General features: G+C 68.3%; 54 protein-coding genes (1 of these 54 running past the window's edge). 42 read left to right on the top strand and 12 right to left on the bottom strand.

Features of this window, described 5'->3' with window-relative positions:
- Window positions 1–173 precede the first annotated feature (173 nt).
- Window positions 174–749 (bottom strand): RNA polymerase sigma factor, encoded by a 576-nt coding sequence (locus QM591_RS09105; protein ID WP_415131753.1) that lies wholly within the window; start codon window positions 747–749, stop codon window positions 174–176.
- Between the two features lie 222 nt (window positions 750–971).
- Between QM591_RS09105 and QM591_RS09100 the strand changes: the two genes are divergently transcribed.
- From QM591_RS09100 to QM591_RS09070, 7 genes are all read left to right on the top strand, one after another.
- On the top strand, window positions 972–2,045 hold the full coding sequence (locus tag QM591_RS09100; protein ID WP_415131751.1) for a TerC family protein: 1,074 nt from the start codon (window positions 972–974) through the stop codon (window positions 2,043–2,045).
- 158 nt (window positions 2,046–2,203) lie between these two features.
- Window positions 2,204–3,649, top strand: a complete 1,446-nt coding sequence (leuC, locus tag QM591_RS09095; RefSeq protein WP_415131749.1) for a 3-isopropylmalate dehydratase large subunit — start codon at window positions 2,204–2,206, stop codon at window positions 3,647–3,649.
- Window position 3,650: 1 nt separating this feature from the next.
- The gene (gene leuD / locus QM591_RS09090) at window positions 3,651–4,247 is read left to right on the top strand and encodes a 3-isopropylmalate dehydratase small subunit (RefSeq protein WP_415131747.1); all 597 of its coding nucleotides are present in this window, start codon (window positions 3,651–3,653) and stop codon (window positions 4,245–4,247) included.
- A gap of 68 nt (window positions 4,248–4,315) precedes the next feature.
- Window positions 4,316–5,677, top strand: coding sequence for a UDP-N-acetylglucosamine 1-carboxyvinyltransferase (gene murA, locus QM591_RS09085; RefSeq protein WP_415131745.1), 1,362 nt, complete (start codon window positions 4,316–4,318; stop codon window positions 5,675–5,677).
- A gap of 6 nt (window positions 5,678–5,683) precedes the next feature.
- Complete coding sequence (locus QM591_RS09080; protein ID WP_415131743.1) at window positions 5,684–6,442, top strand: lysophospholipid acyltransferase family protein; 759 nt, start codon at window positions 5,684–5,686, stop codon at window positions 6,440–6,442.
- Entirely contained in the window at window positions 6,432–7,568 is a 1,137-nt protein-coding gene (locus QM591_RS09075; protein WP_415131741.1) for an NAD(P)H-dependent glycerol-3-phosphate dehydrogenase, read from the top strand. The genes QM591_RS09080 and QM591_RS09075 overlap by 11 nt, the downstream gene beginning before the upstream one ends.
- Window positions 7,468–8,553 carry a D-alanine--D-alanine ligase family protein gene (locus tag QM591_RS09070; protein ID WP_415131739.1) on the top strand — a complete coding sequence of 362 codons (1,086 nt, stop codon included), beginning with the start codon at window positions 7,468–7,470 and terminating at the stop codon, window positions 8,551–8,553. The genes QM591_RS09075 and QM591_RS09070 overlap by 101 nt, the downstream gene beginning before the upstream one ends.
- A 12-nt stretch (window positions 8,554–8,565) precedes the next feature.
- Here the strand turns inward: QM591_RS09070 and QM591_RS09065 are convergent, their stop codons facing one another.
- Window positions 8,566–9,042, bottom strand: a complete 477-nt coding sequence (locus tag QM591_RS09065; RefSeq protein ID WP_415131737.1) for a DUF3515 family protein — start codon at window positions 9,040–9,042, stop codon at window positions 8,566–8,568.
- A 22-nt stretch (window positions 9,043–9,064) separates the two neighbouring features.
- On the opposite strand from QM591_RS09065, the gene thiL reads away from it, so the two are divergent.
- Window positions 9,065–10,045 (top strand): thiamine-phosphate kinase, encoded by a 981-nt coding sequence (gene thiL / locus QM591_RS09060; RefSeq protein ID WP_415131735.1) that lies wholly within the window; start codon window positions 9,065–9,067, stop codon window positions 10,043–10,045.
- 33 nt (window positions 10,046–10,078) lie between these two features.
- Here the strand turns inward: thiL and rsmD are convergent, their stop codons facing one another.
- Together rsmD and QM591_RS09050 are read right to left on the bottom strand one after the other, a co-directional pair.
- The gene (gene rsmD, locus QM591_RS09055) at window positions 10,079–10,636 is read right to left on the bottom strand and encodes a 16S rRNA (guanine(966)-N(2))-methyltransferase RsmD (protein ID WP_415131733.1); all 558 of its coding nucleotides are present in this window, start codon (window positions 10,634–10,636) and stop codon (window positions 10,079–10,081) included.
- On the bottom strand, window positions 10,633–11,253 hold the full coding sequence (locus QM591_RS09050; protein ID WP_415131731.1) for a 1-acyl-sn-glycerol-3-phosphate acyltransferase: 621 nt from the start codon (window positions 11,251–11,253) through the stop codon (window positions 10,633–10,635). Before QM591_RS09050 ends, rsmD begins: the two co-directional genes overlap by 4 nt.
- Window positions 11,254–11,345: 92 nt before the next feature.
- On the opposite strand from QM591_RS09050, the gene QM591_RS09045 reads away from it, so the two are divergent.
- From QM591_RS09045 to mutM, 6 genes are all read left to right on the top strand, one after another.
- A complete protein-coding gene (locus tag QM591_RS09045) occupies window positions 11,346–13,505 on the top strand; it encodes an ATP-dependent DNA helicase RecG (RefSeq protein WP_415131729.1) in 2,160 nt (719 codons plus the stop codon).
- A 78-nt stretch (window positions 13,506–13,583) separates the two neighbouring features.
- A complete protein-coding gene (coaD, locus tag QM591_RS09040; protein WP_067160617.1) occupies window positions 13,584–14,081 on the top strand; it encodes a pantetheine-phosphate adenylyltransferase in 498 nt (165 codons plus the stop codon).
- Between the two features lie 25 nt (window positions 14,082–14,106).
- Entirely contained in the window at window positions 14,107–14,655 is a 549-nt protein-coding gene (locus tag QM591_RS09035; RefSeq protein ID WP_415131776.1) for a YceD family protein, read from the top strand.
- Between the two features lie 2 nt (window positions 14,656–14,657).
- Window positions 14,658–14,867: a 50S ribosomal protein L32 gene (rpmF, locus tag QM591_RS09030; protein WP_013586329.1), complete on the top strand. Its 210-nt coding sequence runs from the start codon at window positions 14,658–14,660 to the stop codon at window positions 14,865–14,867.
- Between the two features lie 14 nt (window positions 14,868–14,881).
- On the top strand, window positions 14,882–15,574 hold the full coding sequence (rnc, locus tag QM591_RS09025) for a ribonuclease III (RefSeq protein ID WP_415131725.1): 693 nt from the start codon (window positions 14,882–14,884) through the stop codon (window positions 15,572–15,574).
- Complete coding sequence (mutM, locus tag QM591_RS09020; protein WP_415131723.1) at window positions 15,567–16,466, top strand: bifunctional DNA-formamidopyrimidine glycosylase/DNA-(apurinic or apyrimidinic site) lyase; 900 nt, start codon at window positions 15,567–15,569, stop codon at window positions 16,464–16,466. The genes rnc and mutM overlap by 8 nt, the downstream gene beginning before the upstream one ends.
- A gap of 42 nt (window positions 16,467–16,508) precedes the next feature.
- Here mutM and QM591_RS09015 read toward each other — a convergent pair whose 3' ends face one another.
- Together QM591_RS09015 and QM591_RS09010 are read right to left on the bottom strand one after the other, a co-directional pair.
- Complete coding sequence (locus tag QM591_RS09015; protein ID WP_415131721.1) at window positions 16,509–17,597, bottom strand: GNAT family N-acetyltransferase; 1,089 nt, start codon at window positions 17,595–17,597, stop codon at window positions 16,509–16,511.
- An 83-nt stretch (window positions 17,598–17,680) separates the two neighbouring features.
- Window positions 17,681–17,950, bottom strand: a complete 270-nt coding sequence (locus tag QM591_RS09010) for a hypothetical protein (RefSeq protein WP_415131719.1) — start codon at window positions 17,948–17,950, stop codon at window positions 17,681–17,683.
- A gap of 413 nt (window positions 17,951–18,363) precedes the next feature.
- Here QM591_RS09010 and smc point away from each other — a divergent pair, with 413 nt between their 5' ends.
- From smc to QM591_RS08995, 3 genes are all read left to right on the top strand, one after another.
- Entirely contained in the window at window positions 18,364–21,861 is a 3,498-nt protein-coding gene (smc, locus tag QM591_RS09005) for a chromosome segregation protein SMC (RefSeq protein ID WP_415131717.1), read from the top strand.
- An 83-nt stretch (window positions 21,862–21,944) separates the two neighbouring features.
- The gene (ftsY, locus tag QM591_RS09000; protein WP_415131715.1) at window positions 21,945–22,817 is read left to right on the top strand and encodes a signal recognition particle-docking protein FtsY; all 873 of its coding nucleotides are present in this window, start codon (window positions 21,945–21,947) and stop codon (window positions 22,815–22,817) included.
- Between the two features lie 72 nt (window positions 22,818–22,889).
- The gene (locus QM591_RS08995; protein ID WP_415131713.1) at window positions 22,890–23,390 is read left to right on the top strand and encodes a DUF2004 domain-containing protein; all 501 of its coding nucleotides are present in this window, start codon (window positions 22,890–22,892) and stop codon (window positions 23,388–23,390) included.
- 33 nt (window positions 23,391–23,423) lie between these two features.
- On the opposite strand, the gene lipA is transcribed toward QM591_RS08995, so the two are convergent.
- Window positions 23,424–24,440, bottom strand: coding sequence for a lipoyl synthase (lipA, locus tag QM591_RS08990; protein WP_415131712.1), 1,017 nt, complete (start codon window positions 24,438–24,440; stop codon window positions 23,424–23,426).
- Window positions 24,437–25,078: a lipoyl(octanoyl) transferase LipB gene (gene lipB / locus QM591_RS08985; RefSeq protein WP_415131710.1), complete on the bottom strand. Its 642-nt coding sequence runs from the start codon at window positions 25,076–25,078 to the stop codon at window positions 24,437–24,439. The genes lipA and lipB overlap by 4 nt, the downstream gene beginning before the upstream one ends.
- Window positions 25,079–25,136: 58 nt before the next feature.
- Here lipB and QM591_RS08980 point away from each other — a divergent pair, with 58 nt between their 5' ends.
- The 4 genes from QM591_RS08980 to QM591_RS08965 all read left to right on the top strand — a co-directional run bounded on the left by QM591_RS08980 (window position 25,137) and on the right by QM591_RS08965 (window position 30,656).
- Entirely contained in the window at window positions 25,137–26,126 is a 990-nt protein-coding gene (locus QM591_RS08980; protein WP_415131708.1) for a TetR family transcriptional regulator, read from the top strand.
- Between the two features lie 12 nt (window positions 26,127–26,138).
- Window positions 26,139–27,692 carry a signal recognition particle protein gene (ffh, locus tag QM591_RS08975; RefSeq protein ID WP_415131706.1) on the top strand — a complete coding sequence of 518 codons (1,554 nt, stop codon included), beginning with the start codon at window positions 26,139–26,141 and terminating at the stop codon, window positions 27,690–27,692.
- A gap of 121 nt (window positions 27,693–27,813) precedes the next feature.
- Window positions 27,814–28,986, top strand: a complete 1,173-nt coding sequence (locus tag QM591_RS08970) for a hypothetical protein (RefSeq protein WP_415131704.1) — start codon at window positions 27,814–27,816, stop codon at window positions 28,984–28,986.
- Window positions 28,983–30,656 carry a glycosyltransferase gene (locus QM591_RS08965; protein WP_415131702.1) on the top strand — a complete coding sequence of 558 codons (1,674 nt, stop codon included), beginning with the start codon at window positions 28,983–28,985 and terminating at the stop codon, window positions 30,654–30,656. Before QM591_RS08970 ends, QM591_RS08965 begins: the two co-directional genes overlap by 4 nt.
- A gap of 18 nt (window positions 30,657–30,674) precedes the next feature.
- Here the strand turns inward: QM591_RS08965 and QM591_RS08960 are convergent, their stop codons facing one another.
- Entirely contained in the window at window positions 30,675–31,838 is a 1,164-nt protein-coding gene (locus QM591_RS08960) for a glutamate--cysteine ligase (protein ID WP_415131700.1), read from the bottom strand.
- Between the two features lie 184 nt (window positions 31,839–32,022).
- Here QM591_RS08960 and rpsP point away from each other — a divergent pair, with 184 nt between their 5' ends.
- Genes rpsP through trmD form a run of 4 tightly spaced genes read left to right on the top strand, consistent with a single transcriptional unit; the run spans window position 32,023 to window position 34,014 of the window.
- Entirely contained in the window at window positions 32,023–32,442 is a 420-nt protein-coding gene (gene rpsP / locus QM591_RS08955; protein WP_415131698.1) for a 30S ribosomal protein S16, read from the top strand.
- 4 nt (window positions 32,443–32,446) lie between these two features.
- Window positions 32,447–32,677, top strand: a complete 231-nt coding sequence (locus tag QM591_RS08950) for an RNA-binding protein (protein WP_067160575.1) — start codon at window positions 32,447–32,449, stop codon at window positions 32,675–32,677.
- Window position 32,678: 1 nt separating this feature from the next.
- Window positions 32,679–33,293 carry a ribosome maturation factor RimM gene (gene rimM / locus QM591_RS08945; protein ID WP_415131696.1) on the top strand — a complete coding sequence of 205 codons (615 nt, stop codon included), beginning with the start codon at window positions 32,679–32,681 and terminating at the stop codon, window positions 33,291–33,293.
- Between the two features lies 1 nt (window position 33,294).
- Window positions 33,295–34,014 (top strand): tRNA (guanosine(37)-N1)-methyltransferase TrmD, encoded by a 720-nt coding sequence (trmD, locus tag QM591_RS08940; RefSeq protein WP_415131694.1) that lies wholly within the window; start codon window positions 33,295–33,297, stop codon window positions 34,012–34,014.
- On the opposite strand, the gene QM591_RS08935 is transcribed toward trmD, so the two are convergent.
- Both QM591_RS08935 and map read right to left on the bottom strand, forming a co-directional pair.
- Entirely contained in the window at window positions 34,000–35,115 is a 1,116-nt protein-coding gene (locus tag QM591_RS08935; RefSeq protein WP_415131692.1) for an alpha/beta hydrolase, read from the bottom strand. The genes trmD and QM591_RS08935 overlap by 15 nt on opposite strands.
- Before the next feature lie 9 nt (window positions 35,116–35,124).
- Window positions 35,125–35,907, bottom strand: coding sequence for a type I methionyl aminopeptidase (gene map, locus QM591_RS08930; RefSeq protein ID WP_415131690.1), 783 nt, complete (start codon window positions 35,905–35,907; stop codon window positions 35,125–35,127).
- Between the two features lie 52 nt (window positions 35,908–35,959).
- On the opposite strand from map, the gene QM591_RS08925 reads away from it, so the two are divergent.
- The 9 genes from QM591_RS08925 (at window position 35,960) to QM591_RS08885 (ending at window position 43,066) form a co-directional block, all read left to right on the top strand.
- Window positions 35,960–36,451, top strand: a complete 492-nt coding sequence (locus QM591_RS08925; protein ID WP_415131688.1) for an MFS transporter permease — start codon at window positions 35,960–35,962, stop codon at window positions 36,449–36,451.
- A 184-nt stretch (window positions 36,452–36,635) separates the two neighbouring features.
- Window positions 36,636–36,983, top strand: a complete 348-nt coding sequence (rplS, locus tag QM591_RS08920; protein WP_067162723.1) for a 50S ribosomal protein L19 — start codon at window positions 36,636–36,638, stop codon at window positions 36,981–36,983.
- A gap of 200 nt (window positions 36,984–37,183) precedes the next feature.
- Window positions 37,184–37,939, top strand: a complete 756-nt coding sequence (gene lepB / locus QM591_RS08915; RefSeq protein ID WP_415131686.1) for a signal peptidase I — start codon at window positions 37,184–37,186, stop codon at window positions 37,937–37,939.
- Entirely contained in the window at window positions 37,936–38,595 is a 660-nt protein-coding gene (locus QM591_RS08910) for a ribonuclease HII (protein WP_415131684.1), read from the top strand. Before lepB ends, QM591_RS08910 begins: the two co-directional genes overlap by 4 nt.
- A gap of 40 nt (window positions 38,596–38,635) precedes the next feature.
- Window positions 38,636–38,959: a DUF2469 family protein gene (locus tag QM591_RS08905; protein WP_067160553.1), complete on the top strand. Its 324-nt coding sequence runs from the start codon at window positions 38,636–38,638 to the stop codon at window positions 38,957–38,959.
- 96 nt (window positions 38,960–39,055) lie between these two features.
- A complete protein-coding gene (locus tag QM591_RS08900; RefSeq protein WP_415131682.1) occupies window positions 39,056–39,418 on the top strand; it encodes a YraN family protein in 363 nt (120 codons plus the stop codon).
- Window positions 39,415–40,956, top strand: coding sequence for a YifB family Mg chelatase-like AAA ATPase (locus tag QM591_RS08895; protein ID WP_415131680.1), 1,542 nt, complete (start codon window positions 39,415–39,417; stop codon window positions 40,954–40,956). Before QM591_RS08900 ends, QM591_RS08895 begins: the two co-directional genes overlap by 4 nt.
- Window positions 40,953–42,134 (top strand): DNA-processing protein DprA, encoded by a 1,182-nt coding sequence (gene dprA / locus QM591_RS08890; protein WP_415131678.1) that lies wholly within the window; start codon window positions 40,953–40,955, stop codon window positions 42,132–42,134. The genes QM591_RS08895 and dprA overlap by 4 nt, the downstream gene beginning before the upstream one ends.
- A 47-nt stretch (window positions 42,135–42,181) precedes the next feature.
- The gene (locus QM591_RS08885) at window positions 42,182–43,066 is read left to right on the top strand and encodes a tyrosine-type recombinase/integrase (RefSeq protein ID WP_415131773.1); all 885 of its coding nucleotides are present in this window, start codon (window positions 42,182–42,184) and stop codon (window positions 43,064–43,066) included.
- 27 nt (window positions 43,067–43,093) lie between these two features.
- Here the strand turns inward: QM591_RS08885 and QM591_RS08880 are convergent, their stop codons facing one another.
- A complete protein-coding gene (locus QM591_RS08880) occupies window positions 43,094–43,594 on the bottom strand; it encodes a peptidoglycan DD-metalloendopeptidase family protein (protein ID WP_415131676.1) in 501 nt (166 codons plus the stop codon).
- 257 nt (window positions 43,595–43,851) lie between these two features.
- On the opposite strand from QM591_RS08880, the gene rpsB reads away from it, so the two are divergent.
- From rpsB to QM591_RS08840, 8 genes are all read left to right on the top strand, one after another.
- Complete coding sequence (gene rpsB / locus QM591_RS08875) at window positions 43,852–44,742, top strand: 30S ribosomal protein S2 (protein WP_415131674.1); 891 nt, start codon at window positions 43,852–43,854, stop codon at window positions 44,740–44,742.
- 72 nt (window positions 44,743–44,814) lie between these two features.
- Entirely contained in the window at window positions 44,815–45,642 is an 828-nt protein-coding gene (tsf, locus tag QM591_RS08870; RefSeq protein WP_415131672.1) for a translation elongation factor Ts, read from the top strand.
- An 86-nt stretch (window positions 45,643–45,728) separates the two neighbouring features.
- On the top strand, window positions 45,729–46,448 hold the full coding sequence (pyrH, locus tag QM591_RS08865) for a UMP kinase (RefSeq protein WP_415131670.1): 720 nt from the start codon (window positions 45,729–45,731) through the stop codon (window positions 46,446–46,448).
- Between the two features lie 56 nt (window positions 46,449–46,504).
- Window positions 46,505–47,059 (top strand): ribosome recycling factor, encoded by a 555-nt coding sequence (gene frr / locus QM591_RS08860; RefSeq protein ID WP_415131668.1) that lies wholly within the window; start codon window positions 46,505–46,507, stop codon window positions 47,057–47,059.
- Between the two features lie 6 nt (window positions 47,060–47,065).
- Window positions 47,066–48,097 (top strand): phosphatidate cytidylyltransferase, encoded by a 1,032-nt coding sequence (locus tag QM591_RS08855; protein WP_415131666.1) that lies wholly within the window; start codon window positions 47,066–47,068, stop codon window positions 48,095–48,097.
- On the top strand, window positions 48,094–48,654 hold the full coding sequence (locus tag QM591_RS08850; protein ID WP_415131664.1) for a DivIVA domain-containing protein: 561 nt from the start codon (window positions 48,094–48,096) through the stop codon (window positions 48,652–48,654). The genes QM591_RS08855 and QM591_RS08850 overlap by 4 nt, the downstream gene beginning before the upstream one ends.
- Before the next feature lie 188 nt (window positions 48,655–48,842).
- Window positions 48,843–49,457: a lytic transglycosylase domain-containing protein gene (locus tag QM591_RS08845; RefSeq protein WP_415131662.1), complete on the top strand. Its 615-nt coding sequence runs from the start codon at window positions 48,843–48,845 to the stop codon at window positions 49,455–49,457.
- A gap of 4 nt (window positions 49,458–49,461) precedes the next feature.
- A protein-coding gene (locus QM591_RS08840) for a hypothetical protein (protein WP_415131660.1) crosses the window boundary here: on the top strand, window positions 49,462–49,741 show its 5' portion. It continues 8 nt past the right edge of the window; the window shows 280 of its 288 coding nt (coding positions 1–280); the start codon lies at window positions 49,462–49,464; its stop codon lies off the right edge, out of view.

The raw sequence follows: 49,741 nt of genomic DNA, 5'->3' as shown, positions 1-49,741 counted from the left end.
GGCGGCAGCTGCGGCGCCCGTCACCCACGCACGTCGCCGCCGGGCGGTGCGCGCCACCGGCGGGGAGTCGCGCCGTCCGTCTTCGTGGATCGACGCGAGCAGGCTCTCCTCGATCTCGCGGACTCGCGCGTCGCTCAGCCGAGGAAGCTCCGTATCGTCGGCGTTCATGGCGTTCACCTTCCCTCCGGTTCGATGGCGCTCCGCAGACGCGTGCGGATGCGGGAGAGACGATTGCGGACGGCGCCGTGGCTGACACCGAGCTCTTCGGCCGCTGCCTGGTACGCATATCCTTCGGCGGCGCACAGGCGGAAGATCTCCTGGTCCAGCGCGCTGAGGGTCGCGACTTCGCGCAGGATGCGCTCCGTCAGCTGCGCCGTGATGACCTGGTGCTCCACGTCGACCGTCGACGGAATAGTCTCGTCGACGGCGGCGGCGGTGTTCGCACGGTCCCGTTGCTGCCGCCGGATCCGGTTCGCGCTCTGGAACCGACAGATCGTCACGAGCCACGGGAGGGCGGACTCGCCCTCCAACACCATCCCGGGGAGTTTTCGCCAGGCCGCGAGGAACGTCTCCTGCATGACTTCCTCCGCATCCGCCGTGTTGCCGACGAGACCGTGCGCGACCCAGTAGACCGGCCTCGCGTAGGCGCGATAGAGCGCGCGGAAGGCGAGGGCGTTGCCACTCGCCGCCGCGGCGACCAGTTCTGCGTCGCTCTGTCCTGAATCGCTCCGGGCGGTCGGATCCGTCATGGTCTCCATATCGTCTCTCACGAGGGAGGTGTCCGTTCCACCGAGACCGTCTCACAGTCCGCGTCCGGTCGTGTCTGGCGCGCGCTATCCTTGCCTGTGCGAGAGGGAGTATCCCGGACTCGCGTGTCCGTCATCACGGGCTCCGTCGTCGGGGCCCCGGGCGCGCGCCGCGGCGGCGGGGGAGAGACTTTCGACGATTCGTCACCCCTCTGAAAGGCCCGAATGGACCTCGACCTTCCCGTCTGGTTCGAGATCGGCGCGCTCGTCGTCCTCGTCCTCATCCTCGCGGCAGACCTCCTCATCATCTTGCGCCGACCGCATATCCCCTCCACGCGAGAGTCGACGCTCTGGGTCGTCTTCTACGTCACGCTGGCGCTCATCTTCGCCGGATTGATGTGGGTGTTCGCGGGCGGCGAGTACGCCGGCCAGTTCGTTGCGGGATGGCTGACCGAGTACAGCCTGTCGATCGACAACCTGTTCGTGTTCGTGCTGATCATGGGCCAGTTCTCGGTGCCGCGGCGCTACCAGCAGGAAGTGCTGATGGTCGGGATCATCGTCGCGCTCGTGCTGCGGGGGCTGTTCATCCTCGCGGGCGCCGCGATCATCGAGCAGTTCAGCTGGGTGTTCTACATCTTCGGCGCATTCCTCGTCTGGACCGCCTGGCGACAGGCCTTCCCCGGCGGAGATCACGACGACGAGGTGCAACGCGAGAGCTTCATCGTGCGGGTCCTGCGCCGCGCGATCGACATCTCCGACGAGTACGACGGCGCGAGAGTTCGCACGGTCGTGGCCGGGAAGAAGATGTGGACGCCGATGATCATCGTGTTCGCCGCGATCGGAGTGACCGATCTGCTGTTCGCGATCGACTCTATCCCGGCGATCTTCGGGATCACCCAGAGCCCGTTCATCGTCTTCACCGCGAATCTGTTCGCTCTCATGGGCTTGCGCCAGCTCTACTTCCTGCTGGGAGACCTGCTGGACCGGCTTCGCTATCTGCACTTCGGGATCGCGTTCATCCTCGCCTTCATCGGCGTCAAGCTCGTCTTCCACGCCATGCACGTCAACGAGGTCGCCTTCATCAACGGTGGGGAGCACATCGAGTGGGCGCCGGAGATCAGCACCTGGATGTCGCTCGGTGTGATCGTGGTGGCCATGACCGTCGCCACGGTCGCCAGCCTCGCCGCCTCGGCTCGCGAGCGTCGCGCCGGCGGGGCGGAGGCGGCAGCGGCAGCGGTCGCCGAGGAGAAGGGCACCCCGCCGACGGTCGACGGCTCCGGGAGCGATGGTTCTCGATGAACCGGGCAGCGCCGTCGCGGTGGTAATCTGAGCCGGTGCGGATCGCTCGCCTTCTCCTTATCGGCCGCGACGAGAACTCGTTCTGAGCCCTCTCTCGTCGCGGAGTCCGACGCGGGCCTGAATCCGTGGGCACTGCCCTTTCCAGGAGAACGAGACACATGAGCATCCCCATTCCCGACCGTCCCCGCACGCTCGCCGAGAAGGTCTGGGAGGACCATCTCGTCGTCAAGGGCGAAGACGGACAGCCCGACCTGATCTACATCGATCTGCACCTGCTCCACGAGGTCACCAGCCCGCAGGCGTTCGATGGCCTCCGCGCTGAGGGGCGTCCCGTTCGCCGGCTCGACCTGACGATCGCGACGGAGGACCACAACACGCCGACGCTCGACATCGACAAGCCGATCGCCGACCTGACCAGTCGCACTCAGATCGAGACGCTGCGCCGCAACGCCGAGGAGTTCGGTGTGCGGCTGCACTCGCTCGGCGACAAGGAACAGGGCATCGTCCACGTGGTCGGCCCTCAGCTGGGTCTCACGATGCCCGGGATCACGGTCGTCTGCGGCGACTCCCACACGAGCACTCACGGCGCGTTCGGCGCGATGGCGTTCGGGATCGGCACGAGCGAGGTCGAGCACGTTCTGGCGACGCAGACTCTGCCTCTCAAGCCCTTCAAGACGATGGCCATCACGGTCGAGGGCGAGGTGAAGCCGGGCGTCAGCGCCAAGGACATCGTCCTCGCCATCATCGCCAAGATCGGCGCCAACGGCGGTCAGGGGTATGTCCTGGAGTTCCGCGGCAGCGCCATCCGCGCACTGTCGATGGAGGGTCGGATGACCATCTGCAACATGTCGATCGAGGCGGGGGCCCGAGCCGGCATGGTCGCCCCCGACGAGACGACCTTCGCCTACGTCAAGGGCCGGCCTCATGCGCCCACCGGGCAGGACTGGGACGACGCGGTCGCATACTGGCGCACGCTCCCCTCCGACGAGGGCGCCGTCTACGACGCTGAGGTGTTCCTCGATGCGGGCGAGCTGGAGCCGTTCGTCACGTGGGGGACCAACCCGGGGCAGGGGGTGCCGCTCAACGATGTGGTGCCCGACCCGTCGACGATCGCAGACCCGAACGAACGTGCCGCGGCGGAGCGCGCCCTGGAGTACATGGACCTCCGTGCCGGAACGCCGTTGAAGGAGGTTCCCGTCGACGCGGTTTTCATGGGCTCCTGCACGAACAGCCGGATCGAGGACCTCCGTCAGTTCGCGTCGATCGTGAAGGGGCGGACGAAGGCAGAGGGCGTGCGCGTCATGGTCGTCCCCGGGTCGGCACGCGTCCGGCTGGAGGCGGAGGCGGAAGGCCTCGACAAGATCTTCACCGATTTCGGCGCCGAGTGGCGCTTCGCGGGATGTTCGATGTGCTTGGGGATGAACCCCGATCAGCTGGCGCCGGGCGAGCGCTGCGCATCCACCAGCAACCGCAACTTCGAGGGCCGTCAGGGCAAGGGCGGGCGGACTCATCTCGTCTCGCCCCTCGTCGCGGCCGCGACCGCCGTGTTGGGCAGACTCGCCAGCCCCAGCGACCTCGTCGCGCGAGAGACCGTGGAGGCCTGACATGGAGAAGTTCACGACGCACACCGGGATCGCCGCCCCGCTGCAGCGCTCCGCCGTCGACACCGACCAGATCATTCCCGCGGTCTTCCTCAAGCGCGTCACCAAGACCGGCTTCGAAGACGCGTTGTTCGCCAACTGGCGAAACGACCCCGACTTCGTCTTGAACCAGGAGCCCTACCGCGCCGCGAGCATTCTCGTCGCCGGCCCCGATTTCGGCACCGGCTCCAGCCGCGAGCACGCGGTGTGGGCGCTGCGCGACTACGGCTTCCGCGTCGTGTTGAGTCCGAAGTTCGCCGACATCTTCCGAGGCAACGCCGGCAAGCAGGGCCTCGTGACCGGAGTCGTCGCCGAAGCCGACATCGAGCGGGTGTGGCAGTTGCTGGAGGCTCAGCCGGGCGTAGAGATGACGGTCGACCTTCAGGAGCGCACCGCCGTCGTCGGTGACCTCCGGCTCACTTTCGAGATCGACGATTACACTAGATGGCGGCTCCTCGAAGGGCTCGATGACATCGGGCTCACCCTGCGAAACGAAGACAAGATCTCGCAGTTCGAGGCGCGCCGAGAGGCGTGGCGACCACGGACGCTCCCCGTTCCGTAGCCCGAGAACACGCCCCTCACGACGGGGTGTCGTAGGAGATTCCTCGAGATACAAGTGAGGTCGATCGGATGAACACACTCGTGAGCGAGTCGGCGTCGTCGAAGCCCGACGGACAGCAGGGCGAAACCCTGACGATCCGCGGGGGCCACCCGTTGCGCGGTCGCGTCGACGTGAAAGGCGCGAAGAACCTGGCGACCAAAGCGATGGTCGCCGCCCTTCTCGGCGAGTCGGAGAGTCTCTTGCGCGACGTTCCCGACATCAGCGACGTGAAGGTGGTCCGCTCGCTCCTCGAGGTTCACGGCGTTCGCGTCGAAGACGAGGGCGAAGGCGTGTTGCGCCTCGATCCCAGCGGTGCCGTGTCGGCTCATATGGAAGAGATCGACGCCCACGCGGGGGCGTCGCGCATTCCGATCCTCTTCTGCGGCCCACTGCTGCACCTCCTCGGTCAGGCGTTCATCCCGGACCTCGGCGGGTGCCGCATCGGCGACCGTCCGATCGACTTCCACCTCGACGCGCTGCGCGCCTTCGGAGCCACGGTCGACAAGCTCCCGAGCGGCATCCGTCTCTCGGCGCCCGGTGGACTGCACGGCGCGAACATCGAGCTGCCGTACCCGAGCGTCGGCGCGACGGAGCAGGTGCTCCTGACAGCCGTGCGCGCGAAAGGCACTACGGAGCTGCGCAATGCCGCGATCGAGCCGGAGATCATGGACCTGATCGCGGTGCTGCAGAAGATGGGCGCGATCATCTCCTATGAGCCGAACCGCGTGATCTTCATCGAGGGTGTCGAGAGCCTCCGCGGCTACGACCACCGGTGCATCTTCGATCGCAACGAGGCGGCGTCGTGGGCGTGCGCCGCGCTCGCGACCGACGGCGACATCTTCGTGGCGGGCGCGAAGCAGCAGGAGATGCTGACTTTCCTCAACGTCTTCCGCAAGGCCGGGGGCGACTTCGACATCGCCGAAGACGGCATCCGGTTCCGTCGGGGCGGCCCGCTCAAGCCGGTCATGGTCGAGACCGATGTGCACCCCGGGTTCATGACCGACTGGCAGCAGCCGCTCATCGTCGCGCTCACGCAGGCGGAGGGCGTCTCGACGGTGCACGAGACCGTGTACGAGAACCGGCTCGGCTTCACGCAGGCGCTCAACCAGATGGGGGCCGACATCGTCGTCCACCCGGAGGGTATCGCGAGCGACGATCGACGTGTGCCGCGGCGGGCTCTGGAGCAGGCCGCCGTCATCACCGGCCCCACCCCCCTCCACGGCGCCGACGTCGTCGTGCCCGATCTCCGCGGCGGCTACAGCTACGTGATCGCGGCGCTCGCGGCGGAGGGGGTCTCGACCATCCGGAACGTCGACATCATCCGTCGCGGTTACGAGAAGCTCTTCGACAAGCTCTCGGCGCTCGGTGCCGACTTCACGGTGGCGAGCTGACCGGCCGTGTCGCCTCGTCGTCGCGCGTCGGCTGAGAAGACCCGCCCGAGCGCCTTCTGGCCGGCTGCGGCCCTCGTGGTCCCGGCCGTCGGCTGGTTCGCGCGGATCGAGATCTCCGGCGGCGAGCACTTGCCGCAAGAGGGCGCGTACGTCCTGGCGCCCAACCACTACAGCGAGTTCGATCCCCTCATCATCGCCGTCGCGACCTGGCGTCTCGGGCGCGCTCCCCGCTTCATGGCGAAGGAGAGCCTTTTCCGGGTGCCGGTGCTCGGGTCGCTCCTCCGGGCGACCGGGATGATCCCCGTCGCCCGGGCATCGACCGCGTCGGCGGCGAAGCAGACCATCGAGCAAGCCCAGCAGCTCGCCCGCGACGGGCGCGGAGTCATCGTCTACCCCGAGGGATCACTCACCCGCGATCCCGAGATGTGGCCGATGCGGGGAAAGAGCGGGGCCGTGCGTCTCGCCCTCGCGGGCGGTCTTCCCGTGATCCCTGTCGCGACCTGGGGTGTTCAGCAGATCCTGCCGCGCTACGGAAAGCTGCGGGTGTTCCCACCGCGGCGACGGGTGAAGGTGCTCCTCGGTCCGCCGGTGGATCTCGACGCGTATCGCTCGGCCGTCGGCACGGCGCACCTGGCTGCGGCGACGGACGCCGTCATGGCCGATATCTCCGCCTTGTTGTCGACGCTCCGCGAGGAGCCTGCTCCCGCCCAGCGGTGGGATCCCTCCGCGCACGGCCAGAAGGAGACGGGTCGCCTTGAGCCGTAGACAGGAGACGGTGCGGCCGCGGGTGGCGGTGATCGGTTCGGGCAGCTGGGGGACGACGTTCGGCAAGGTCCTGGCCGACGGCGGTGCGCACGTGGTGATGTGGGCGCGGCGGGCCGAGCTCGCCCAGGAGATCCAGGAGGGGCATCGCAACAGCGAATACCTCCCGGGAGTGAATCTCCCGAGGTCGATGTCGGCCACGACGCATCTGTCCGAGGCGTTGGACGGGGCGAGCCAGGTGTACCTCGCCATCTCGAGTCAGGCGCTGCGGCAGAACCTCAAGGCGGTGCGCCCGCTCATCGCCGCCTCCGATGTGCCGATCGTCTCGCTCATGAAGGGCGTGGAGAAGCGATCCGGGCTACGGATGAGTCAGGTGATCGAGCAGGAGCTGCATTGCGATCCGGCCCGCATCGCCGTGGCCTCGGGGCCGAACCTCGCGCTCGAGATCGCCCGCGAACAGCCCACGGCCGCGGTCATCTCCTCCTCCGATCAGGAGACCGCCGAGGCGGTCGCCCGACGCGCGCGCAATGACTATTTCCGCACCTTCGTCAACACCGACGTGATCGGGACCGAGTTCGGCGGAGTGCTGAAGAACCTCATCGCGGTGGCGATCGGAATCGTCGACGGCGTCGGCTACGGCGAGAACACGAAGGCCTCCATCATCACGCGAGGCCTCGTCGAGATGACCGATTTCGCCGTCGCGCAGGGCGCCCAACCGGAGACGCTCCAGGGCCTCGCCGGACTCGGCGACCTCATCGCGACGTGCCAGTCGCCCCTCAGCCGCAACAACACGGCGGGGCGCCTGCTCGGACAGGGCTACAGCTTCCAGGACGTCGTCAAGCAGATGAACCAGACCGCGGAGGGGCTCGCATCCGTCGCGCCGGTGCTGCAGCTGGCCCGGGAGGCCGGCGTCCACATGCCGATCGTCGAACAGGTGAAGATGGTCTTGGACGGAACGATGAACCCCCGGGACATCGCTCCGCACCTCACGACGGACGACGACACCCCGAAGGGCGAGAGGACGCAGGATGGCAAAAGCGGCAGTGGCGGTGCTCTTCGGAGGTCGTTCGAGCGAGCACTCGATCAGTTCCGCAACGGCGGGAGGCGTTCTCCGGGCGATCGATCGTGACCGCTTCCGAGTGATCCCGGTCGGCATCACTCGCGACGGCGCGTTCGTCCTCGAGGACGACGACCCCGACAAGTTCGCCCTGTCGCCCGGCGCGCTGCCGGAGGTCGTCGACAACGGCACCCGGGTGCGGTGGCCCGACTCGACCCTCTCGCGGGAGCTCGTCGTGGAACATGCCGACGGGCGACGCGAGTCGTTGGGAGACGTCGATGTCGTCTTCCCGATCCTGCACGGCCGCTTCGGCGAGGACGGCACGGTGCAGGGGTTCCTCGAGCTCCTCGGACTGCCGTACGTCGGCGCAGGCCTGCTCATGTCGGCCATCGGGATGGACAAGCACACCACCAAGAGCGTCCTGAAGGCCGCCGGCGTGCCGGTCGTCCCGTGGGTCGCGTTCACCCGGGCCGAGCTGGACCGCGATCGTGATCTGTGGGAACGCCGCGTGCGAGCGCTCGACCTTCCCGCGTTCGTCAAGCCGGCTCGCGCAGGATCCAGCGTCGGCGTCTCGAAGGTCTCGGAGTGGAATGAGCTCGACGCTGCGCTGGATGCGGCGTTCGCGGAGGACGTCACGGTGCTCGTCGAGCAGGCCGTCGTCGGTCGCGAGGTGGAGTGCGGTGTGCTCGAGGGCCGCGATGGGGCGCAGCCGCGAGTGAGCGTGGCCGGCGAGATCGTCATCACGGGGCGCGACTTCTACGACTTCGAGGCGAAGTACCTGGACGCACCCGGCATCGAACTGGCGTGTCCGGCAGACCTTCACGACGGCGAGCTCGCCGAGATGCAGCGGATCGCCGCCCGCGCGTTCGACGCCGTCGGCGGGGAAGGCCTCGCCCGTGTCGACTTCTTCTTCACCGGGACGGAGTTCTTCGTCAACGAGGTGAACACGATGCCGGGCTTCACGCCGATCTCGATGTTCCCGAAGTGCTGGATCGCCTCCGGTATGAGCTACGCCGACCTGATCAGCGAGCTGATCGACCTCGCGCGCGTCCGCTGATCCGTCGTCGGATCAGGAGTCGGCCGGACGCTCGATGCACTCGTCGCCGGTCTGAGGGAGCATTCCCACCGCCGGTGAGAGCGATGACAGCACGGCGCGAGCGCTCACGACGTCGTAGTCGAGGTAGACCTCGACGGCGGGGGAGCGTCCGTACGTCGTGAAGCGGTAGCGCGGCGCTTCGCTGTTGTCGATGATCCAGTCCACGCCGTCGACGGTCTCGCACGGGAGCTCGGTGGGTCCGGGGGCGGGGATGCCGCACGTGAGGAGGACGGAGTCCCAGGCGCCGGTGGCCTGTGCATCGGTCCAGTGGCGCGGCTGCCCGCCGACCGAGTCCGGGAGCCGGACGATGACGGCGGCGCAGTCGGGGGAGTCGGCTTCGGGCGCCGGCTTCATCGAGACGGTGCTGGCGCATCCGCTGAGCGCGCTCGCCCCCACCACGAGGGCCGCAATGCCGAGGATCGGACGACGAGCGCGGCGTGAGGAGAGCACCCCTCCAGGCTACCGTGGAGGGATGACTCCCTCGCCCTCCCCGACGGTCGCCGACGTGTCGGAGCAGGAGCTCGTGGCGGCGATCCTGCGTGTGCTGGCGGGGTCCTCCCACGCCGTCGTCGGACCAGGCGACGACGCCGCGGTTCTGGCCGCTCCCGGTGAGCGCGTGGTCGTGACCACCGACACGTTGGTGCATGGACCGGACTTCCGGCTGGCATGGTCCTCGCCGTTGGATCTCGGCTTCAAGGCGGCGGCCGTGAACCTTGCCGACGTGGCGGCCATGGGCGCGCGACCGACCGCGTTGTTCGTCGCCCTGGCACTTCCCGAGACGACGACCGTCGCGTTCGTGGAGGAGCTTGCTGCGGGCCTTCGCGCAGCGTGTGATGACCTCGCCCCCGAGTGCGCGGTGGAAGGCGGCGATCTCACCGTCTCGGACACCCTCACGATCGCCGTGACTGCGGTCGGGGTTCTCCCGGGGCGACCGGTGCTCCGCTCCGGTGCCCGGCCGGGGGATGTCGTCGCGGTTGCCGGCGAGCTGGGCCCGGCCGCTCGTGGTCTCGCCGTGCTGTTCGATCGCTTTCGAGACGAATCCGGTCATCCGGTAACGGTGGACCCGGCGCTCCTGAGCGCGCGCGAGCGCGAAGAGCTTCGGGCGCAGTTGCGGCCTCGGCCGCCCATCGGCGCGGGGGTTCGTGCCGCGGAGGCGGGAGCGACGGCGATGATGGATGTCTCCGACGGCCTTCTCCTGGACGCCACGCGGCTGGCGGACGCCTCGGGAGTGACGGTCGACCTCGATGGTGTCGAGGACGACGCGGCGCTTCGCGGCGGCGAGGACCACGCCCTCTTGGCCACGTTCGGGCCCGGGCGGGATCTTCCGACGGGCTTCCGGCCGATCGGGACGGTGCGGCCCCGCGGAGACGTACCGGTCACGATCGCCGGCGAAGCGGCCTCCGGTGCCGGCGGCTGGGACCCTCAGCGGGATTGGGACTCCGCGCGAGGCTGAGCGATCGGGGCACGATCGAGCGGGTCCGGGCGTTCACTCCCGCGTGTACCACCACAGCGTCGTGTCGCCGTAGCGTTTGGTCCGGTCGGGAGACAGCTCCTCGGGCACGTGGGGCTCGGGGGAGCGCGAGCTGCGTTCGACGATCACGATCGCGCCGTCCGCGAGACGCGGGGTCAGGAGGCCGAGCGTGGTCGTCAATCCGGCATCGTCGAGGTCGTATGGCGGGTCGAGAAAGGCGAGATCGAACCTCCCCGTCGAGGTGCGGAGGAAGCTCTCGGCCGTCATGCGGTGCACGCGGACCGGGGCTGCGCCGACGGCATGCTGCACCGATCGTGCATTCTGCGCCGTGACGGCGGCGGAGCGCGGCGCGCTCTCGACGAGGTCGGCAGAGGCGGCGCCTCGGCTGATGCACTCCAGTCCGAGGGCTCCCGAGCCGGCGTAGAGATCGACGACGCGCGCCTGGCGGAGCACGTCGCGGCCCTCCAACGCTCCGAACAGCGACTCCCTCACTCGGTCGCTCGTCGGACGCGTGCCTGATCGCGGTACGGCAAGGCTCAGCGAGCCTGCGACTCCGCCGATGATCCGCGTCATGCCGTCATCCCGCCCGGGCGGGCACCGGCAGATCGAGCGTCGGAGGCGGGAGCGGTTTCGTCGCGCAGCCGCGGTTCCACGCGCTTCTCCGGCCGGAGGCCGGACTTATCGGCGTAGAACGCGCGGATGCGGTCCATGTCCGTCTTCGTGTCGCCGGTCGGAGAGAAGGTGGGGCCGAGGCCCGCCGTCATGGTGGTGCGGTCGACGTAACCGAGAGTGAGCGGCATCTCGGCCGCAACGGCGATCCGATAGAAGCCGCTCTTCCAGTGGTCGTGAGCGCCTCGGGTGCCGTCGGGGGTCACGACGAGGCCGAACCTCTCACCGGCGCGCACCCGCGCGACCACCTCGTCGACCACGCGCCCGGCATCCTGACGATCGACCGGGATCCCGCCGAGCCGGCGCATGATCGGGCCTCGCCAACCGGTGAACAGGGTGCTCTTGCCCAGCCACCGGATGCGGATGCGGAGCCTCCAGGCGATCGCCAGCATGAGGACGAAATCCCAGTTGGAGGTGTGTGGCGCTCCCACGAGCACCGTGGGGCGAGCCGGTGCCGGTTCCGTGCGCAACGTCCATCGGCTGACGAGCCAGTAGAGGCGGGCGAGCGACGAACGGATCACCCGTCCACCCTAGTTGTCCCTCCCGCCTCGAGTCCGTGCCGCGGACCTGCACCTGCCTCCGCGGCGTCGGCCGTGCTCCCTAGACTCGAGGCATGACGTCGTTCTCGCTGACCACCGACCTCGAGTCGGTCATCGGTGCGAAGACTGCGAAGACCCTCTCCCGCGCCTTCGGCATGCACACGGTCGGAGACCTCCTCGGGCATTACCCGAGGCGTTACGCCCGCCGCGGTGAGCTGACGCCGATCTCGACGCTGCCGGTCGGGGAACAGGTCACGATCGTCGCCGAGGTGCGCTCGGTCTCGACCCGACCGATGCGCGGACGTCACGGTGTGCTCCTCGAGGTCGTGATCAGCGACGGTGCGGGCACCCTCAATCTCACCTTCTTCAACCAGGCGTGGCGCCAGAACGAGCTGCGGGTCGGGCGGCAAGGGATCTTCTCGGGCAAGGTGGGCGAGTTCAAGGGACAGAAGCAGTTCGCCCATCCCGATTACGAGCTGTTCGACGACGAGGAAGAAGCACGGTCGAGCGCCGAGGCTCGACAGCACCAGCCCATCCCGATCTACCCGGCGACGAGCACCATCACGAGCTGGCAGCTCCACAAGGCGGTCCTCCACGTGCTGGCGGGGCTGGGTGAGGTGCCCGATCCCCTCCCCGAGCCGCTGCGAACGGCCGAGGGCCTCCTGGATGCACGGACTGCCCTTCGGCTCATCCATGCGCCCGACCGGCCGGAAGACGTTCCCCTCGCGCGCGACACGCTTCGCATGCACGAAGCCTTCGTCCTCCAGGCCGCGCTGTTGCAGCAGCGTCAGGCGGTGCGCGAACTCACGGCCACCGCGAGGCCGCCTGGCGATCTCCTGGAGCGCTTCGACGCCGCGCTGCCCTTTGCTCGCACGCCGGACCAGATCGTGGTCGGCGACAGGATCGCCGGGGATCTGCAGGGCTCGTGGCCGATGAACCGCCTCGTCCAGGGGGAAGTCGGATCTGGAAAGACGCTCGTGGCTCTTCGCGCGATGCTCCAAGTGGCCCAGACCGGTGGGCAGGCGGCGCTGATCGCCCCGACTGAGGTGCTCGCCGCCCAGCACGTCCGCTCGATCGCGCGAATGCTCGGACCGCAGTTGGCGCCCGAACTGATGCCGACCCTGCTCACAGGTCAGCTGCCGGCCGCTGAGCGACGCAAGGCCGCGCTTCGGGCCGCATCGGGGCAGGCGAGGATCGTCGTCGGCACGCATGCGCTCCTGAGCGCGTCTACGACTTTCGCCGACCTGGGACTCGTGGTCGTCGATGAGCAGCACCGCTTCGGCGTCGATCAACGCGAGTCGTTGCGGGCCAAGGGAGCCGCTCCCCACGTCCTCGTGCTCACGGCGACTCCGATCCCGCGCACCGTCGCCATGACGGTGTTCGGTGATCTCGACGTGTCCACGATCCGCACCCTCCCCGCCGGCCGTGCCGGCATCTCCACCTTCGTCGCGCCGGTGGCAGAGAAGCCGGGGTGGTTCGGCCGCGTCTGGGAGCGCGTCACCGAGGAGGTCGCGGCCGGTCACCAGGTGTTCGTCGTGTGTGCCGCCATCGATGCCGCGGCAAAGGACGCCGATGCCGAGAGGCCGGATGCCCCGCCCGTCGACGGAGAGAGCGAGCGGACCCGGTGGGGCGTCGTGCAGGTGGCGGAGATGCTGGAGCGCGACCCGTCGTTCGACTCGATCCGGGTCGCACAACTGCACGGCAAGATGCCCGCCGACGAGAAGGACGCCGTGATGCAGGCCTTCGCCCGTGCCGACGTCGACGTCCTCGTCGCGACGACCGTGGTGGAAGTGGGTGTCGACGTGCCCAACGCCTCGACCATGGTGATTCTGGAGGCGGATCGTTTCGGTGTGTCGCAGCTTCACCAGCTGCGGGGCCGCGTCGGGCGGGGGAGCGTGGCCGGGCTGTGTCTGCTCGTCACCGAGGCCGCCCAGGGCACCACCGCGCGCAGCCGCGTCGAGGCCGTCGCGGCGACGACCGATGGATTCGCCCTGGCCGAGGTCGATCTCGAGCTCCGGGGCGAGGGTGATGTGCTCGGTGACGCCCAGTCGGGTGCCCGGTCGTCTTTGCGACTCCTGCGCGTCGTGACCGACGCGGACGTCATCCTCCGTGCACGTGCCGCGGCGGAGGACGTGCTGCAGGAGGATCCGACGCTGTCGCGCCACCCCGAGCTCGCCGCAGCGATCGAACGACGCGTGGGCCGCGAAGAGCGGGCCGCACTCAACAAGAACTGAGGTCGGTATCGCGTCGGTGGCTGGACCGTTCGGGTGCAGAGCCGGCTCGAGCGCGGAGCCCACCGGTAGGCTGGAGGCATGAACAACCGCATCGCGGTCGTCCCCGGATCGTTCGACCCTCCGACCCTCGGTCACCTCGATGTCATCCGCCGGGCTGCCTCGCTCTACGATCAGCTCCACGTGCTGGTGGTGCACAATCCCGGAAAAGAGGCCATGCTGCCGATCGCGCAGCGGCTGACCCTCTTGGAGCAGTCGGTGGCCGACGCCGGGATCGAGGGAGACATCGTCGTCGCCTCGTGGAGCATGGGGCTGTTGGTCGACTACGCGACCGACGTGGGGGCGGGGGTGCTCGTGAAGGGCATCCGTTCGCAGGTGGACGTGGCCTATGAGACACCGATGGCGATCGTGAACCGTCATCTCGCCCATGTGGAGACGGTGTTTCTCCTTCCCGACCCGGCGCACGCGATGGTGTCGAGCTCGCTCGTCCGGCAGGTCGCCGCGTTGGGGGGAGATGTCTCGCCGTTCGTGCCGCCGCCGGTGGCACGATTCCTCGACACCGGCTCGCGAGAGAACTGAGGAGGTTGCGATGTCCCGTCGTCACCTGAACGGACCCTTCGTGCTCCCCGTGCGCGATCTCGTCCACCGTCCGGGGGAGATGCGCGAGCATTCCCTCCAGACGGAAGCCCCCGACAAGTGGGGCGAGGGGCTCGTCGCGGTCGAACAGGGCACGCCCGTCCTGATCGACGTGCGTCTGGAGTCCGTCCACGAAGGGATCCTGGTCACCGCGGAGATCGACACCCGCTACGACGGTGTCTGCGGCCGGTGCCTGCGCGAAATCGCCGAGCCCGTCCAAGTCGAGTTTCAAGAGCTCTTCGGGTATCCTGGATCGGAAGCGAATGACTTCGAGGTTCAAGACGACCACGTGGATCTTGAAACTCTGGTCAGGGATTCGATCGTCCTGTCGCTTCCATTCCAACCGGTCTGTCAGCCGGATTGCCCCGGGCTCGACCCGACAACGGGCGAGAGGCGGGCACCGGGATCGGTTCCGGAAACCCCGATCGATGTGCGCTGGGCCGCGCTGAAGGCCCTCAAACCAGACCACGACGTCCAGGCATCGCGCCCTGACGCCGCCGATACAGAGAAGAGTTAGCCATGGCAGGTAACCCCCCGAAGCGGAAGGTCTCCCGCTCCAACACGCGTTCGCGCCGTGCGCAGTGGAAGGCCGAGGCGCCCGCGCTGGTCAAGACCATCGAGAACGGCAAGGTCGTCTACAGCCGTCCTCACCAGGCGAAGGTCGTCACCGACTCGCAGGGCACCGAGCTGTTCCTCGAGTACAAGGGCCGCAAGGTCGCCGACGTCTGAACGACGGTGACGTCGTGACAGACGTTTCTCACGAGCACGCAGTGCTCATCGGCAAGCTCGGGGTCGACATCGACCCCGAGCTTCTGTCGCTGGCGCTGACACACCGTTCTTACGCGTACGAGAACGGGGCGATTCCGCACAACGAACGCTTGGAGTTCCTCGGCGACTCGATTCTGGGGCAGGCCGTGACGGTCCACCTCTTCACCCGTCACCCTGAGCTGGACGAGGGAGCCTTGGCGAAGCGGCGCGCGAGCGTGGTCTCCACGGTCGCCCTCGCAGAAGTCGCACGCACCATCGGCCTGGGCGAGCATCTGCGGCTCGGACGTGGCGAAGACCAGACCGGCGGACGCGACAAGGACTCGATCCTCGCCGACACGATGGAAGCGGTCTTCGGCGCCACATTCCTTTCCGCCGGATCCGAAGCGGCCACGTCGCTCGTTCTTCGACTGCTCGAACCGCTCCTGGCCGACCCCGCTCGTTACGGGGCCGCGATGGACCCGAAGACGAGTCTGCAGGAGCTCGCCGCGCGCTTGAGTCTGTCGCCCCCGACGTATGCCATCACGGCTGAGGGCCCCGACCACCACCGCCGCTTCACGGCGACGGTGACGGTGGGCGAAGTCATGTCGACGGGGATCGGCTCCAGCAAGAAGCAGGCCGAGATGGCGGGTGCCCTCGCGGTGTGGCGGCAATTGTCCGGCCGTGCCTGAGCTTCCCGAAGTCGACGTCGTGCGCGCGGGGCTGGCCCCCGCTGTCTCGGGCGCCGTGGTCGCCTCCGTCGAGGTCCGCGACGCTCGTGCGCTCACGCGCCATCCGGGAACCGCGGAGGATTTCGAGCGCCGCCTCACCGGAGCTGTGCTCCAGGCGCCGGCACGCCGAGGCAAGTTCCTCTGGATCCCGATGGCGAAAACATCGCAGGCCCTCGTCGGTCATCTGGGGATGAGCGGCCAACTGCTGCTCCGGGCGCCCGGTGCTCCGACCGAGCGCCACGAGAGGATCCGGCTCGCGCTCGAGCATCCGCGCCATGGCGAGCTCGCCGTCGTGTTCGCCGATCAGCGCACCTTCGGATCGCTGGCCCTGGACACCCTCGTGCCCACGACCGACGGGCGCGCCGGTGGGTGGGGGACCGACGAGGCGACGGTGCCGACCCAGGTGTCGCACATCGCGCGAGACCCGCTCGACCCCGCGTTCTCCGACTCTGCATTCGTCGGTCATCTGGCGCCGAGAAGAGCGGCCATCAAGCGCGTGCTGCTCGACCAGACGATCGTCAGCGGCATCGGGAACATCTACGCCGACGAGTCGCTATGGGCCGCACGTGTGCATCCCGAGACGCCCGCGCAGGAGCTCTCCTCCCGGACGGCGCGTCGGCTTCTCGCGGAGGTCCGACTCGTGCTGCAGAAAGCCCTGGCCGAAGGCGGCACCAGCTTCGACGCCCAATACGTCAACGTCAACGGCCAGGCGGGTTACTTCGCGCACAGCCTCAATGCCTACGGGCAGACCGGGAAGGCGTGTCCGCGGTGCGGAGCGAAGATCGTCCGCGTCGCGTTCACCAACCGCTCCTCGCACTATTGCCCGCGCTGTCAGCGCCTGGCTCGTCGCTGAGGCCCCTCCACGCGTCGAGGCTCAGCGACGCGCGAGGAACGGTCAGTCGAGGGTCTTCTTCCACGCTCCCTCGTAGCCGACGGGCCGGAATCCGATGGCCTCGTTGATGTCGAGCATGGGGCGGTTCTCCTCCGCGTTGTATGTGGTCACCTTGGGGGAGGACGGAGCGGTGTCGCGCCATGCGCGCAGGGCGGCGCACTTCACGAGCTGGCCGAGGCGGTGTCCCCGGTGTTCACGTAGGACGAGCGTGTCCTCCTGATGGGTCGGGAGTGTGAGGTCGGACCCGATCACGAGTTCGTTGAACGCCACGAGCTCTCCACTGTCGATGTGTTGCGCGGCCGTGATGAGCGCGGTCATCCCGGCGTCCCGCCAACGAGCCTCGTGGCGCAAGACGCGGTCGGCATCCCACCGCTCCTCGTCGATCTCCAGTCCTGCGGCCGGCGCATCGGTGGACATGCGTGACTTCATCCAGGCGTAGCCGGCGCGGTGCTCGGGCGGGGTCGGCGCCTGCCACTGCACCACGCGATACCCGGTCGAGGCACGCTCGGCCTCGGCCAGCAACCGGTCGACGGTCTCCACCGAGGTGGCCAGATCGAGATCGCTGCGGCGCTCGACCTGCTCGAGCGCGTAACCGTTGGCCAGAAAGAAGCGGGCGGCACGGTCCACCGGGATCGTGCCGAACCCGGTCGGCGGCTCGAGGCGTGCCACGGCGTCCGAGGTGTCGTGCGTGTGGAAGGCCCAGGACTGCAGGACCGATCTTCCGTGCTCTCGGGCCGTTCGCTCCACGAGTGTGTACGCGGCGGTTCCGATGCCCCGGCCTTGGTGCGATCGCAACAGTTCGATGAGCCAGAATGCGCTTCGCGACCCCTCCTCCTGCGGGAGATCGACACCCACGCGCCCGACGAGCTGGCCGTCCGCCACGACGATCCACATGAATCGTCTCTCGTCGGGGTTCGGGTGAAAGTGCGGCAGGAGTTCCGAGGCCGTGCGCGCATCGTCGTCGTTGCCGATGATCTGTCGGTACACCTCGTTGCGCACGCGAGTCATCTCGACGAAGTCGGCGGCGTCAGCGTCGCCGGGGCGGGCGGGGATGTGCAGGGGGCGGAACTCGAGGTCGAGAGCCGTGTCCATGGGATTCCTTCGGGTGGGTGGCGACCGGTGCCGGCGCGCCTGTGCGCGATCCGGCACCGGCCGTCCACAGCGGTGGAGGTGATTCAGATGCTTGTGAAGTGGCGCTGCAGTTCCCAGCGCAGCTCACGCTGTTCGCGCTCGCGGCGCAGCTCCCGGTTGCGGAGTGCACGATCAACAGCGTGCGCATGATCAGGCGGGCGAGTGCTCCACAGGAGCAACTTGAGCGCGATCCGCAGGGCGATCCGATCGAGGAGCGCGGTACGCGGGGCGTTCAACTGCAGAGTGGTGGTGAGAGTGTCCTGCGACGTCGATTCGTCGAGGACGCGCTGCGGCGCGGTCAGGGTGGTGTTCATGAGTGGTTTCCATTCGAGCGGAGATGATGTCGCGAGCGCGACGGAGAGGTGCCGCCGGGGGCGGCGAGGAACGTGCCGCAGCACGAGAGACGGATGACCGCAGACGGAAGAGACGTGCCGCAAGGGCACAGTCCTTCTGCGAGGTCAGTGGAACGCGACGATAACGGCGTTCGGCGCGAATCCGAAGGAGCGGGTCCCGGTGTACGCGCGACGGGGAGCGGTTACTCCGCTGTTCATCATGTGCATCATCTTCAGGACCTCCTTTCTCAACTTCGGACGCGACTTCGCAGACTAATGGGAAATCTCCGACAGCGTCAAGCCGGGGCCACGATACGGCGTGTCGGTGGTCCCGGGATTCCGTGGTGCCGTCCGCTACGGTGGAGCCACACACCCTGTCCGTGGAGGAACCCCGAATGCACCTGAAGAGCATGACGCTCAAAGGCTTCAAGTCCTTCGCACAGCCCACCACGTTCGCTCTCGAACCGGGCGTCACCTGCATCGTGGGACCGAACGGGTCCGGTAAGTCGAACGTCGTCGACGCCCTGGCCTGGGTGATGGGGGAGCAGGGGGCCAAGACCCTCCGTGGCGGCAAGATGGAAGATGTCATCTTCGCGGGGACGGCGACGCGTGGCCCGCTCGGGCGCGCCGAAGTGCAGCTCACGATCGACAACTCGGACGGCGCGCTCCCGATCGAGTACTCCGAAGTGACGATCAGCCGCACACTCTTCCGCAACGGCACGAGCGAGTACGCCATCAACGGTGAGAGCTGCCGACTGCTCGACGTGCAGGAGCTGCTCAGCGACTCGGGTCTCGGGCGTGAGATGCACGTGATCATCGGTCAAGGCCGCCTGGACACCGTGCTGCAGGCGACCCCCGAGGACCGCCGTGGCTTCATCGAAGAGGCCGCCGGGATCCTCAAGCACCGCAGGCGTAAGGAGAAGACACTCCGCAAGCTCGATGCCATGGAAGCGAACCTCACGAGGTTGAGCGACCTGGCCGGTGAGCTGCGCCGGCAGCTCAAACCCCTGGGCAAGCAGGCCGACATCGCTCGCGAGGCCGCCACGATCGCGGCGGTCGTGCGCGACGCGAAGGCGAGGCTCTACGCCGACGAGCTCGTCGGACTTCGGGCACAGTTGGCCGATCACGCCCGCGCCGAGCACGAGCGTCACGCGGAGCGCCTCGTCCTGCAGGACGAGACAGGGCAGTTGGCGGAGCTCATCCGCGCACGGGAGGCGGAGCAGCGTTCGGATGTCGTGGACCGTGCCCGGGCCACGGCCTTTGCGCTCGAGCAGGTGCAGGAACGTCTCCGCGGTCTCGCGACTCTCACCGCTCAGCGGCTCGCTCTGCTGGAAGACGACGGGCAGCTCGCGATCGACGTCGCGACCGTCAGCCAAGCAAGCATCGACGAGGCGCGCGCGGAGATCGACGAGATCGGTTCCGGGCTGGGCGAAGCGCAGGACGCTGCAGCCGCCGCCGCGCGCGACGTGATCCGCGCCCGCGCCGAGCTCGATGCGTTGGACGTCGACATCGCAGCCCAGAGCGCGCTGGTCTCCGAGCACGACATGCGGCTCACGACGCTGCGCGGTGCTGCCGATGCGGCCACGTCGCGACTGGATGCCGTGCGCGGAGCAGTCGAACGGCAGCAGCGCGCGCTGGATGCCGCTCTGGAGCGGCGAGTCGAGGCGGAACAGGCCCTCGAGGGGGTCGATCCCGAGCTCGTCCCGGAGGGCTCGTCGGCGGAGCACGCCGCGGCGTACGAACGCGCCCAACGTGATGCTTCCGAGGCGGAGACCCGCGTGGGGAGTCTCCGCGAGAGGCTCCACGCCGCCGAACGCGAGGTCGAGTCGCTGCGCGCGCAGGCCACCGCGCTCAGTCGGGCGCTGGATGTCCGCAATGCCGCAGCGGCGCTCATCGGACGCGGCGGAACGGGCATCCGCGGCCTCGTGAGCGATGCGGTGAAGGTCACCCCCGGGTATGAGGCGGCAGTCGCCGCGGCGCTCGGCTCCCTCGCCGACGGTCTTCTGGTCGACGATCTCGCCGCGGCCGTGGACAGCGCGGCGGCGGCGCGCGATGCGGATCTCGGTGTCGTCGACATCGTTCTGGCGGAGGCGGCCGGCGCCGCGGTCGCGGACACGTCGATCGACGGTGCCGTGCCCGCTCGTGACATCGTGTCGGCGCCTCCGGGTGTCCTCGGGTTGCTGGCGGGCGTCTTCGTCGTCGACGACCTCGAGGCGGCCCGGTCCGTCCGGGCGACGCTGACGGTGCCGGCGACACTCGTCACGCGCGCCGGCGAAGTGCTGACGGAGTTCACCCTTCGCGCCGGATCGGGAGGTGGCCGTTCGAGGCTGGAACTCGCCGCCGAACGTGACGCGGCCCAGGACCGGCTCGACGAGATCGCGGTGGTCGCAGACTCGCTCCGTGAGGCTCTGGAGGAGGCGCAGCAGGCCTGGAACGAGGCGCGGCGGCGCACGAAGGAGTCGCTGCAGACGCTGAGGGAACACGATGCGGCGTTGGCGGCCCACACGGAACTCGTCAACCGTGCGACCGTTCGTCACGAGGCGGCCGTCGCGGAGTGCGAGCGGCTGGAGGCAGGTGTGCGCCAGGCAGAGTCCGCCGTCGCCGAAGCCGAGACCGCAGCCCGGAGTGCGAAGGAGGCCTACGAGAAGGCGGTCGCGGCCCCCCGGCCCATCCTCGATGCCTCCGCTCGCGACGGGCTCTTGGCCGAACTCGAGCGGACACGCGACGCCGAGATGCGTGCGCGCCTCGACGTGGAGACGCTCAAGGAGCGCGTGCGCGCGGCGGAGTCCCGTGTCGTGCAGCTGGAGCGGCAGCGCGAGCGTGAACGGGCGGCGGCGGAGGAAGCGGCGCGGCGGGCCGTCATCCGGCGTGCGCAGCGCGACCTTGCCGCAGAGGTCTCCGAACAGCTGCCTGCTCTCCTGGAGTCCGTGGACCGCTCCGTGACCAGCGCGCGGGTCGAGCTCGAGCTCGCCGAGCAGTCGCGGACCGCCGTCACCGCGGAGCTCTCGGAACTGCGACGGCAGGAGGCGTCCGCGCGCGAGCGTCTGAGCATCCTCACCGAGAGCGTCCACGGGCTCGAGCTCCAGATGCACGAGAAGAAGCTCCACGTCACCTCGCTGCTCGAGCGTGTGTCCAGCGAGCTCGGCGTGGACGAGCGTATTCTCATTTCGGAATACGGTCCGGACCAGCTGATTCCCGGCGAAAGCGAGGAAGACGAGCCCCAGCCGTTCGAGCGTTCCGCAGAGGAACGCCGGCTGCGCGACGCCGAACGGAAGCTCGCGCAGCTGGGTCGCGTGAACCCGCTGGCGCTGGAGGAGTTCGCTGCCCTGGAACAGCGCCACGCCTTCCTCACCGAACAGCTCGCCGACCTCACACAGACGCGCGCCGATCTGCTCACGATCATCGAGGAACTCGACGAGAGGATGCAGACGATCTTCCTCGCCGCCTTCGAGGACACCAAGACCGCCTTCGGAGAGGTCTTCCCGATCCTCTTCCCCGGCGGCTCCGGAAGCATCTCGCTGACCGACCCGGACCACCCGCTCACGACGGGCATCGACGTCTCGGTGCGTCCGGTCGGGAAGAAGATCGAACGGCTCTCGCTGCTTTCCGGAGGGGAGCGGTCACTGGCCGCCGTTGCGCTCCTCACCGCGATCTTCAAGGCCCGCCCCAGCCCCTTCTACATCCTCGACGAGGTGGAGGCGGCACTCGACGATGCGAATCTCGGGCGCCTGTTGGGCGTCTTCGAGCAGTTGCGCGCCTCGAGCCAGCTGATCGTCATCACCCACCAGAAGCGGACCATGGAGATCGCCGACGCCCTCTACGGCGTCTCGATGCGCCAGGACGGCGTCTCGGCGGTCGTGGGGCAGCGGGTTCGCGAGAAGACCTCGGCGTGAGCCGGTCCCCGTCACCGCGCCCGTTCGCGGAGCCGCGATGCGTCGTCACTGCTCTTTCCGCGACGACCTCCTAGGCTGGAGGCATGGCGGAGAGTTCGTGGTCCCTGGGTCGTGCATTGCGCGGCATGTTCGTCAAACCGACGATCGACGAGACGACCTGGGACGACCTGGAGACCGCCCTGCTGACGGCCGACTTCGGTCCGGACATCACCGAACGGCTGCTCGATGAGCTCCGGGAGAAGGTGGAACGTTTCCGCACCACTGATCCACGGGATCTGCAGCGGATGCTCCGAGAGACGCTCGAGGAGCACTTCGCACGGTTCGACACCACGCTCAAGCTCACCGAGCGGCCCGCCGTCGTCCTCGTGGTCGGGGTCAATGGCGTGGGAAAGACCACGACGATCGGCAAGTTCGCGCACTACTTGCAGCGCTTCGGGCGATCGGTCGTGGTCGGAGCGGCCGACACTTTCCGGGCGGCGGCGGTGGACCAGCTGGCGACGTGGGCCCAGCGCGGCGGTGCAGCCATCGTGCGGCCGCAGCAGGAAGGCCAGGATCCCGCCTCAGTCGCCTATCAGACGATCGACCATGCCCTGCGCAACGGCACCGAGATCGTCCTCGTCGACACCGCCGGTCGTCTGCACACCAAGGGCGGGCTCATGGACGAGCTCACCAAGATCCGACGGGTGATCGAGAAGCTCGCGCCGATCAGCGAGGTGCTGCTCGTCCTGGATGCAACGACGGGCCAGAACGGCGTGATGCAGGCCGAGGCGTTCCTCGAACACGCGGGGGTGACAGGCCTCGTCCTGACCAAGCTCGACGGATCCGCGCGTGGCGGCTTCGTTCTCGCCGTGCAGGAACGCACCGGCATCCCGGTGAAGCTCCTGGGCCAAGGCGAGGGGATCGGTGATCTCACGGGTTTCACTCCGCACGTCTTCGCCTCGGCCCTGGTCGACTGAACGGGCCTGCGGAGCGACGTCGCACTGCCGCAGAGGGTCGCGCCGACTCCCGCAGGGTGATTGCATAGAGCCATGGCGATCGAGCACGACTACTTCGGACTGCTGGAGTCCGGCCCCGACGGATCGATCTTCTGGAGCGAGGTCGTGGACTTCGGAGACCAGACGGTCACCGTCGACCTCACCGCGCCGGATCAGGATGATGTGTCGGTCGAGGCGCTCGATGTCGCCGCCGCCATGATCTCCTCGATCGAAGACGTGGACCTGCGGGCCCGCAATGCGATGGTCTCTGAGCTCGACGACCGCACGAGCGAAGTGACCGAATACATCCTTCAGCAGCAGGAGCAGCTGGGGGAGGAACTCGAGGCCTTTCTCGCCGACATCTCGGGTGACACGCATATCGATGTCATCCGGTCGCTGCAGCTGGTCAGCATGACGATCCTCGCCGATGAGCACGGCGGGACCGACCCGTTCGCGGTGCTGGAGTACGCGCTCGACCGTGACGCGACCGACGAGGTGCTGTTGGTCAACCTCGCCGGCGACGGTTCCGTCCAGTCGGTGACCAGCGCGGACTGAGCTGCCGCCCGACCGCCGCCCCAACGCGCGGGTTCACACTGCCTGGGCGAACTCCCCGCTATCGGCGAGGTGGGCCAACCCCGCCGGGATCTCGCGCCCCTTGCTCACCATGGACTGTGCCCAGAGGCGACCCGCCCGGTAGGAAGACCGCACGAGCGGCCCGGCCAGCACGCCGAGGAAGCCGATGCGCTCCGCCTCGTTCTTGAACTCTACGAACTCTTCGGGGCGCACCCAGCGGTCGACCGGGAGGTGGCGCGGCGTCGGGCGGAGGTACTGCGTGATCGTGACGATGTCCGTTCCGGCGTCGTGCAGATCCTGCAAGGCCGAGATCACTTCTTCCTTCCGTTCGCCCATGCCGAGAATGAGGTTGGACTTCGTGATCAGACCGGCCTCGCGGGCTCGGGTGAGAACGCCGAGGGACCGCTCGTAGCGGAAGGCAGGCCGAATGCGCTTGAAGATGCGTGGCACGGTCTCGACATTGTGCGCGAACACCTCGGGGCGGGAGGCGAAGACCTCGTCGAGAAGGTCGGGCTGGCCGTTGAAGTCGGTCGCGAGGAGTTCGACGCCGGTGCCGGGGTTCGTCGCGTGGATACGCCGGACGGTCTCGGCGTTCAGCCACGCGCCCCCGTCGGGGAGATCGTCGCGCGCGACGCAGGTCACCGTGGCATACCGCAACTGCATCCGAGCCACGCTCTCGGCGACCCGGCGGGGCTCGTCGGTGTCGTATGCGGCGGGCTTGCCGGTGTCGATCTGGCAGAAGTCACACCGCCGCGTGCACTGTGATCCCCCGATGAGGAACGTCGCCTCTCGGTCCTCCCAGCACTCGTAGATGTTGGGGCATCCCGCTTCCTGGCAGACCGTGTGCAGCTGCTCGTCCTTCACGAGCGCATGAAGCTGCTGATACTCCGGGCCCATCTTCGCCCGAGTCTTGATCCACTCCGGCTTTCGCTCGATCGGAGTCTGCGCATTGCGCACCTCCAGTCGGAGGAGCCGTCGTCCCTCGGGGGCAGCGGGGGAGTCGCCGGGATCGACGGTGACGCCACAGCTCATGCCGCGACCTCCGTCGCGAACTCGGCGCGGAACGCGGCCTCCACGACGGGCAGGGCATCGGCGGGGCTGATCACCGTCCCCGCGACCTCGCTGAGCGTCGTGACACCGGCATCGGTGATCCCGCACGGGATGATGCGCGAGAACGGCAGGAGAGAATTGTCGCAGTTGAGGGCGAACCCGTGCATGGTGACACCGCGCTGTACGCGCACACCGATGGCCGCGACCTTGTCCTCGGACAGGGGGCGGCGCACCCAGACGCCACTGCGTCCCTCGACGCGATAGCCGTCCACGCCGAACTCCCGGAGCGCGTGGATCAGAACTGACTCCAGTCGTCGCACGTGAGCGACCACGTCCACGGGCTCGGGAAGGCGGACGATCGGATAGCCGACCAGCTGACCGGGACCGTGCCAGGTGATCTTGCCGCCGCGGTCGACGTCGATGACGGGAGTGCCGTCCTGGGGCCGCTCATGACGCGCGGTGCGCGCTCCCGCGGTGTACACCGCCTCGTGCTCGAGGAGCAGCAGTGTGTCCGAGCGCTCTCCGGTCACGATCTCGGAGTGGCGTCGACGCTGGAGCGCCCATGCCTCGGAGTACGGAACAAGGCGCGGGGCCAACCCCACGGTCTCGACGGTCAGCATGAGCCCTCCTCGATTACCTGGACGCCGTCCAACAATACGCCATCGATAGGCTGGCGACATGCGTGCCGGCAGACCCAGGTCCACCTCTCCCGAGACGATCGCCGAGGCCGCCTGCGAGCTGTTCCTCGAACGCGGCTACGTGCAGACGACGGTGGACGACATCGCGCGCCGGGCGGGTGTGGCCCGGTCGAGCTTCTTCAACTACTTCGCGTCGAAGTCCGCCGTGCTCTGGGCGGGCTTCGATGAGCGCATCGAGGCGGCGGAAGAGTCTCTCAACGCAGGCATGGCCGTGCGTGAGGCACTGACGACCGCCTTGGCGGACCTTCGCCCCGACAGTCTGGCTCTGGCCATGACGCACGCCGAAGCGATGGGTCTGGATGAGGAGCTCCCGCGCGAGATGGCGTGGCGGCGCGCGCGGCTCAGTGCGGCGGTCTGCACCCGTGTGCAGCGTGACGGTTGCCCGCCGCTCGTCGCCGACGTGGTCGGGAGCGCGCACGCCGGGGCCGTCACCGGCGCTCTGGCCGAGTGGGCGCGGCGGGGCCCGGGCCACGTGCGGCTCGACGTCGTTCTCTCGTCGGCGCTGGACGCCGCAGCACCGACGTTGCCTGCTCCGGTCCGTCAACTGCGCGTGGTCGCGCGCGCCGACGACTTCGAGGGCGCGTTGCGGTTCTATCGCGATGTGCTCGGTATGCCGCAGCGCGCGGCGTTCCAGGGTGACGGCGGCGCACGCGTCGCGATCCTTGATGCCGGGCGAGCGACGGTGGAGCTGGCCAACGCCGCCCAGATCGACATGATCGACGCGGTCGAGACGGACGGGAACACCCCGAGCGAGTCGGTGCGGATCGGGCTCGAGGTGGACGACGCCGCAGCAGCGACGCTGTCGGCGACGACGGCGGGCGCGCTGCTGGAGGCGACGCCGAGGGAGACGCCGTGGCGATCCGTGAACGCGCGCGTGCGGGCGCCGGCCGGTCTTCAGGTCACCTTCTTCCAGGAACTCGGCGAGGCACAGGGCGATGCCGGGCGTCTGGACGCTCGGCCCCTCCCGTAGAATCGGTGCATCATGGCGACTTTCGGCACACTCTCCGACCGGCTCACAGAGACCTTCCGGAATCTCCGCACCAAGGGCAAGCTGTCGCCCGCCGACGTCGACGGGACGGTCCGGGAGATCCGGCGCGCACTGCTGGACGCGGACGTCGCGCTGACGGTCGTCAAGGACTTCACGGCTCGCGTGCGTGAGCGCGCCTTGGGAGACGAGGTCAACCGGGCGCTGAATCCCGCGCAGCAGGTCGTCCAGATCGTCAACGAAGAGCTGATCGGGATCCTCGGCGGTCAACAGCGCCGGCTGCAGTTCGCCAAAAACCCTCCGACGGTGATCATGCTCGCCGGCCTCCAGGGTTCCGGTAAGACGACCTTCGCCGGCAAGCTGGCGCGCATGCTCGAGAAGGACGGCCACACGCCGCTCCTGGTCGCGGCCGACCTTCAGCGCCCGGATGCCGTCGGTCAGTTGACGGTCGTCGCCGAACGCGCGGGAGCCACGATCTTCGCGCCGGAGCCGGGCAACGGCGTGGGTGACCCGGTCCGGGTCGCACGCGACGGCGTCGAACATGCACGTCGGCATCAGCACGATGTCGTCATCGTCGACACTGCGGGCCGTCTGGGTGTCGACGCCGAGCTCATGAAGCAGGCCGCCGACATCCGCCGCGCGGTCGATCCCGACGAGGTTCTCTTCGTCATCGACGCGATGATCGGCCAGGACGCCGTGAACACGGCCCGCGCCTTCCAGGAAGGCGTCGACTTCACCGGCGTCGTCCTGTCCAAGCTCGACGGCGACGCTCGCGGTGGGGCGGCGCTATCGGTCGCTTCCGTCACGGGACGCCCCATCATCTTCGCGTCCACGGGCGAGAACCTCGAGGATCTCGAGCCGTTCCACCCCGATCGGATGGCCAGCCGCATCCTCGATCTCGGTGACATCCTCACCCTCATCGAGCAGGCGCAGGCGGCTTTCGACGAGGAAGAGGCGCGGAAGGTCGCCGAGAAGCTCGCGACCGAGCAGTTCACGCTCGAGGACTTCCTCGAGCAGATGCAGCAGTTCAAGAAGATGGGCTCGATGAAGAAGATGCTGGGGATGCTGCCGGGCGCCGGCAACATGAAACAGCAACTCGAGAACTTCGACGAACGCGAGATCGACCGCACGGAAGCCATCATCCGTTCGATGACCCCCGTCGAGCGTCGCAATCCCAAGCTCCTCAACGGTTCACGTCGGCTGCGGATCGCACGGGGCTCCGGCATGACGGTCACCGACGTCAACCAGCTCGTGCAACGCTTCGACCAGGCGGCGAAGATGATGAAGACCGTCGCCCGCGGCGGCGTGCCCAACATTCCGGGCATGGGTCCCATGGGTGGCAAGCCGGGCGCATCGAGCAAGCGTGGGAACAAGCAGAAGAAGTCGGGGGGCTCGCGATCCGGAAACCCGGCGAAGCGGGCCGCAGAGAACGCTGGCCTCGCGGCATCGTCGACGACCCCCAATCAGGCCGGCAGCGGGTTCGGTCTCGGCCGTCCGGCGGCGGGCGAGCCCGACCTGGCCGAGATCCAGAAGCTCTTCGGCAAGGGCTGAGGCGCGGCGCCGCTCGACACCATTCGCCGCTGCCACGCTAGGCTGACCCGCAATGACGTGCGACGCCGATGGGGGCGTCGACCGCTGGGGGCCGTGCGGGGGAGAAGCTGGCGGGTGAGAAGTGGCGAGGACAGTCTCTGCGACGTCCGTTTTCGAGCGGGACACTCCGCTCTTCGTCGAGAGTGAGACGGGTCGCCTCGCGAAGTACCCGGCTTCGCCGTGGGCGCGGTGGGGTCTGCGGCTGCTCATTGCCGCGATCTTCGCGGCGATAGCAACCATCTACCACCTCGGAAGTGATGGCGACTGGTCTGCGACGGCGAACGGCGCTCTCGCCGAGCGTGTGCCGGTGCTGACGCGCGGGGCGTTCGACGACGGGGTCGGGATCGTCGGTGCGCTGTACCCTCCGCTCACGAGCCTCCTCGCGCTGCTCATTCCCGGCGGTGCATATGGTCTCGCGATCGCTGGCAGCGCGGCTGCAGGCCTCATGCTGCAGCTGATCGTTCAGTCCCTCCAGCGCAAGGGCTTCCCCTTCGGCATGAGGATCGTCTTCACCCTGACCCTGGCCACGACCCCGATCTTCGCTTACATCGCCACGACGAACTTCGAGTCGATCGTCGGGTTGCTCTTCTTCGGGCTCGGCATGGTCGACCTGGTGCGATTCGTCACATGGGCCAATACGCAGGCCGGGTTCCGGGCGGGCTTGCTCTTCGCGTGTGCAGCGTGCTCGGACTCCACGGTGACCTTCTCGGCCCTCGTCGCCGCCGTCGCCGGCACGCTGATCATCCAGTCCCGTCGTGGCGCGAGACTGGCCAACGCTTTCGTCGTCGCGTTCCCGACACTCGCACTGTTCGCGTCTCTGGCTCTTCTCGGGATCGCCTTCGGTGCGGGACCGCTGGCCATGGTGCGCGGCGACCTCGCGTGGCACCCGGAGCGGTTGGAGGGCTTCCTCGGTTCGCTGACCTCGCCCGGTGGCTTGTTGTTCCTCGCTCCGATCGTGGTGATGATCCTCACCTCCTTTGCGCTGAGGTTTCCGGGCACGGCACTGATCGCCGTGTTCCTCGCTGTCAGCACGTTGCTCGCGTACTTCCTGGGGCTGACGCCACCCGGAAACGCCGGGACGACCTACACGCTCATGCTCCTTCTCGCTGTGGCCATCGTCCCGGCCGCGACGACCCTCGCTCATCGGCTGCTGACGGCGACCGTCGCGGTCGTCCTCTGGCTCATCGGTTGGGCCACGTCGTCGCAATGGGCCACACTCCGCGATTGGCTGGGCGTCGTGGGAGGTGTCGCGTGAAGGCTTCGCAGGAACGCGGGCTCTGGAACGCCGCGTGGCGCACCCGATACGTGCAGGAGGGCTGGATGCCGCTCGCCTGGGACGGGGACACGGTCGTGGTCGGCGCGTCGCGGGACCTCGGGCGCGGGGTGCGCAACGAGATCCGACGGGACCTCGGCGCGACCGCGATCCAGGTGCGGCAGGTCGCCCACCGCGAGGTCGTGGACGGCGTCCTCGCACAGTTCCGTGACGAGTTCGCCGATCATGCGGCCAACGGTCTGGCGGATGATGATCCGGAGCTGTCGGCGCGGCACGTGCTCTCTCGTGCGCAGCAGGTCGGACTCGTGGTGGTCCTCCTGATCGTCGTCGCCTGCGCCGTCCTCTGGCCGCTTCCGACGGTCATCACGGTGATCGCCGTGGCGAGCGTCGTCTTCCTCTCCAGCACGCTCTTCAAGTTCTCCGTCGCCCTCCATGGATCGCGGTACGACCTCGTCCAGCGTGTGGACGCATCGGCCATCGCGGCGCTGCGGGACGACGACCTCCCCGTCTACACCGTGTTGGTCCCGGTGTTCCGGGAGGCGAAGATCGTCGGCCGATTGGTGGAGAACCTCGGGCGACTGGACTATCCGGTCGACAAGCTGGAAGTGATCATCCTCGTCGAGGAGGAGGACGACGAGACGCGTGACGCGATCGCCGTGTCCGAACCGCCCGCCAACTTCGTCGTCGTGACGGTTCCGCGCGGCACGCCGCAGACCAAGCCGCGCGCCTGCAACGTCGGTTTGGAGGTCGCGCGCGGCGAGTTCCTCGTGATCTACGACGCGGAGGATGCGCCGGAGCCCGACCAGCTGAAGAAGACGGTGGTCGCGTTCTCGCGTGCCGAGGAGTCGACAGTCGTCATGCAAGCCGCCCTGAACTACTTCAACGCTCGCGAGAACATCCTGACGCGGATGTTCGCGCTCGAGTACAGCTATTGGTTCGACTACATGCTCTCGGGCCTCGACGTGCGTGACCTCCCGATCCCGCTCGGCGGCACGTCGAACCACTTCCGTACCGCGGCCCTGCGGGAGCTCGGCGGCTGGGACCCGTACAACGTGACGGAGGATGCGGACCTCGGCATCCGTGCGAGCGCCCTGGGTTACCGGGTCGGCGTCGTGGACTCCACGACGATGGAGGAGGCGACCAGTCGGATGGGCGTCTTCATCGGCCAGCGCAGCCGCTGGATCAAGGGCTACATGCAGACGGCCCTCGTGCACGCCCGGCGCCCGGGCAGATTGATCGCCCAGATCGGCCTGCGACGCTTCTTGTCCTTCACTCTCCTGATCGCCGGCACGCCGTTGACGTTCCTCGGAGTGATCCCGTTCACCGCGCTCCTCGTGGCCGCCTTCGCGATCCCGTGGCTGGATGTGTCGGCGGCCTTCCCTCCGCTCGTCCTCTGGCTCTGTCTCCTCAATTTCCTCGTGGGAAACGGCCTGATGGTCTACCTGAACATGATGGGACCGTACAAGCGGGGCACGTTCTGGCTCGTCGGCTGGGCGATGCTGAACCCCGTCTACTGGATCCTGCATTCTGCCGCGTCGTACAAGGCGCTCTGGCAGCTGATCACCAAGCCCCACTACTGGCAGAAGACCGAGCACGGTCTGTCGACGTTCCACCTCGACGCGGAGCCGACTCCCGTGCAGGCTGCGGGCTGAGGAAGGTGCCCCGACCCGTCAGACGGTGGTCGAGGAGAGATGCTCCCGCAGTGTGGGACCGGCGCGGAATTCACGGATGAGATGCTGCACGACCTCTCGCAGATCGCCGTCGGCGGCGTCGGCCACGAGAAGCTGACGCGCGTAGCTCGCGCCCTGGGAGAGGATCGTGTCGATCCCGGCCAGCTCACGCGCGCAATGCAGTTCATCCGCCACAGGGCGGAGTCGTTCGATCGTCTCCCGCAGGTGGTCGACCACGGGGCGTTGCGTTCCCTCTCGATCGACGATCACGCGCGCGTCGAGGCCGTAGCGTGCGGCACGCCACTTGTTCTCGCGGACGAACCACGGCGGGATGGTCGGGAGTTCACGCCCCTCGTCGATCTCACGTGAGAAATGCTCGACCAGCACCTGCACGAGGGCGGCGACCGCCGCGAGCTCCGGGAGTGTCGACATGCCGTCGCACGCGCGCACCTCGATCGTTCCCCACCGCGGTGCCGGGCGGATGTCCCACCGCACCTCGGTGGCATCTGTCATCACTCCGGTGCGCACCATGTCGTCGAGATAGGTCTCGAACTCCGACCATGTCTCCAGCGGCCACGGAAGGCCCGCCGTCGGAAGCTGCTGGAAGACCAAGGCGCGGTTGGAGGCGTACCCCGTGCGGTCCCCGGCCCAGAACGGGCTGGAGGCCGAGAGAGCTTGGAGGTGCGGAAGGTAAACCGCCAGCGCGTTGATGATCGGGAAGACCTTGGTGACGTCGTCGACCCCGACATGGATGTGGATGCCCCAGATCATCATGTTGCGGCCCCACCACTGCGTGCGTTCGATGAGGCGGTGATAGCGCGTCTTGTCCGTGACGCTCTGGTCGTACCACTGCGCGAAGGGGTGGCTGCCGGCGCACAGGAGCTCGATGCCGCGAGGCGCGGTGAGCGTGCGGATCTCGGCGATCGCGTCCGCGATGTCATCGACGGCGGCGGCGACGGTGTCGCCGACCCCGCTGGTGACCTCCACGGTGTTGGTGAGCAGCTCACCGGTGACGGTGTAGCGCTCCAGCGCCGTGCGGTCTTCGAGTTCGGGCACCAGCTCCGGGGCACGCGGAACGAGATCACCCGACTCGTTGTCGGCCAGCATCAGCTCCCACTCCAGCCCCACGGAGGAGCGGGCGGATGTCGCGAACGGCACCGTCATGCGCACAGTCTGACACGCCTGTGCGGGGGGATTCGCAGCATGCGTCATGATCTGGCAAAATAGATCGTTGGACCGGCGCTCGACCCTCTATCCAGCGTCTCGTCCGACCTCAGAGCTTCCGCCGGGTGTGCACCCCACTCTCCAGGCGACGTTCATCATCACTCCCACACCATTCAGGAGAATCGTGGCTGTCAAGATCCGTCTCAAGCGGCTCGGTAAGATCCGTGCCCCGTACTACCGCATCGTCGTCGCCGACTCGCGCACCAAGCGCGATGGTCGCGTGATCGAAGAGATCGGCAAGTACCACCCCACCGAGGAGCCCTCGTTCATCGAGGTCGACTCCGAGCGTGCCCAGTACTGGCTGTCCGTGGGCGCTCAGCCCACCGAGCAGGTCGCCGCGCTGCTGAAGCTCACGGGCGACTGGGGCAAGTTCAAGGGCGACGCCAACGCCGTCTCGACGGTCAAGACCGCCGAGCCGAAGGCGGAGTTCAGCGTCGACGCGTCCAAGAAGTCGGTCATCAAGCCCAAGGCGGAGAAGAAGGCCGAGGAGCCGGCTGCTCCCGAGGCCGACGCTGCCGAGGCCGAGACCACCGAGGCCGAGTAAGACCGTGCTCGCTGCCGCGCTCGAACACGTCGTCAAGGGGATCGTCGATCACCCCGACGACGTCACCGTCCGCTCGTCCACGTCTCCTCGCGGCGACGTGCTGGAGGTGCGCGTGCACCCCGACGACCGCGGTCGTGTGATCGGGCGCGGCGGCCGCACGGCCAAGGCGCTACGCACCCTCATGGCCGCTCTGGCCGACGGGTCGCGGGTGCGTGTCGACGTCGCGGACGACTGATATGGCCGCTGCAGAAGCCGCACGCACCCAGTTGCGCGTCGGCCGTCTCGTCAAGGCGCATGGACTCAAGGGTGCCTTCAAGCTCGAGCTCTATACGGACGACCCCGACGGCCGCTTCGTTCCAGGCGCGCAGTTCACCTTGCAGGTCCCCGAATCCTCACCGTGGCACGGGAAGACGGCCACCGTTCGGGAGTTCCGCTGGATGAACTCGCATCCCGTCGTCTTCCTCGAGGGGATCGACGACCGCACGGCAGCCGAGTCGCTCGTACGCGCGATCCTCTGGATCGACCAGGACGACGATGACCTCGCCGAGGACGACGCCTGGTACGACCACCAGCTGGTCGGTCTCTCGGTCATCCGGGACGGGGAGACGGTCGGTCAGGTCCGTCGCGTCGATCATCTGCCTGCGCAGGATCTTCTCATCGTCACGCCGGTGGACGGGAGCGATCGCGAGATCCTCGTCCCGTTCGTCGCCGCGATCGTTCCGGAGGTCGATGTCGTCGCCGGTCGGGTCGTCGTCACGCCCCCGCCGGGGCTCTTCGAGGAGCTGCCGGACGAAGAGTCACCGCGCGGCGAGACGGACGATGCACCCGGCGAGTCGTCCTCCGAGTCCTGACGTGCGCGTCGACGTCGTCACGATCTTCCCGTCGTTCTTCGACGTGCTCGAGGTCTCACTTCTCGGCAAGGCCCGTACGAGCGGCATCCTCGACGTGCGCATCCACGATCTGCGTGAGTTCACGACGGATCGTCACCGCACCGTCGACGACACCCCGTATGGCGGTGGCGCGGGAATGGTGATGAAGCCCGAGCCGTGGGGCCAAGCGCTCGACGCGCTCGTGGCCGGCCGCGACGCGAACGATGCGACGCGGCCGACGATCATCTTCCCGTCCCCCGCCGGAGAGCGGTTCACCCAAGCAACGGCCCGCGAGCTCTCCGGTCATGCCCACCTCGTCTTCGGCTGCGGCAGGTACGAGGGGATCGACGAGCGGGTGTTCGACTACGCCGAGACGCTCGGCGAGGTTCGCCTCCTGAGCCTCGGCGACTATGTCCTCAACGGCGGTGAAGTCGCCGCGATGGCGATGATCGAGGCCGTAGGCCGCCTGATCCCGGGCGTCGTCGGCAACCCCGAGAGCCTGGTCGAGGAGTCGCACGAGTCGGGCCTTCTCGAGTACCCCTCCTATACGAAGCCAGCGGTGTGGCGGGGGCGCGAGGTGCCACCGGTCCTGCTGAGCGGCCATCACGGCCACGTCGCACAATGGCGGCACGAGCAACAGCTCGAACGCACCCGCACGCGCCGTCCCGATCTCCTGGGCGACGACGATTCAGCCGTTGTGTAGAGCCCGCAGCGCCGAGACGACCTGGTCCTCCCATCGCCGGGACGCATCGAGCGACCCCGTGTACGTGGGCACGTCGTGCCCGACGCCGAGGTAGCGCACGACCGTCGCGTCGACCCCGCTGCTTCGCAGCGCCGCCCCGTAGGCGGCGCCGTCGCCGCGGAGGTTGTCGTACTCGGCGGTGAGGATGAGAGCAGGGGGAAGCCCGGAATGGTCCCGCGCCCGCAAGGGTGACGCGTACGGATGGCGCGCGTCACCTCGGGGTCCGAGGTAGGTCCTTGCGATCGACCGAAGTTCGCGGACGACGAACAACGCGGGGATGCCCATCGCCCACGTGGGGCGGAGGTCGATGTGCCGGCCGGTGAGGTCGGTGACCGGCACCTCCAGCACCTGGCATCGGATCGGGTGCTGCGCGCGGTCGCGGTTCATGAGGGTGACCGCTGCCGCGAGCCCACCACCCGCGGAGGTGCCCTGGAGACCGATGCGATCCGGGTTCACGCGCAGTTCTGCCGCGTGCGAGACGAGCCATTCGAGTGCAGCGTATCCCTGCTCCACCTGCGTGGGGAAGCGATGCTCCGGTGCCAACGCATAATCGACCGCGACGATGACCACGTCGGCACCTGCGGCACGACGCCGAAGGGCGGCGTCGGTGGTCGGGTAGTCGATGCCTCCGATCCGGAAGGCGCCGCCGTAGAAGGAGAGGACCGCGGGTCGGCAGCGCTCGTCGTCGGCGGGTCGATAGAGCCGGACGCGCACGGCAGGCAATCCCGGCACCGCGACGGTGTGCTCCTCGGTGGGGAGGTCGGGGCCGGGCGTACCGGCGTGTGTCAGCTCGTTGCGATCCCACGCCAGTGCCGCAGCGCGATGACGCTCGCGCGGGGTCGCGGCGCGAGCGTCAGCTCCGGGGCGGATCGGCGGCCGCTCGGCGGTGGTCGACCCGGCACTGAGCGGTCCGGCGACTCGGACGCCATCTCGCTGTGCCGCCCAGGGCCACCACCGCCGCACGGCGCCGCGCAGTCGCGCGCGGAAGCTCTTGACGGCGGTACGCAGCAGATAGCGGCGATGCACCCGGAGCCGCTCCGCGAAGTAGGGGTCCAGGGGCACGGTGGTGCCTCAATCGACGCCGAGGAACGAGCGATCGGTGAGGACGATCGGTCCCTCGTCGGTGATCGCGACCGTGTGCTCGGAATGTGCGCCGCGTGAGCCGTCGACACTGCGCAGCGTCCAGCCGTCGGGGTCGGTGACGAGCCCGTCCGTGGTCTGCAGGAACCACGGTTCCAGCGCCAGCACGAGCCCCGGTCGCAGGGGGTATCCGCGACCGGCCTTGCCATCGTTGGGCACGTGCGGGTCGCCGTGCATCGTGCGTCCGACGCCGTGCCCGCCGAAGTCGGTGTTGATGCGATAGCCGTCGGTCGTGGCCACGTGGGAGATGGCGGCGGAGATGTCTCCGATGCGGTTGCCGACGCGGGCATGAGCGATGGCGGCCTCCAGGGCCCGCTCGGTCGTGTCGATCAGCGCGAGGTCTTCATCGCGCGCCGTGCCCACGACGAAGGAGACGGCCGAATCGGCGACCCAGCCGTCGACGGAGACGGCGAAGTCGAGGCTCACCAGGTCGCCGTCGCGCAGGTCGTAGTCGTGTGGCAGGCCGTGGAGGACGGCGTCGTTGACCGATGTGCAGATCACCTTCCCGAACGGACTCGCCCCGAACGAGGGGTGGTAATCGATGTAGCACGACTCCGCCCCCGCCCGCCGAATGAGGTCGTGGGCACGACGGTCGATCGCCAGGAGGTTCGTCCCCACTGTCGTCTCGTCCCGGAGGGTGGTGAGAACCTCGGCGACGAAGCGCCCCGCGGCACGCATCTGTTCGATCTCTGCGGGCGTGCGCAACTCGATCATGTGGATCCTTTCCTCAGGTTCCATTCTGACGGACAGGCGTAGCATCGGAGTCATGTGGGTACGACGGGCGTTCTTCCGATGGCTGATTCCCGCGGCGGTCGTCCTGCCGCTGTGGCTCGTGGTCGGGTGGATCGTGTTCGGCGCGAACCCCTGGGCGCTCCTGTGGGTGCTCGTCTCGGCTCCCATCGTGTTCATCGGCCAGATCGTGCTGACCCTGCTGGTTCGTGCCCGCGGCACGGTACGCACGGATCGGGCCGTGTCCTGGACCGACGTCGGCGTCATCGGGGCCTGGCACGTGTTCATCGTCGCTCTCGGAGTCTTCGACGGCAGGTGGTGGTGGCCGACACTCGCGGTGACGATCGCGGTAGGCGTCGCCGCGTTCTGCACGTCGCTGTCTCAGCTGTGGCGGGAGGCGCGGCCCTCGACCTTCCTGCTGCGCACGAGTGACGGTGTCGGCTACATCCCTCCGACGGCCGAGCCCGCATCGGAGCGCGTTGATCCCGACGTGCTGATCGTTCGCGAGAACCGGCCCCCGACGAGCTGACGGCTCCCGGGCGCGCACCGCGGGCGTTTTGGCGACGGTGTCCGTCCATGGCAGAATGGACACTTGTGCCCTGACCGGTCTCTGCCTCAGGGGAGCACGGCGTCGAACCATCGGCGTCTCGGGCACACCTCATTCACCTTTGACTCTCGCGATCGACCTGTGGCGGTCGCAGGAAGTGACGATCATGCAGATCCTCGACTCCGTCGACGCGGCCTCGCTCCGCTCCGACATCCCCACCTTCTCGCCCGGCGACACCGTCAAGGTGCACGTGAACATCACCGAGGGAAACCGTTCCCGTATCCAGGTGTTCCAGGGCGTCGTCATCGGCCGCTCCGGCGATGGCGTTCGTGAGACGTTCACCGTCCGCAAGATCAGCTTCCAGGTGGGTGTGGAGCGGACCTTCCCCGTCCACAGCCCGTCCATCGACCACATCGAGGTCGTCACCCGCGGCGATGTCCGTCGCGCCAAGCTCTACTACCTGCGCGAGCTGCGCGGCAAGAAGGCCAAGATCAAGGAGAAGCGCGACAACTGACGCGCTTGTCCACGAATGCCCCGGGCGTGATCCGGGGCATTCGTGTTTCCCGGGTATCTCGGGACCCAGGCATTCGACGTGGAGGAATCCGTCGTGGTGTGCGTGCGGCGCGACGCGGAGACGCGGCCGTGGTGTGCGAACCTTGAGGGGTGCAGTGAGCACGGCGGGATCAGCCCCTGCCGCCGAGACGAAGGATCCGAATGACGTCCGAAGAGACCGCCGCAGGGGCGGGCGAAGCACCGTTGCGCTCACGACGGCGGTCTCGCCGAGGATTGTGGCCGCTGGTGCGCGACATCCTCGTCATCATCGTCATCGCGGTCTTGGTGTCCTTCCTGGTCAAGACGTTCCTCGTCCGGTCGTTCTACATTCCGTCCGGCTCGATGGAGCAGACGCTGCAGGTGAAGGACCGCATCCTCGTCGATGAGCTCACCCCTCGCTTCGGTGGGTACTCCCGCGGCGACGTCGTCGTCTTCCGGGATCCGGGCGGGTGGCTTCCCACCGAGCCCACGCCGGCGAGGTCAGTGCTCGTCGAGGCCGTCGACTGGCTGCTCTCGGTCGTCGGGATCTCCGCGCCGGACAGCAAGGATCATCTGATCAAGCGGATCATCGGCGTTCCGGGCGACCACGTCGTCTGTTGCAACGCGATGGGTCAGGTGACCGTCAACGGCGTCCCCATCGACGAGTCCTCGTACCTCAACCTCGCGGAAGGCCAGAGCGCCCCCAACGTGGTTTCCTACGACGTGACGGTGCCGGAGGGGTCGCTCTGGGTGCTAGGAGACAATCGGGACTCTTCACGAGACTCTCGGTACAACATGGACCAACCGGGAGGCGGCTTCGTCCCGCTCGACAATGTCGTTGGGCGCGCGTTCCTGATCACGTCGCCGTTGCCGCGCTTCGGTCTCATCGACTTCCACCACGACGTGTTCGCCGGCGTTCCGGAGCCCGTGGCGCGATGACGGTCGTTGCGCCTCGGCTCGGTCTTGAGCGGCGGCTCCTCAAGGAGCACCCGCTCATCATCGCGTGTGACGAGGTCGGCCGTGGAGCCCTTGCGGGGCCCGTGGCGGTGGGGGCGACGGTGATGGATGCCGCCGGCGCGCGGCGCCGGATCCCCGCGGGACTGCGTGACTCCAAGCTCGTCGCGGAAGCTCGGCGGCCGGAGGTCGCCGAGCGCGCGAGGGCGTGGGTGCGGGCCTCTTCAGTCGGTTGGGCCGACGCGGGCGAGATCGATCGGGTGGGGATCATGCGTGCGCTGGGCCTGGCGGCACAGCGCGCGATCGCCGACCTGCGGGCGGCCGGAGTCGTCGTCGAGGAGGCGATCGTGCTCCTCGACGGGAACTACGACTACATCTCGGCGGCCGGCCCGGCGACGCTCACCGTCCGCCCCGTCATCAAGGCGGACCGTGACTGCGCATCGGCCTCCGCGGCGTCGATCATCGCGAAGGTCGCGCGAGACGAACTGATGGCGCGCCTTCATGACGAGAGCCCCGTGTACCAGTGGGCGCGGAACAAGGGGTATGCGAGTGCGGACCATCGTGCCGCGATCCGATCGCACGGCCTCAGTCCGCACCATCGATCGTCGTGGGCGATCGCCGATGCGCCGACCTTGTTCTAGGGACGTCGACGCGGCGCCGCGGCCATAGGATTGAGTCACCATGGATGACGAAGTCTTCGAGGATTACGACCGCGAACTCGAGTTGGCGCTCTACAAGGAGTACCGCGACGTCGTGTCGCAGTTCCAGTACGTCATCGAGACCGAGCGGCGCTTCTACCTCGCCAATGAAGTCAACGTCGTGCGCCGCGACACTGAGCACGACTTCTACTTCGAGATCTCGATGAACGACGTGTGGGTGTGGGACATCTACCGCGCGGACCGCTTCGTGAAGTCGGTGCGGGTCCTCACATTCAAGGACGTGAACGTCGAGGAGTTGCAGCGGCGCGACTTCCAGATCCCCGACGAGCTCTCGCTCGACTCCTGAGCGTCGGCTCCTGCACGCTGGGCGAATCGTAGGGCTCATCCCCACCTAGGCACTCCGGGCGCACCGGCCGGCGTCATCGGGCGCGACGATCGTCGCATGGCGATGAAAGACGTACGCGGTCGCGACGGTGAGGAACGGGCTGCCGATTATCTGCTCGCGGCCGGTTACCGGGTCGTCGACCGAAACTGGCGGTGCCCCGAGGGTGAGATCGACATCGTGGCCACCCGCGGAGCAAGCCTGGTCATCGTCGAGGTCAAGACCCGGCGGACGGCGTGGTTCGGACACCCCTTCGAGGCGGTCGATGCGCGGAAGGCCGCGCGCCTGTGGCGCCTCGGTGCCACCTGGAGCCGAACTCACGAGTCCGAGGCGCGCGGTCGCCGTCTGCAACTCGACATCATCGGAATCACGGGGGAAGACCCCCGAACCGCCGTCCTCGAACACCTCGAAGACGTCCGATGACGATCGGTCGAACGTGGACGGTGGTCCTCACGGGGCTCGTCGGCGACGTCGTCGAGGTCGAAGCCGATCTCGCTTCGCAGACCCCGGGATTCACGGTGATCGGTCTCCCGGACAAGTCGATCGGCGAAGCGCACCAGCGCGTTCGTAACGCCTGCGGCAACAGCGACCTGCCATTGCCTCGTCGGCACGTCGTGGTCAATCTCTCACCCGCGAGCCTGCCCAAGCACGGGACCGGCCTCGACGTCGCCATGGCGATCGCCGCGCTGGCGACGGAACTGCCCCTCGATGCCGTCTCGCTCGGCGCCACGGTGCATCTGGGTGAGTTGAGTCTGGACGGTCGACTCCGGCCCGTACCGGGGATCCTTCCCGCCGTGGCGGCGGCCGCCCGGGCAGGATTTCGCGTGGTCGTGGTGCCTGCCGCGTGCCGTGACGAGGCCGAACTGGTGGCCGACGTGCGCGTCGTCCCCGCCGTGAGTCTTCGTGATGTGGCGAGACTCCACGGCTTGGACGTCGTCGATACCGTGCAGGAGCCGGTTCCCCTCCCGGGCGGAGAATCGTCTCTCGCTGACCCCCCGGCGGAGGAGACCGATCTTCGTGAGGTGATCGGTCAGCCCGAAGCAGTGGAGGCGATGATCATCGCCGCGGCAGGAGGACATCATGCGCTGATGAGCGGACCCCCTGGGGCGGGAAAGACCATGCTGGCGCGGCGTCTGCCGGGCATTCTTCCCCCGTTGGAAGACGATGAAGCCCTGCAGGTGGCCTCGTTGCGATCGCTTGCGGGTCGGCCCGTGCACATCCTCGATCGGACGCCACCCTTCGAAGCTCCCCACCACTCCGCGAGCGCAGCTGCTCTCGTCGGTGGCGGGAGCCGGTATGTGCGGCCGGGAGCGATCGCCCGTGCCTCTGGTGGCGTGTTGTTTCTCGACGAGGCGGGGGAGTTTTCCGCCCACGCGCTCGACGCGCTGCGCCAGCCGTTGGAAGCCGGAGAGATCTCGATCCACAGAGCGGGTTTCCATGCCCGGTTCCCGGCGCGGTTCCAGCTGCTTCTGGCGACGAATCCGTGCCCGTGCGGCCAGTATGGGGTTCCCGGGGGCGCCTGCTCCTGTCCGTCGCTGGCGATTCGGCGTTATCTCAGCAGACTGAGCGGTCCGCTCGTCGACCGGATCGACATCGAGCTCGCCGTGCAGAGGGTGTCGCTGGCTCGATTGCGCAGCGGCGAAGGCACGGTCAGCAGCGCGAGCGCACGCGAGCGGGTGGCCGAGGCCAGGGCGCGAGCGGAGCGCCGCCTTCAGGGGCTGCCCTGGAGGACGAACGCCCGAGCGAGCGGGACGTGGCTGCGCGACGGTCCTCAGGCGCCGTCTGCGGATGTTCGCGCGCCGCTGGATGCGGCTCTTCACCGCGGCGCGCTCACCTTGCGCGGCTACGACCGTGTGCTTCGTGTCGCCTGGACGCTCGCGGATCTCGACGGTCGCGACCGTGTCACGGTCGGCGACGTCGGCCGCGCACTCTTCTTGAAGAAGGGATCGGCAGCGTCATGATCGATCTGTCCACAGAGGCTGCCCGCCGTCGCGCCGGAGCGCTGCGGGCGGACCTGTCGGACGACGATGCCCTTCGAGCGCTTGATGCGCGAATGCTCTGGTCTGCCCTCATCGAACCGGGCGATGGGGTCGCTGGCGCGCTGATCGCTGCCTACGGAGCTCGAGCCGCCCTGGAGATCGCCGTCGGCGCGCGTGACCTCCCGAGTGTGCGGACAGATGAGCTCCGGGCCGGCCGTCGGCGCTGGCTGGCGCGGCTCGACGACGCGGTCACGGCTGCCGAGCGCGCAGTCGCAGCGGGAGTCGTGCCATTGACGCCCGAGGACGATCAGTGGCCACGCCGGCTCGATGACCTGGGCGTCCACGCTCCCGTCTGCATCTGGTGGCGGGGGAGAGCGGAGGTTCTGAGCCTCCCGCGGAGCGTCGCTCTCGTGGGAGCCCGCGCGTCTACGGCCTATGGTGAACACGTCACGGCCGAGTTGGCATCCGGTCTCGCTGGCCGTGGCGCGGTCGTGGTCTCGGGAGCCGCCTACGGCATCGACGCCGTCGGACATCGCACTGCGCTTCTGGCAGAGGGTCCTACCGTCGCCTGGCTCGCCAACGGTGTCGATCGCGCATATCCCGCGGGGAATCGCCATCTCATCGAGCGCATCGTGCGGGAGGGAGGCGCGGTCGTCGCCGAAGTCCCCTGTGGCGCGTCACCGACGAAGTGGCGGTTCCTGGCGCGGAATCGTCTGATCGCGGCGTCGTCGGTGGCCACGGTGGTGGTGGAGGCCGGATGGCGCAGCGGCTCTCTCAACACCGCTGGACACGCCGCGCAGCTCGGGAGACCTCTGGGCGCGGTGCCCGGCCCCGTGACGAGCGCCGCCTCCGCGGGGTGTCACCGGTTGATGCGGGAGTACGGTGCACAATGCGTCACGGGCGTCGATGACGTGCTGGAACTGATGGGCTCTCTCGGAGACGTCCACGAGAGCGACTCCCCGCACCGCGCTGACACGTCGCATCCGGATCCGCACGACCGGCTCATCGCATCGTTGAGCGCAACTACCCCGCGTCGCGTCGCCGAGCTCGCCCAGCGGACGGGACTAGGCGGCGACGACGTGACCGCAGTGCTCGGACTTCTCGCGCTCGAGGGCCGGGTGATCGAAGGGCCGCGGGGGTGGCGGCGCACACCTCGGTGAGTCGGCCGACCGTCGTCCTCATGGGGAGGCATGGTGGACGTGTGCAGATGATCGACGCGATCGAGGAGTTCTCGCGCCACCTCACCGACGTGCGGAGGCTCTCCCGAGCAACGGTCCGGGCATACACGGCGGACCTGCGGGATCTCAACGAGGGCTACCTCCTCGAGGAGGTCGATATCGAGCACTTGCGTGAGTGGCTGTGGAAGGCCACGCAGCGGGGAGACGCTCGCTCCACGATCGCTCGTCGGGCGGCCTCGGCACGCGCCTTCTTCCGTTGGGCGGTGAGCGCAGGGCACCTCACCTCGGATCCGAGCGCGCGGCTGCAGTCTCCCAAGCGCGGTCGTCCGCTTCCGCGCGTGGCCTCTGCCGATGCGATGAGCACCGTGCTCGACGCGGCGCGGGCGGTCGCAGATCACGGGGACGCCGTCGCCCTGAGAGACGCGGCCATCCTTGAGCTGCTCTACGCGTCAGCGTTGCGCGTGTCGGAGCTCTGCGGAATCGACCTCGACGACCTCGATCGCGACCGCGGGACGGTCCGCGTGACCGGCAAGGGATCCAAACAGCGCACCGCCCCCTACGGTCGGCCCGCGCAGCTCGCGATCGATCGTTATCTCTCGTCGGGGCGTCCGGTGCTCGTTGCCCGGGGGACGGGGACACCGGCACTCTTCCTCGGAGCGCGCGGCGGCCGTATCGGCAGCCGAGCCGTCTACGACGTCGTGAGCCGCACCGTGGGGCCAGCCGTCGGTGCCGCAGCACTCGGCCCGCACGCGTTGCGGCACTCCGCGGCGACGCATCTTCTCGACGGCGGCGCTGACCTCCGCGCCGTCCAAGAGATGCTCGGCCACGCGAGCCTCGGAACCACCCAGATCTACACGCACGTCTCCGCGGAGAAGCTGACGCAGACCTACCGACTGGCTCATCCTCGTGCCTGACCCCTAGATCAGCACCGGACCCCTAGATCAGCAGCAGGGCAGGAGGACGGCGGGTGGCACTCCGCCGATGAGCCCGGTGGGGTCGATGTAGCGGTCGTAGCGTCGCACGCCGAAGTGCAGTGCCCCGTCGCCGTGGCCGCCGGAGCCGAGAACAGCCACAACCGCTCCTCGCGCCACGGCAGTCCCCGTCGGGGCCGCTTCCGTCACCGGCTCCAGCGTCGTGATCCACCCGCCGCCATGATCGATCGTGAGGACGCCGCGACCGGCGACGGAGCCGGAGAATGCGACCACTCCGTCGGCCGGAGCGAGGACCGTCTGTGCCGGCGCTGCGACGAGATCCACCCCCCGATGTCCTGCGGCGTAGGCGTGGGCGGGCTCCATGAAGGGGGCGTCGATCCGGAGCGGTGTCACGGGCCACTGCCAGACGATCGGGGGCGGATCGACCGGCGCCGAGCGCACGGCGGGTGTGGCCGAGGGTGTGGAGACGAGGACGAGGAGAAGAAGGACCGCAGAGGCGAGGGCACGCATGCGCCAAGTGTGCGTGGCCTTCGCGCGGGAGGAGCGGTCGTATCTCGGCGGATGTGAGGAGCGCACGATCCGCAGTGGCGGGGGAGGAGCCAGGGTAACTGGTAGGCTGGAAGGGCATCCCGCTCGTCGGGGTGACTACGCGTGCCCACTCGAGGTCACACATCCCCGGTCCCTTCATGAAGGGTGGGTGTGTGCCAGGGCGCCAGGTTCGCGGCCGACCGGCCGTCGAAGACAACCCAAAGAACAGGAGAACGGCCATGGCCGTCGTCACGATTCGCCAGCTGCTCGACAGCGGCGTCCACTTCGGGCACCAGACCCGCCGCTGGAACCCGAAAGTCAAGCGCTTCATCCTCACGGAGCGTTCGGGCATTCACATCATCGACCTCCAGCAGTCGCTGTCGTACATCGACAAGGCGTACGAGTTCGCGAAGGAGACCGTCGCCCACGGTGGCACGATTCTCTTCGTCGGGACCAAGAAGCAGGCGCAGGAAGTGATCGCCGAGCAGGCGACCCGCGTCGGGCAGCCCTACGTGAACCAGCGCTGGCTGGGCGGCCTGCTCACCAACTTCTCCACCGTCAGCAAGCGCCTCGCACGCATGAAGGAGCTGGAGGAGCTCGACTTCGAGAACCCCGCCGAGAGCGGATTCACGAAGAAGGAGCTGCTGCTCAAGAAGCGTGAGCTCGACAAGCTGCACAAGTCGCTCGGTGGCATCCGCAACCTGCAGAAGACGCCCTCGGCCATCTGGGTCGTCGACGCCAAGCGGGAGCACCTCGCCATCGACGAGGCCAAGAAGCTCGGCATCCCGGTGATCGGAATCCTCGACACCAACGCCGACCCCGACGAGTTCCAGTTCCCGATTCCCGGGAATGACGACGCGATCCGTTCGGTCGGCCTGCTGACCCGCATCATCGCGGACGCCGCCGCCGAAGGGCTCATCCAGCGTCACCAGCCGTCGGAGGAGTCCGCCGACGCCGAGCCGCTGGCCGACTGGGAGCGGGAGCTCCTGGAGCAGCCGACGGCGGAGACGCCGGACGTGGCCGCCGTCGAGACCGCTGCCACCGAGTCCGCCGCCGACGAGGCAGGCGCCGAGGCTGCTGCCGAGACGCCGGCCGCCGAGACCAGCACCGACTCGAGCGCTGCCGAGTAATCCGCTTTCGCCGGGGAGCCGCCGATCGCGGCTCCCCGGCACCAGACGACACACGACTAGGAGCCACTACCCATGGCAAACTTCACGATCGCCGACATCAAGGCCCTGCGCGAGCAGCTCGGCACGGGCATGGTCGACACCAAGAAGGCGCTCGAGGAGGCCGACGGAGACCTCGAGAAGGCCGTCGAGATCCTGCGCCTCAAGGGGGCGAAGGGCAACGCCAAGCGGGCCGACCGTTCGACCAGCGAGGGCCTCGTCGCCGCCGCCGAGCGTGACGGCAAGGTCACGATCATCGAGCTCAACACGGAGACCGACTTCGTCGCGAAGAACGAGCGGTTCATCGCTCTCGCGGACAAGGTGCTCGACGCCGCGGCCGCCGCCGGTGCCGATTCGGCCGAGGCTGCTCTGGCTGCCGATGCCGGCGGACAGACGGTCGCCGACCTCATCTCCGACGAAGCGGCGATCATCGGCGAGAAGGTCGAACTGCGACGCGTCCGCACCCTGACCGGTGACGCGTTCGAGATCTACCTCCACAAGACGAGCAAGGACCTCCCCCCGCAGATCGGCGTCGTGGTGGCCTACACGGGCACCGACGCCGAGACGGCCCGGAGCATCGCTCAGCACATCTCGTTCGCCAACCCGACCTACCTCTCGCGCGAGGACGTCCCCGAGGACGAGGTGGAGAAGGAGCGTCAGATCGTCACGGAGATCTCGCGCAACGAGGGCAAGCCCGAGGCGGCGCTGCCCAAGATCGTCGAGGGCCGTGTCGGCGCGTTCTTCAAGCAGGTGGCCCTGCTCGACCAGGACTACGCGAAGGACAACAAGCAGTCCGTCCAGCAGGTCGCCAAGGCCGCCGGCATCACGATCACCGATTTCGCCCGATTCAAGGTCGGCGCGTAATCGTCGAAAGGGGCCTGCATCATCGCGATGCGGGCCCCTTTTCGATGCCCGCTGTTGGATAGTCTGCAACCGACGAGAGGAACCCCATGCCCACTGAGACCACCGGACGCCGGCGCGTCCTCCTGAAACTGTCCGGAGAGGCGTTCGGGGGTGGGCAGCTCGGGGTGAACCCCGACATCGTCAGCCAGATCGCGCGAGAGATCGCCGAGGCTGTGGACACGGTCGAGATCTCGATCGTCGTGGGCGGAGGCAACTTCTTCCGTGGCGCCGAGCTCAGCCAGCGTGGCATGGACCGTGGGCGAGCGGACTACATGGGAATGCTCGGAACGGTGATGAATGCCCTCGCACTGCAGGACTTCCTCGAGCAGGCAGGCGCGGCGACGCGCGTGCAATCGGCGATCTCGATGACACAGGTCGCCGAGCCCTACATTCCCCGACGAGCCGAGCGTCACATGGAGAAGGGCCGCGTGGTGATCTTCGGCGCTGGAGCCGGCCTGCCCTACTTCTCCACCGATACCGTGGCCGCCCAACGCGCGTTGGAGATCGGCGCCGACGAGGTTCTGGTCGCGAAGAATGGCGTCGACGGCGTCTATACGGCCGATCCCCACCGCGACGCCGATGCGATCAAGCTCGACCGACTGACCTACTCCGATGCGCTCCAGCGCGGACTGAAGGTCGTCGACTCGACCGCGTTCAGTCTCTGCATGGACAACGGGATCGACATGCGCGTCTTCGGCATGGAGCCGGCCGGAAATGTGACCCGCGCCCTCCTGGGCGAGTCGATCGGCACGCTCGTCACCGTCTGAGTGGCGCGCGGCCTCCGCACTAGACTGGATCAGACGCAACAACGAATGGAGTGACCGTGATCGCCGAGACTCTGGCTGACACGACCGCGCGCATGGACCGTGCCGTGGAGGCTGCGAAGGACGACTTCGCCACCGTACGGACGGGGCGGGCCAACCCGCAGTTGTTCCAGAAGATCCTGGTGGACTACTACGGCTCGCCGACCCCGCTCGCGCAGCTCGCGTCGTTGAACAACCCGGAGGCGCGCACGCTGGTCGTCACGCCGTACGACAAGTCGGCGCTCAAGGCGATCGAGCAGGCGATCCGTGACACGCCGAACCTCGGGGCGAACCCGACCAATGACGGCAACATCGTCCGCGTGACGATGCCCGAGCTCACCGCCGAGCGCCGCAAGGAGTACGTCAAGCTCGTGCGCTCCAAGGGCGAGGACGCCAAGGTGCACCTCCGTGGGATCCGGCGCAAGGCGAAGGACGAGCTCGACGGCCTCAAGAGCGAGGTCGGCGAGGATGACCTCGCTCGTGCCGAGAAGGAGCTCGACGCCATCACGCGTGCGCACGTCGATGAGATCGACGAGGCGCTCAAGCGCAAAGAGGCCGAGCTCCTCGAGGTCTGACACCCCATGACCGACGACCCTTCGGCCGCGTCGGGACCGGCTCCGGCTGACCCGCCGACGAGAGGTGACGCGCGTCGCGCCGCTTCGGCCGATCCGTCGTCGCTGCAGTCGCACGTGCGCGCTGCTCGATCCGAGTTCGAACATCAGATCGGGCGGGCCCGTGCGGATTTCGAGCAGGTCAACGAGCGCATCAATGAGCGCACCGGCCGCAATCTCCTGCTGGCCGTGTTGATCGGTCTGGCGATCGGTGCGGCCGTGCTGGGGTCGCTGCTGTTCATCAAGTCGTTGTTCCTCATCTTCGCGATCCCCGTCTGCGCGCTCGGCATCTTCGAGTTCTCCCGTGCGCTCCAGGGCGCGGGACGCCGTGTGGACGTCTGGCCTCAGATCGTCGTCGGCACCCTGATCCTGGTGGCGGGCTTCATGGAGGGACACTGGACCCACTGGGTCGTCACCTTCTCTGGGGTCAGCCTGCTGATCGTCTGGCGCATGGTGACTCAGATGGCCCTCGCGGACGGGCGGCGGTATGGCGAAGTCGTCTCCGATCTGCTCGTCGCAGGCCTCATCCCGATCTACGTCCCGTTCCTCGCGAGCCTCACGCTCGTCCTGCTGCGGCAGGAGTCCGGGCAGTACTGGCTTCTCACGATGATCGTGGTCGTCGTCGCCTCGGACACAGGCGCCTACGCGTCGGGGCTCGCCTTCGGCAAGCACCCGATGGCGCCGCGCATCAGTCCCAAGAAGACCTGGGAGGGCTTCGCGGGGGCAGCGGTGTTCGCCCTGGTGTCCGCGGTTCTCGCGGGGATCTTCCTGCTCGACATTCCGATCTGGGCCGCACTGCTCGTGGGCGTCGTGATCCTGGTGACCGCCACGGTCGGGGACCTGGGGGAATCGATGATCAAGAGGGATCTGGGGATCAAGGACATGAGCTCCTGGCTGCCTGGTCACGGCGGTGTGCTCGATCGGCTCGATTCCATCCTCCCGTCGGCCGCTGTCACGCTCGGCCTGTATTTCGTCCTCTCCCCGTTGGCAGGTGCCTCATGACCGACACCGATGTTCGCCCGTTCCCTCGAACGACCGGCCGCACCAAGGGCTACGATCCGGAGGCGGTCGACGCGTTCCTTGCGCGGGCGCGCGAGGCGTTCGAGGCGCCGGCCTCGGAGACCCCGATGCGGTCCGCCGACGTGCGGCAAACGGCCTTCCCCCTCGTTCGTCAGGGCTACCAGGTCGCGGCCGTCGACTCGGCTCTCGGGCGGATCGAGGACGCGTTCGCGGCCCGGGAGCGGGAGGCGGCGCTGTCGCAGGCGGGTGCGCGGGCCTGGGTGAGCGCGTCACGCCGACTCGCGCAGGAGGTCCTCGACCGCTTGTCCAGGGAGCCGCGACAGCGGTTCCGCCGGGCAGGCTACCTGCATTTCGGCTATCGGATCGATGAGGTCGACATCGTTGCGGATCGCATCGCGGGATACCTCGAGTCGGGGGAGCCCCTGACGGCCGAGCAGGTGCGAACGGTGGCATTCCGAATGCAGCGCAACGGCTACGACGAGGCGCAAGTGGACGCCGTGCTCGACGCCGTCGTCGAAGTGATGCTGGCCGTCGGATAGTCCCGTGGACGGCGCGGGCGTGGCATGTGTGAAGCGGGACCGGTAAGATCGAGCGCATTGTGAGTCCTGACCGCGCCGTGATCCCCGTCTCGTCTGCGAAGCCTCCGGCCTCCACGCGACGTTCCGTGACGCGTGGCCGAAGCTCATCGGAGCCGACGGCCTGGTCGCGCAGACGCCGGTTCGTATCGGTGTTCGCCGTCTTCGCGACGGCGGCTTTTGCAGGGGCCTATGTCCTTCCGCTCACCGCCACGATCTCTCCCGCGCAGGCTGCGGAGCCGGATCCGATCTCGCTCTATGCGAGCACGATCCAGGATGCCCAGGCCTACATCGCCACCCACGCGGATGACGAGGACGGACTCGGCCGCGACGGGATGAACTTCACCGCCTACGTCAAGCCGAAGCCGAAGCCCACCCCGACGGCGGCCACGAAGGACACGGCGACCGGTTCGCCCTCGGGCGGATCAGGGGCGTCGTGGCGGCCGCCATTCGTGACTCCCAACCCCGGGAGTGCGCAGGCCATCGCCTATGAACTGGTGACCGCGCGCGGATGGGGAGACGACCAGTTCGCCTGCCTCGTCGCACTGTGGAAGAAGGAGTCCGGCTGGCGCGTCAACGCCTACAACAAGTCGAGCGGAGCCTATGGGATCCCCCAGGCGCTCCCCGGCAGAAAGATGGCGAGCGCGGGAAGCGATTGGGAGACCAATCCGGCCACCCAGATCACGTGGGGCCTCGGGTACATCAAGGGACGCTACGGCTCACCCTGCGGCGCCTGGGATCACTCGCAGCGTCGGGGCTGGTACTGATCGCATGCCCCGGTCACATCGCCGCCGACGGGACTCCACGGCCGGCGACGCGTCTTTCGAGCGCTTGCTTGCCGGCTGGAAGCGCACCGAGGTGCGCCACGGACGCGAATGGACGGTCCAGCCCGTCTCGGCGTCGCAAGCGCTGAAGAGCTACACCTGCCCCGGGTGCGCAGGGGAGGTATCGCCGGGAACCGCACATGTGGTCGTGTGGCGCGCCGATGGCATCCTGGGAGATGCCGCAGACCTGGCGGCGCGAAGGCACTGGCACACCGGATGCTGGGGGA

This window comes from Microbacterium sp. (assembly GCF_047607225.1).
GTDB lineage: Bacteria > Actinomycetota > Actinomycetes > Actinomycetales > Microbacteriaceae > Microbacterium.
The sequence above is the reverse complement of the archived record's forward strand: the minus strand, read 5'-3'. Positions and strand labels throughout refer to the sequence as shown.

Coding starts and splice junctions, on each gene's coding strand:
- QM591_RS08995 (WP_415131713.1), top strand. CDS start 22,890: ATGGCGATCGAGCACGACTACTTCGGACTGCTGGAGTCCGGCCCCGAC.
- leuD (WP_415131747.1), top strand. CDS start 3,651: ATGGAGAAGTTCACGACGCACACCGGGATCGCCGCCCCGCTGCAGCGC.
- tsf (WP_415131672.1), top strand. CDS start 44,815: ATGGCAAACTTCACGATCGCCGACATCAAGGCCCTGCGCGAGCAGCTC.
- QM591_RS09105 (WP_415131753.1), bottom strand. CDS start 749: ATGACGGATCCGACCGCCCGGAGCGATTCAGGACAGAGCGACGCAGAA.
- QM591_RS08895 (WP_415131680.1), top strand. CDS start 39,415: ATGACGATCGGTCGAACGTGGACGGTGGTCCTCACGGGGCTCGTCGGC.
- QM591_RS08905 (WP_067160553.1), top strand. CDS start 38,636: ATGGATGACGAAGTCTTCGAGGATTACGACCGCGAACTCGAGTTGGCG.
- thiL (WP_415131735.1), top strand. CDS start 9,065: ATGACTCCCTCGCCCTCCCCGACGGTCGCCGACGTGTCGGAGCAGGAG.
- lipA (WP_415131712.1), bottom strand. CDS start 24,440: ATGAGCTGTGGCGTCACCGTCGATCCCGGCGACTCCCCCGCTGCCCCC.
- QM591_RS09070 (WP_415131739.1), top strand. CDS start 7,468: ATGGCAAAAGCGGCAGTGGCGGTGCTCTTCGGAGGTCGTTCGAGCGAG.
- ftsY (WP_415131715.1), top strand. CDS start 21,945: ATGGCGGAGAGTTCGTGGTCCCTGGGTCGTGCATTGCGCGGCATGTTC.
- QM591_RS08960 (WP_415131700.1), bottom strand. CDS start 31,838: ATGACGGTGCCGTTCGCGACATCCGCCCGCTCCTCCGTGGGGCTGGAG.
- QM591_RS09045 (WP_415131729.1), top strand. CDS start 11,346: ATGACGTCGTTCTCGCTGACCACCGACCTCGAGTCGGTCATCGGTGCG.
- QM591_RS09015 (WP_415131721.1), bottom strand. CDS start 17,597: ATGGACACGGCTCTCGACCTCGAGTTCCGCCCCCTGCACATCCCCGCC.
- coaD (WP_067160617.1), top strand. CDS start 13,584: ATGAACAACCGCATCGCGGTCGTCCCCGGATCGTTCGACCCTCCGACC.
- rsmD (WP_415131733.1), bottom strand. CDS start 10,636: ATGACGCGGATCATCGGCGGAGTCGCAGGCTCGCTGAGCCTTGCCGTA.
- rpmF (WP_013586329.1), top strand. CDS start 14,658: ATGGCAGGTAACCCCCCGAAGCGGAAGGTCTCCCGCTCCAACACGCGT.
- pyrH (WP_415131670.1), top strand. CDS start 45,729: ATGCCCACTGAGACCACCGGACGCCGGCGCGTCCTCCTGAAACTGTCC.
- rpsB (WP_415131674.1), top strand. CDS start 43,852: ATGGCCGTCGTCACGATTCGCCAGCTGCTCGACAGCGGCGTCCACTTC.
- QM591_RS08885 (WP_415131773.1), top strand. CDS start 42,182: ATGATCGACGCGATCGAGGAGTTCTCGCGCCACCTCACCGACGTGCGG.
- QM591_RS08910 (WP_415131684.1), top strand. CDS start 37,936: ATGACGGTCGTTGCGCCTCGGCTCGGTCTTGAGCGGCGGCTCCTCAAG.
- QM591_RS08925 (WP_415131688.1), top strand. CDS start 35,960: ATGTGGGTACGACGGGCGTTCTTCCGATGGCTGATTCCCGCGGCGGTC.
- QM591_RS08850 (WP_415131664.1), top strand. CDS start 48,094: ATGACCGACACCGATGTTCGCCCGTTCCCTCGAACGACCGGCCGCACC.
- QM591_RS08880 (WP_415131676.1), bottom strand. CDS start 43,594: ATGCGTGCCCTCGCCTCTGCGGTCCTTCTTCTCCTCGTCCTCGTCTCC.
- lipB (WP_415131710.1), bottom strand. CDS start 25,078: ATGCTGACCGTCGAGACCGTGGGGTTGGCCCCGCGCCTTGTTCCGTAC.
- map (WP_415131690.1), bottom strand. CDS start 35,907: ATGATCGAGTTGCGCACGCCCGCAGAGATCGAACAGATGCGTGCCGCG.
- leuC (WP_415131749.1), top strand. CDS start 2,204: ATGAGCATCCCCATTCCCGACCGTCCCCGCACGCTCGCCGAGAAGGTC.
- ffh (WP_415131706.1), top strand. CDS start 26,139: ATGGCGACTTTCGGCACACTCTCCGACCGGCTCACAGAGACCTTCCGG.
- murA (WP_415131745.1), top strand. CDS start 4,316: ATGAACACACTCGTGAGCGAGTCGGCGTCGTCGAAGCCCGACGGACAG.
- QM591_RS08900 (WP_415131682.1), top strand. CDS start 39,056: ATGGCGATGAAAGACGTACGCGGTCGCGACGGTGAGGAACGGGCTGCC.
- rplS (WP_067162723.1), top strand. CDS start 36,636: ATGCAGATCCTCGACTCCGTCGACGCGGCCTCGCTCCGCTCCGACATC.
- smc (WP_415131717.1), top strand. CDS start 18,364: ATGCACCTGAAGAGCATGACGCTCAAAGGCTTCAAGTCCTTCGCACAG.
- dprA (WP_415131678.1), top strand. CDS start 40,953: ATGATCGATCTGTCCACAGAGGCTGCCCGCCGTCGCGCCGGAGCGCTG.
- QM591_RS09010 (WP_415131719.1), bottom strand. CDS start 17,950: ATGAACACCACCCTGACCGCGCCGCAGCGCGTCCTCGACGAATCGACG.
- rimM (WP_415131696.1), top strand. CDS start 32,679: ATGGCCGCTGCAGAAGCCGCACGCACCCAGTTGCGCGTCGGCCGTCTC.
- lepB (WP_415131686.1), top strand. CDS start 37,184: ATGACGTCCGAAGAGACCGCCGCAGGGGCGGGCGAAGCACCGTTGCGC.
- QM591_RS08855 (WP_415131666.1), top strand. CDS start 47,066: ATGACCGACGACCCTTCGGCCGCGTCGGGACCGGCTCCGGCTGACCCG.
- QM591_RS08980 (WP_415131708.1), top strand. CDS start 25,137: ATGCGTGCCGGCAGACCCAGGTCCACCTCTCCCGAGACGATCGCCGAG.
- QM591_RS09100 (WP_415131751.1), top strand. CDS start 972: ATGGACCTCGACCTTCCCGTCTGGTTCGAGATCGGCGCGCTCGTCGTC.